The organism is Streptomyces lothianensis, assembly GCF_047779955.1.
Lineage (GTDB): Bacteria > Actinomycetota > Actinomycetes > Streptomycetales > Streptomycetaceae > Streptomyces.
This window is the reverse complement of record NZ_JBLMKT010000072.1, coordinates 172,336-218,411: the sequence shown is the minus strand read 5'-3', so window position 1 is coordinate 218,411 and position 46,076 is coordinate 172,336. Positions and strand designations below refer to the sequence as shown.

The window sequence follows — 46,076 nt, the reverse complement described above, 5'->3', positions numbered from 1 at the left end:
GATCCTTGACAAGGTCGCCGCCTACTGCCGACGAATCTCTGACTCAGGTCACTAGCTACCCGGCCATCCACAGGTTTTGACAATTACTCACCGGAGGGTGTCGGGATGTAAGGCTTCCGCCACTACTTCGCCTCGAACGCCCTCGGAAACGGGATCCCCATCACCGACGTCGCGGAATGGATGGGCCACACGTCCATCGAGGAGACGTACTGCACCTACCGGCACCTGATGCCGGGCAGCATCACCAAAGCCGTCCGGATCCTGGACGCCGCCCTCTGGGAAGCAGCCTGACCGGCGCTGGAGCAATGGAAGGCTTGCCGTCTGCTGGTGGCGCAGCAACTGCACCGCACTTGAGCAGCGGAGGAGGTGGGCGTTGAGGTTTTCGAAATGCGACGGCCGCAAACGGTCCGGATCTTGGCGGTGGGTGAAGCATGGCGGCGCTGGGTTCATGAGCACGCACCCGGAGGAGCCTGCTGGTTCGCCAGCGAGGCTCCTTCTTCGTCCTTCAGCGGCTCACTCGGGTGCAGCTGAAGCATGGAGCTTCTTCGGTGCTTACGCTCCCGGGTGGGGGGGGGACTGCGGCGATGGCGTCATGCGGTCGGGCGGCAGCGGAGGACGCGAGTGCGGGAGCCGCTGGGGATGCCGGACGGCCGCCCTGCGCTCAGACTCGTCTGACGAGCTACGCGCGGGACGGTGCGGTTCGGGTGATCAGGCTGCCTTGGGCTGGGAGTCGGCGAGGTCGTTCAGGACCGCGTTGACCACGGGCCAGCACATGTCCAGGGTGTCGCGGTCCGGGGCGTGAGCCTCCCGGATCTCGGCGCGCGGATGTACGAAGTTGCGGTACTTGCGCAACTCGTGGCAGAAGCGCTCGACGTCGGCCCCGATCCAGCCGGCTTCGTGACAGGTCTTGATCAGGATATCCAGGCTCACCCTGTCCGGGGATGTAGGGCCGAGCAGAGAGGCGTTGCGTTCCTGAACGACATGGACGAGAACGCCTTCAAGAAGGCTGCCGAGCATGATGATGGCGGCCACATGGGCGCCGTTGGCGTAGCAGGTGCGGGCCTCGTCCAAGCGGTGCTGGAGGAGGCCGGCCATGTTCTGGTCCGTGATGAGGTCGGTCATGGTGGCTCTGAGTTCGACTGGGCCCTGGCTGCCCGGATGGGCGAGAGAGGGGTCGCAGGCGACGAGGCGGGGGCGGCCGCCAGGGTTCTCCAGGCGCACGCCCTCATGGATGAGGAAGGCGTTGACGGCGGAGATGGTGGTGGGGAGCTGTTCGGGCTCATCGAGGTACTCGCGCGGGTCGGCGAGCCGGAGCAGGACCCTCTCCAGCTCGGTGGGGTCCTCGCGGCGCTCGGCGAGCCGTGCGAGGGTCCACTCCCTGCGGTACTCGCCGTCGTACTCCGGCACGCGCTCCCAGCCGGCGTGTTCCAGGAACCGGGCGATCTCGTAGCCCTTGCGGTAGTAGAGGTGTTCGTCGCCGCAGATGACACGGGCCAGTTCCTCCAGGGTGTTGGCGTCCAGGATGCCGAGAGGGGAGTGCGGGGTCATGCCGAGCCTTCCGTGATGTCTTCGGGTTCCTCGTCCTCGGCCGGTTGCAGGACAGCGAGGGGATCTGCTGCGTCGGTGGTGTCCGCGGCTTGCGCCGTGTCCTCGGTCAGGTCCTCGTCGGAGGAGAGGTCGAGCGGGGTCCACCGCACAGCGGAGGGCGCGGTGGATGGGGTGGGGGAGTGGGCGTCGTCGAAGGTGGCCGGATGGATGCCCAGCCGGTTCAGCTCCGCCCACAGCCCGGTCAACGACTCGTCGGGGTCGAAGCGGAACTCGCTCTCTCGGATACGCCAGAACGTCCAGCCCACCCGCTGGAGTTCACGGTCGCGCCGTTGGTCGCGCCGGATCTGCTCGGGCGTGGAGTGGAATCGGTCGCCGTCGCACTCCACCGCCAGACGGCTGCGAGCACCCACCACCACGAGGTCGATGCGCCTGTTCCCAGCGGGGAATTGCGGGACGACGTGGTAGCCGCGTGCCTTCAGGCGCAGGTAGACCTGCTGCTCGAAGAGGGACTCGAACGGATCCTGCGCGATGTCCGCCGAGACATCGCCGATCTGGTCGGCGCTCGCCAGCATGGCGGGCGGGTTCTCCATGTAAGCGATGAGATTGAACCGGAGGTCTTCCTTCTTCAGGCGGTCGGGCGGAATCGAGTAGAACAGCCGCATCTGGTCCTGAGCCCGGGAAGCGGCGACGTTGTACGCCTGCCGTTCGCTGCGTGCACCGCCCGCGATCCGCGGCGGGTTCGTCGCCACCATCGACAGCAGGATGACGTGTCGCTCGTCTCCTTGGAACGAGGCGGGATTGCCCACCCGGATCTGGTGGCGCTCGCGTACCGGCGCCGGAACCCGCTCGTTGATCAGCTGTTCCAGGAGCTTCACCTGCCCGACCGGTCCCTGCAGGGCAATGACCCCCATGGTCTTGTCCTGGTAGGCGGGATCCTCGATGAGCCGGGCCAGGCAGTCGGCGACGGCCTCGGCTTCCTTGGGGTTGCGTAGGCGGCTGTCGCGGCCCTGGGTGACGGCTCCCTCGACGAAGTGCGTCACGAGCGGGTCGAGGCGCTCACCGCCGAACTGCCGAAGCGGCTGCAGCTTGTCGTTGTAGAAGGTCCGGGAGGACCAGCCGATGATCTCGGGCATGCAGCGGAAGTGCTCTTCCAGCCGGATCACCTTCGGGAAGAACGTGGACAGCAGCTGGTAGAGGTTGGTGGCAGGGGTGTAGAGCTGGCGCAGCATGGGCGGCATGTCCGGCAGATGAGAGAGGAGCCGGTCCTGGATCGCCTGGAGCCGACCCATGCCGCTGACCGGAGGCGCGCACTGCTTGTCGTCGCCGACGACAATCACGCGTGGAGCGAGCCACAGCAGGAACAGCGCGTCCATGCCGGCCTGGCTGGCTTCATCGACGATGACGACGTCAAATGCGTCGCGCTTGGGCGACACCATCTCCGCCACCTGAGAGATGGGCATCACCCATGCGGGCACAGCTCCCTGCGCCGTCCGCATGGCGTCGTGCGCTGCGGCACGGTAGCGGCCCGCGTTGCGGCCCTTGCCCTTGCCGTACGAAGCCATGTGATTGCGGTATGCCTGCAGCGCCGAACGCTGCTCCTGCGTCATGCGCTCCAGGCAGTGCAACCTTCCCCATGTGGCTGCGAGTTCACCCGTTAGTGCCTCCAGGCGGCGTTCGCACTCGGCTAGCTCGCCCTCCAACTGACCCTCTCGCCCAGGAGTGCGTTGGCGCTTCACGAATGCGGAGGCCGTCGCCCAGGCCCATGCCTCGGCCAGGGAGTCCAGCCGCTTCTCCCAGACCGGATCGTCGGGATCCTTCGTCAGCTGGTCCGCGAGCAGAGGGTGCGCCCGGCGCACGCTGTCCAGGAGCATGGTGCACCGGCGTCGGCGGTGCTCGCGCCGATGCGCCTCCCGCAACGCGTCAAGTTCCTTGGAATAGCGTTCGGTGTCCTGTTCCCGGATGGCGTGTGCTGCGGCCAGCGCTTCGGGGGCGGGACGCGAGCCCTCCGACGGTGTACGCAGCTGCTCTTCCCACGTGGCCAGTCGGATCAATGCCTCGTCCGCGGCCCGCCGGTCCGACAGCGCCGCCAGTGCATCGGCGAAGTCCTGCCAGGCCATGCGTGAGGTGAGATCGATGTGCAGGCCGTGGTGGACGAGGACGTCGTCGATGCGCTCGCGGGCGGCACCGAAGGCGTCGACCTGCCTCAGGCGCGTGTACGCCTCCGTCAAGGAGGCCAGTCGGAGTTCCAGGGGACCGTTGGAGAGGGGGGCACCTGCCTGCGCCCACCGGCGCGCGATCGCGTCCACGGTGGAGAGGGCTCGCAAGTGTGCGAGTAGGGCGTCGAGTTCGTCCGGTGTGTCGGGCGAATGACCGTCGACAGAGCAGACATCCAGGAGGTCCTGGGCGTCCTTTTGCGCCTTCGAGGCCAGGAGGCTGCCGCGCTTGCGTAGCCTGCCGCCCCTGGCGAGATGGGCTCGCAGGGCGGCGCCGGCAGTGCTGAACGCGTCGGCCTGCTGCCCCGTGAGCGCCTCGGGCAGGAGCACACGCCGTGTGACGACGGCTTCCAGCTGTTGTGACACCTCGGTGAGCTGGTCGTTGAGGGTGTACACCTGGCGCCACATGGCGAAGTTTTCGCGTGACAGACGGGCGGTCAGGGCTTTCGTCGTCCACTTGACGGGGTCCCAGTGTCTGGCGTTTGGCGGCAGGCCGAGGTGGTGCAGGGCCGTACGGCAGTTGCTCGCGAGTGAGACCAGTTCGTCGGTGACGGAGGTGTCGAGTCGCGCGAGACTGTCGCGGATGCCGACCGCCTCGAGAGACAGGCCGTCGTCGGTGATGCGTCCCGCCTCAATAGCCTGACTCAGGTCCTCGGGGGAGGGGAGGGTGTCGGGATCCGGCAGGGTGCCTCCGGCCCGGGGTTCCGCGGCGTCCTCGCGCAGCAGGCTCAGGAGTTCGGCCGCCTGGGCGGGTGACAGCGGAGGGGAGGAGGGTGTCGGTCCGTCGTCCGGGACCAGGCCGATCCAGGAGTGGTGCTCGGCGTTGTCGCGGACGCGCTGCACGATCGCGGCAAGGACGCCGCCGTACCCGGGGGCGATCTCCCGGTGCCGGTACACCTCTGCCTCCCGCAGTGAGATCACCTCCTCGGTGAGCGTGGCAATCCGTTCACGTACCTCCTCGCGCTGTGCGGCAAGCTGACGGATCTCGTCCCGCAGCTGCTCCGGGTCGCTGGCGGCGACATGGTCGGTCAGGGCGTTGATCGTCCGCTCCAGTTCGTCCGCCCCGTCCTGGCGGGCGGAGCTGAGTAGGAGGACGCACAGGTCGCGTACGGCAGGATGGAGTTTGTCCCGCAGGACGGTCAGGGCCTGGTCGCGGGCGCTGGTCACCAGGACCCTCTGCCCCTGGGCCAGCAATGCCGAGACAAGGTTGGCGATGGTGTGCGTCTTGCCGGTGCCTGGCGGGCCCTGCACGACCACGCCGGTGTCGTGTTCCAGGCGCCGCAGCACACTGCGCTGGCGTTCGTTGGTCTTGCCCGGGAAGAGCGGGTCGTCCCCGAACAGGGGCGGGATCTCTCGCCCGTCCCAGTTCGCACGAGCCTCGGCGTCCAGGGGCAGTACCAGCTGCGCCAGTGCCAGTGGCGCGTGCGCCTCCGACGCCACGCTGTCGGCGATCCGCTCGTAGAAATTCAGCAGGGCGTTTCGGTCCCGGGGACGCAGCACCAACGCCGGGGCGTACGTGAGGCGTGCCCCCGGCTCCGGCTCGCGGGGAGGCTGCCACTCGGCGCTGAACGTCACGGGACGCTGCAGCACGCGTTCCTGCCATTGGGCCAGGTGTTCCAAGGTTTCCGAGCCGAGGAGGTGTAGAGACTGGGCTGCGATCCTCTCGGCGAGCGCGGCCGACCGCTCGGGGGCCCAGCCGTCGTCGGTGTCGAGGAACGCCTGGTCCTCCAGCCGTACCGCCCCTTCGGCCGTCAGCCGGACAGTGAGCTGGGCGGTTTTGCGGTCCACCGAAGTTTCCACCCGGTGGGTGAGGATGTGGCGATGGACGGTGTCACCGCGTGGGTCACTCCATGTCAACAGGCCTGTGACGAGCACGAGTTCGAGCTGGTCGTCCTGCTGGGTCAGTTTCTGGTGCCAGTGGTACACCTGCTCGTACAGCTCCCGCAGGGCCCGCTCGGCGCGCTCCCGCTCGGCCCAGCGTCGCCACCGCGCCAGCCACGGTCCGTAGGCCCGCAACACCTCGGCCGCGTCTTCACGGCGGACGCTGTGGTCGTCGGTCTCCTCCCGCCATTGGCGACCGTCCTCGGCCCGCACCAACTCCTTCCCCGGTCCCTCGCTCGCGAGCGGCGGATCCTCACCGTCCGCGTCCCGGCACAGTTCAGGGGACACCCACCCGTCCAGCACTTCCGGCAGCGGCGGCGGGGCGGCCTGGGGCACGTGGTCGAGGGTGAGCAGGATGCCGTCGGGCCGGTCGACGGGGCGTCGCACGGAGGCCGGCAGACTGGCGAGCCACAAACGCTCCCGCGAACGCCGGTCGTCCCGTAGACGCTGGTGGCTGCTTTGGACGACCTCTCGCAAGAAGCCGATCAGTCCGGTGGTCTGCCCGATGACATCAGGGCTGTTCGCGGCGTGTCGTGGCACTTTCACCTGTCTCCCCTCAGCTGGTGACGAACGTTCCAGAATCGGGTGGCTGAGGAGGCACGACAATGCGGTCCGGGAGAATGGCGTGATCCACACGCTGTATAGGCTGGATTGACGCACTGTAGTTGGACGGTGAGGGGTTCGCTTCTGAGGGGCCCGTGTAGAGAGTGGGGTCGTTGCGTAGCGGTTCAGGTCCTTGCACCGCCCTCCTTTAGGGCCCTTCTCGGGTTGTCGTCCGAGCACGCGTTGTAGAGAGCTGAGCTTGCAGGGGGGAGCCGCGCAGCGCCCGGCGGCACTGCGCGGCCAATGTCGGTGGCAACGTCTGGAGTGCGGCACATGTCTGCTTCGTCAACTGAGCTCAAGGCTGAGGAGCCCCTGGCGCCGGTGTACCCCTTCCATGCGCCAGGGGAGCCGATCACCCTCTACGACGGACCCATTGGACCGGCCGGGGCTGAGGTGCCCGGGGTTGTCCAGTACGACTGCTCCCCGAAGCCCGGGATCTCTTGGCGGTTGCGTACCGAAGACTATGACCCCACCTCTATGGACAGGACTGAGCTGAGTCTGCTCAACCTCGGCATCGAACTGCCGGTGTTCGCCAGAGACGCTGTGAGCGGCTGGTCCAACGGCACTTCCTACGGAGACCCCACCGCCCCGCTCGACCGTGTTGTTGCCCACTGGTTCAATCTGCCCCGATGGCGTGGATCAGCCCACCTCGAGGCTCATGCTGCTGATGGGACGCCGCGACTGGTGTCGGCCGGACGCAGTGTGTATGAGGCGGACGGGTGGAGGATCACGCTCGACGTCCGCTCCGATCACAAGGCCGTCTTCTCTGATGTGCGCCAGGCGGACGTCTACGTCATGACTCACGTGATGGACATCCGTCGGTTGGACGGAGCCACGTTCACGGCCGCCGAGGTCACCCCGGTTCTCAGTGCGCTGCACATCGGACTGTCCTTCGCGCTCGGCCGGTGGGTCGCCCCCGCCCTGCCCGTCGGCCTGAACGACCAGGAGCATACGGTGTGGGGCCAGTGGGGCCCGATGCTCTGCGACCCGGCACGCCGCATCAGCTCCGGCTGGTGGTACCCCGAAGACCAGAAGTCCTTGGCAGATCTGCTGGCCTGCCTCCTGCCCACCTTCCGCGATCCCGGCAAGGGGCAGGCGCTTCGCCTGCAGATGCAGTACGCGATCACTGCCATAGTCGATCGAGGGTTCGTCGAGCAGCGGATCATGAGCGGAGCTGCCGGACTGGAGCATGTGATGTGGCAGGAACTCGTGCTCAGCGGGCGGCTCACGGAAGCCGAGTACACATCCCGCGCACGGCCGGCTCATGACAAACTGCGTATGGTCCTGACGGAGTCCGGGGTCGATCTGAGGGTGCGCGCAGACCGTCTGCCGGCAGCCGCTGCCTATGCGGCCAGACAGCGGGTAGACGGCACTCGGCCGGCGGACGGCGCCGACGTCGTCACCCGAGTCCGTAACCGTCTCGTGCATCCCAAGGAGACACAAGAGCCCGTCTACGGGGTCAAAGGACTGGTCACCGACACCTGGCTCCTGACCCGCCACTACCTCGCGCTGCTGGTGCTCCGCTCGATCGGCTACCGAGGCTCCTACCAGGACCTCTCCAGGACCAACGGGTGGGTAGGTGAAACCGAGCCCGTCCCATGGGCGTGCGGTCGAGCAAGTCTTCAGGAGCCGACAGCGCTCTTTCCGGGCTTGGAGGCCCCTGCGGTCGTACGAGGTGCTGGGCGACATCGTTGCGGCTGATGTCCTGCGAAGTCGCAGCCTCGCGGATCGTGCGCTACTGCATCCTCTATTGATGACGGCGGTGTCCGAGTCCCGATTCGGTGACCGGAGGCCGACTGTGGCCTCCAGCCATGCCAACCTTTGGCACCGGGATGAAGCCGCGAACTTGAAGGTGCCCCGTGTGGGAGATAGGGGCGGATCAGCACCTCGCCGGAACGTGCTCCCTGGCGCCGGAGCCGGTCCTGGGCGACACAAGGCCGGCTGCCCCCGCCCCCGGGGGCCCCGCGCCGGGATCATTCCTCCATACGCTGCAGGTCGGCCGCCCGGTGGTCACCCGCGGACGCCAACCCGTCGACGAGGCGTCGCCACCGTGCGATCTGGTCCGGTGTCATGGCATCACGTGAGTGAAGCGTCCGGAGCCAGTCGGGGAGGTACCAGCACCTGTTCGCGGCGATGCGATGGTTGCCGTCGATCAGTCGCTCCGCCAGGCGGAGTCCCGCATCCCTCTGCCATGTGAGCGGGGCGCACTTGCCGAGTTGTGCGAGTGCATCGAGGGCCTTCGGTTCCTGACGGGCGAGTACTGTCAAGCGGTCCAGGAGGCTGGTGAGGATGTCGGGATGGAGCCAGTCCTGCCGGGCGCGAGCCAGGGTCGCGTCGATGTCGGTGTCACTTATGTCGATTTCGGGCGCGGGCAGGAGCGACCCCAGCGCGAGGCCGTCCCAGTGATGGCTGGTGCGTAGCCCGGTGCCGTCGCCGATGGCGTCGAGGGCGGCCTCCATGACGACGGGCCAGACGGCAGGGAGGGACGGGCGCAGGCCGTCGTCGTAGGTGAAGAGTACGGCGAGGTCGCGGAGGAACTGGTGCAGGGCGCGGCTGTTAGCGGCGAAGTGCTGTGCGTGTGCTTTGAGCGGCTCGGTGTTGCCACTGACCGCTAGGTCGACAATGACGCGCGCGCTTCGCTTGCTGTGCCGGTTCTCGTACCCCTCCTTGGCCCAGTGGTCGGTGGCGCGGGCGTGGGCGGCGAGCAGGGTTTCGGTGAGCCTGTTCGCCCGATCCGCCACACAACTGTCGCTGAGGGATGCCGCGCCGGCGGCCACGAGCGGGGGGATCAGCGAGATCAGGTACAGCTGTTCCGCATCGACCTCGGGCAGCGTTCGCTCGTAGGGGCCGTCGAGCCGGGGACGCTCCCGTGTGCCGGTCTTCGGGTCCCAGTCGCCCAGTCGACAGTCCCGCAGTCCCGCCTCCACGGCGTCTAGCGCCACCTGGTGGCGGCACGGGCCCGGCTGTCGGTCGGTGTCGCATGGCGCGGCCCAGACGTATTCGAGAGCCCGGGCGAACGCCATGCGCACCTCGTCGAAGTGGTTCGTGCTGCAGCGGGTCAAGACGTCGATGATCGCCTGCCGGTCGAGGACGGCGTCGTCGGAGGTCACCGCTAGGAGCGCCGCCAGGCCGGTCGCCGCGGACCGGTCGGCCCCCATCGAGTAGTAGGAGGAGGCGTACCCGGTCCGGCTCGGTTCGGTGATCGCCTCGACCAGGACGGTCGTCGCCCATCGCAGGTCGTCGACCGGAACCCGGAGCCGTCCGCGAGCCTGTGCGACGGCAGCGGTGGCGGCGACGGCGGCGATCGGGTCAAGCCGGTCGAGAGGAAGACCGGGTGTGTCGTCGCCCAAGGACCGCGCCTCGGCTATGTCGGCCAGAAGCGTGTCGGGAGGGGCGTTGCGACCGTCGGATCCGGCGTAGGTGTTCTGCAGGCGCAGGGCTCGGCCGGCCCGGTCGAGCATCTCGGTGTCGGGCCGCATGCGAGTCGCCAGTGGCTCGGGATGCTGGTACTGCACGGTCAAGTTGCCGGATCCGGCGGTTTCCAGGCGGAAGTTTTCCGGCCTGAACGTCGCTGCCCACACCTGCACCGAGGCGAGGAAGTGGTCGGCCTCCGAGTCGTCCTGGGAGTCGGCGACCATTTCCTCCGCGCGGCGGACGAGTTCCTCTCCGGTGGCCGCGAGCTCGTCCACCCTGCCGTGGTCCCCCGAGAGGACCGCGCGCATAGTGAGTTCGGCGGCGACATCGCGCGGGCTGCTTCGGCGACGGGACCGCCCCACGAGATCGGTCTCGTCCGGGCCTTGTACGTGCAGCACTCCTTCACCGGCGACTCGCACGAACTCTAGCTGCCACACGTTCGGATCCCGCATCCAGGGGATCAGCAGATCGCCGGCCTGTTCCAGATGGCGCACCAGGAACCCGACAGCCAGACCGGGCATGGCCAAGTTGTTGCAGTCGCGCAACAAAAGCTCCACCACCTGGGCGGGAGAGATGCCGACGACGGCCACGAGTTGGTCCGCGAGGCGCTCGACCGCGAGCAGCGCACTCACGCACGGGTACGGGCCGATCGACCCTCCCCGATACCAGGCCCAGACGTGTTCATCCCCGACGCAGTGCCGAACTCCCACCCCCGGCAGATCCAGTTCTGCTCCGGTCGGCTCGTCAGCGGGTGCTTGGACATCGTCGCCGTGCACCCCGACCCGGACGGCCGCAGCGTGGTCGAGCATCCGGTTGATCAGGGCCAGTGCAGGGAGGGTGTGCGCCTTCAGGAGCGGCCAGAAGGGCCCCCGATACCACCCCGCCATCTGTTCGGTGATGCTTCCGCGGGCGCGGTGATGTCGGATGCCGTCGTCGAACGGGTACGAGTGGGACCAGCCGTATCTGTCCTCCTCAGGGTCGTGCTGTTCGATGTAGTAGGACTCGGCCAGGGCCAGCAGCAGATCCGGCTGATGCCTGGCCATCTCCGTCGCGGCCCAGAAGCTCTCCACGGCGGGCTCGAGACGCGCACCGTCGTCGTCGGCGATTCCCCTGAGGAACGCCTCGGCGCGCCTGTCGAGGTCGGTGCCGAGCATCGCCAGGGCTTCCACTGCGAATTCGTCCGAGTGCTCCGGATCGGATGCGAGCACGCGGTCCCGCAGCGCTTGCCGGATCGGAACTGGCTCGCTTGTCTCGGCCTGCACTAGTCCACACAGCCACGCCAGCACCAGTTCGCGGACTCTGCGGCCCACGTCGTGGGCGGTCCGTGAGTCGCTGCCGGAGCCGGTCTCGTGTGGCTGGCAGAAGGCCAGTTCGACCAGGGGCGCGAGTATCAGCGGGTCGCCGACGCCATGGGGCGCGTAACGCTGCATGGCCAGCCGGATTACCGTGCGCAAGCCGGCTTGCTGGTCCATCTGCAGCGCGGGCCATACACGGCCGAGTACCTTTCCGGCTGCACCGAGGGTGAGCACTGCCTCCCACGGCACGTCCGACCACCGCTCGCCGTGGTCGGACGCGATCCCGTCGAAGACGGTGCGCAGGTGGGCGAGCGACCGTTCGACGTCATCGGCGCCCAGTAGATGGGCCTGGCACGCGATGCGTGCGGCACGCAGCGCCCAGCGCGGCGCGTCGGCGGTTGAGAGGAGACCGAAGCCGTCCGTGACGAGCAGCCGCACCACCGCCATGTCTCGCACGAGATCGCTGGCGAACCGATCAGACGGGCTCCAGGCGCTGGTCGCGCCGAGCGGCGCCAGCAGACCGTCGGAGCGAAGGGAGGGCAAGGCGGCCGGGTCCGGTGGCACGGCGGTTTCGCGGGGAAGTAGTTGGCGTCTGGCCAGTGCCTGGAGAGACTGGTCGCGAGCGTCGGGGGAGGGGCCTCCCGCCGTCATCATCTCTCCGCGGCGTACAAGGTTGCGCCAGACGGAGGCGAACAGGTCGGCCTCCGACGCCGCTCCCTGAGGGGCCGCCACGCCCGGGCCCGCGCGCAACAGCATGTCCACCAGACCAGGTCTGCCCAGCAACCACCGCGTCCGCTCGTCACCAGCCCACTGCCGCAGCTGCGGAAAGACCTCGACGAGCCGCGTGGTCTCGGCTGGAGTCAGCCGGGGGACCTCGTGCTCGCGGACGACATCCTCGACGATTCCGCCGTCCTGCGCCACGCTCTCCGCAGCCTGAACGAGCACGTCACGTGCGGCTCCCGAACCGTCGGCACGGGTGACCGCCACCACGCCGAGTCCGGCGGCCATGGCCGCCCGCGCGAGGTCCGAGAGCAGCTGGGCACGTCCTTCCAGCACCGACTCCGCGCCGTCGACGACCAGTAGACGCCCCTTACCCACCGCAGAGGCACCCAGCACCGCGGCAAGGCGGGCGCCGAGCAGCGCCTCGAATTCCGCAAGCGTTGCGGGGATCTCCCGCAGGTTCAGCACGGTGACCGCGACTCCGTCGGCTCGCAGCCGCCCAGCGGTACGCAGGGCCAAAGCCGACTTGCCGGCGTCGGGCTCCCCGTGGACGACCAGCGCGGTCGCCCGCGAGGCGACCGCCCTCGCTTCGGCGGCCAGAGCATTTCCGGCTTCGGCGCGCTCCAACTCGAGGTTCTCGCCGGCACCGGTCAACCGGAACCGGACGAGGTTCTCGGCCGTGTCCGACAGGGCGTCGAGGGCACGCCACGCCGGGGCGTAGGACGGGGAGCGGTCAACGACCGCAGCCCCAGAGAGCTGCCTCCGGAGCATGCTCTCGGTGACGGTGGCCGCTGTCGGGGCGTAACTCCGAGACAGTCTCCCTAGAGCTTCGAACAGGGTGGCGGAACCCTCCACAGAGGCATCGGGGACGACACTCCGCAGGCGGGCCACAGCCGCCGTACGGTCGGACTCGTCGGCCCCCTCCAGCCTCAGCTGCCACAACCAGAGCACGTGCAGGAATCGCCAGGTCAGCTCGGCGGCAGGCCTTTCAGTACTCACCTTCGGACTGCTGGCTGCCTGAGCGATCAACGCGTCCAGATGGCCCAGCCGCCTGCGAATCGCTTCAGTCGTGCGTCCCGGCTGCTTCGCTACCGCGCGGAACGACTCCTCGTCGGGCTGCCCCCGTGCGATCACGGCCAGCTCATGCACCTGCCGTACGGCAGGACTGGTGCTGGCCACAGCGAGCGCCAGCCGCCAATGCCCCGCGCCGGCCTCGGCCCAGTGATCCGTGACGATCCGCAGGTAGGACACGAGCAGGTCCGCCGTGGAGTCGTCGCTGGTCGTGAATGCCGGGGCCCGGCGCACACCGATCGACAGCCGCCGCTGTGCTCCGTCGGCCGTGTCCCCAACGACGATCAGGTCGTCCACGGGGCTGAAACTGCTGTCCTGGAAGCGTACGGACACCGGCGTCACGTCGTCACCCAGTGCCGGTACGGGATCGCCGAGGAGGAGGTGCGCCAGCAGGACGGCACCGAAGTCGTGCTCCAAGACCGTGCCACCGCCGCCGGTCGCGTACGGGCTGGCCACCTGCTCTGCTGCGTCGCGCCCCACCATCTCCGCATCATAGGACGCGCCACCGGCCGTACAGGCGGGCACGACGTCGCGCGGTTCGGTGCCACGCCCCGTCTCAGGTGAGGAGGTTGAAGGCAGTCTTCTCCAGGAGGGCGTTGATGTTCGTATCGTGGCCGAGGCCGAGGGCGAGGGCGAGGCCGAGGGCGAGGGTCTGGGACGGGAGGGCGGCGAGCCGCTCCGTGAGGCGGGCGGAGCCGCCGGTCATGGAGGCGGCGCGGCTCGTCGAGGAACGAAGGGCGCGGCCCTTTGAGCAGTGACCCGATGGCACCCCTAATCTCCTGATATGCCGTCAGGTAAGTCAGCGTTTCGTCAGCATCGATCCTGGCAAGTTCCGCGAAGAGCGTTCGAGTAGGTGCGCCTTCGACGAGCCACGACAGCCGTGTTCGCGCTAAAGCCCAGACAGGAGCCTGCTTACCGGAGTGAAGCGATGTTCCTCACAATCTTCGACTCAGGCGCGTGCCAGTTGTAGAGTGATAGCGCCCTTGACCTGCAGAAAGCTGGCAGGGAGCCGTCTTCCAGGAGTCCAAATTGCTGCGTACTCTGTTCAAGTCCAAGATCCATCGCGCCACCGTGACCCAGGCCGACCTGCACTACGTGGGATCCGTGACCGTCGATGCCGAGCTGATGGCGGCCGCCGATCTGCTGCCCGGCGAGCTGGTGCACATTGTCGACATCACCAACGGTGCCCGCCTGGAGACGTACGTCATCGAGGGTGAGCCCGGCAGCGGAGTCATCGGCATCAACGGTGCCGCGGCGCACCTCGTCCACCCCGGCGACCTGGTCATCCTGATCAGCTACGCGCAGGTCGACGACGCCGAGGCCCGCAGCCTGCGTCCGAGGGTCGTGCACGTCGACACCGGCAACCGGATCGTCGAGCTCGGCGACGACGCCTCCGCCCCGGTACCGGGGTCGGAGCAGCAGCGCAGCCCGCAGGCGCGCGTGCCGGCAGCCCGCGCCTGAGCGGGGTGCGGAGCAGGAGCCGAACGGCGTTCGGCCGCTGACTCTGACGCGCCGGTCGCCCGGCCCGGGAGACAGTGCGCGGGGCGGGTTGGCAGACTGGCCGGCATGACCGACACCAAGATCGTCGACGACCGGCCCAAGGGCCGGCTCGAGGCCCGCGCCGACGGCGAAGTCCTCGGCCACATCCAGTACTTTGTCCTCGACGAGCCCGCGCCCGCCCTCGTCCCGGTGCACACCGTCGTGGAGCCCGCCCACGAGGGCAAGGGCATTGCGGGCTCGCTCGCCCGCGAGCTGTACACGATCGCCGAACGCGAAGGCTTCACCGTGGCGCCGCTGTGCCCGTACGTGGTGCGCTGGGCGGCCAAGCATCCCGAGGAGGCGCCCGCGGCCTCGCCGGAACTCCTCGCCGCGGCGAAGGCGGCCCTCGCCGCCGACCCCGAGAAGTGGTGACGGCCACTGCGGCAGGTGAGGGACGCTGCGACAGGCGGTGAAGACCGCCGTGTGAAACGCCGGCCGCAGCCGTGCACCGCCCGGTCGGCGTACCGAGGGAACACCCCCGGGCGCCGCAGCCGTTGAGCCCTGGAAGCCGAAGCGCGAGCAGAGGAGCGGACCATGGCACAGGATGATGCGATCGTCAGCCCGACCGGCTGGGTCGCCGAGCAGGCGCGGAAATACGAGGAGTCCGGCGGCACCAAGGGCACCACCGTGATGGGCGCGCCCTGTCTGCTGCTCGACTATCAGGGACGCAGGTCCGGGCTGTGGCGCCGGACCGTGCTCATCTACGCACGGGACGGCGAGGACTATCTGATCGTCGCCTCCAACGGCGGGTCCGACCGGCACCCCGAGTGGTATCTGAACCTGCGGGCCAACCCGGAGGTCCGGCTCAGGGTGGAGACCGAGCGATTCGAGGCGAGGGCGGAGACGCTCACCGCCGAGGAGAAGGAGCGGGTGTGGCCCGGCCTCGTGGAGTTGTTCCCGCAGTACGCGGAGTACCGTGAGAAGACCGAGCGGGACATCCCGGTCGTACGGCTGGTCCGTAAGCCGGCGGTCTGACCTGCGCACACGTGGATTCGCCGGGCGCGGGAAGGCGGCTCACGGGACAGTGGTCAAGGAGAGGCCTCCGAACCCTGGGAGGATCGCTATGACGCACCCGAACCCCGACCCCGTCGGCCCGGGGCCCACCCCCGGTCCGTTCCCGCCCGATCCCGGCCGCCCCGCGCCGCCGCCGGAGCCCGGGCCGATGCCGGATCCGTTCCCGCACCCCGTGCCCGGTCCGGAGCCGTCCCCGTCGCCGGTGCCGCAGCCGCCGGGCCGTGAGCCTGTACCGGAACCGGAACCGGAGCCGCAGCCGGGAGCGACAGGCTAGCGGCAGGCGACGGGTCGGCGGCAGTGGATGCACGGCGGATGCACGAGGGGGTGGCGGCCGGTTCGGCCGCCACCCCCTCGTTTCCTGCGCGGACCCGTACGAGCCGTCCTCGGGAAGTTCCCGCAGGCCACTGAATCGCGCTGAAACGCCCGGCGAACCGGGATATCTTCCCGGGAACCTGCCCGGAGGACACCTGAGGGAGCGTCTGCGCATGGCCCTGTTCGATCTGCCGCTCGACCAACTCCGATCCTACCGACCGTCGTTGCCGGAGCCCGCCGACTTCGACGCGTTCTGGGCGAAGACCCTCGCCGAGACGCGCGAGCACGAACTCGCCGCCCAATTCGAGCCGGTCGACACAGGCCTCTCGGGAGTACGGGTCCTGGACGTCACGTTCGCCGGCTTCGGCGGACATCCCGTCAAGGGCTGGCTCATCCTCCCGGCCGGTGCGGGCGAACCGCTGCCGGTGGTGGTCGAGTACATCGGATACGGCGGCGGGCGCGGCCTTCCCCATATGCATCTGCTGTGGGCAGCGGCCGGTTTCGCGCACTTCGTGATGGACAGCCGCGGACAGGGCAGCGGCGGCTGGGCGGAAGGCGAAACGGTGGACCCGGTGGGCAGCGGACCCGCGTACCCCGGCTATATGACCCGCGGCATCGAGGACCCGCACGGCTACTACTACCGGCGGCTGATGACCGATGCCGTCCGCGCCGTCGAGGCCGCCCGCGCCCACCCGCTGGTGGACGCCTCGCGCACCGCGGTGACCGGCGTCAGCCAGGGCGGCGGCCTGAGCCTCGCGGTCGGCGGCCTGGTGCCCGGCCTGGTGGCCGTCGCGCCCGATGTGCCGTTCCTGTGCGACTTCCCGCGGGCCGTCACCCTCACCGACCAGATGCCGTACCGGGAGATCGGCGGCTATCTGCAGGCCCGCCGTGCCGATCCGGATGAAGTCCTGCACACCCTCGCCTATTTCGACGCCGTGCACTTCGCGGCCCGCGCCACCGCGCCGGCGCTCTTCTCCACGGCGCTCGAGGACCAGATCTGCCCGCCGTCGACCGTGTTCGCGGCCTTCAACGCCTATCGCCACGAGGACAAGTCCATCGAGGTGTACGACTTCAACGGGCACGAAGGCGGCGGCCCCTACCAGCAGGCCGTACAACTGCGCTGGCTTCCCCGGCGGTTGCGGGCCGGCGTGTGAGGGAGACGGCGAGGCGGTGAGGTGGTGCCCGGCTGATCAACTTGCCCGGCCAGTGGTGCAGTTGTCGTGGAAGCGGCCGAAGGCCCTCTTGTCATGGCCTGTTCCGCGCGGCTACTTTGCGTGCCTTGACGCGCGTCGTTTGGGGGAAGACCATGCCGGGCCGACACCGCCGCAAGGAGCCGACCAGACTCAACCGCGCCTCGCTCACCGTCACCGTCGGCGGTGCGTCGATGGCGCTGCCGCTGGTCGGCAGCGGCAGCGCACAGGCCGCCGACGTGGACACCTGGAACAAGGTGGCCGCCTGCGAGTCCAGCAACAACTGGGCGATCAACACCGGCAACGGCTACTACGGCGGGCTGCAGTTCAAGCAGTCCACCTGGGAGGCCTTCGGCGGCACGCGGTACGCGCCGCGCGCCGACCTCGCCACCAGGGACCAGCAGATCGCCGTCGCCGAGAAGGTGCTCGACGGCCAGGGCCCGCAGGCCTGGCCCGTCTGCTCCGTACGCGCCGGACTGACCCGCGACCCGGCGGCCCCCGACATCCGGCCCGCCGCCGAGCCGGGGGCCAGGGCCGCCTCGAATCCGGAGACCCGGACCGCGTCCGAGTCGGAGGCCGGGCCGGAGGTCACGCCGCAGTCCAGGGCCGGACGGGCCGAGATGTACACCGTCGTCCGCGGTGACAGTCTCTCCGCGATCGCCCACGAGCAGGACGTACGCGGCGGCTGGCAGCAGCTGTACGCCGCGAACCGCAAGATCGTCGGCGGCGATCCCGATCTGATCCTGCCCGGCCAGCGGCTGTCACTGGACACGGAAGCGGCCACGCAGGGCCGCCACTCCACCGGGGGTACACCGGACAAGGCGGCTGAACCGAAGCCGAAGCCGAAGCCGAAGGCCGAGGAGCCGCCCGAGAAGGAGCGGAAGCAGCAGCCGAAGGAAGCTGCCGAGGAGCAGTCGAAGCCCGCGCCGACGCAGGACCGCGCCGAGCGCACCGAGACCGCGAGCAAGCCGAAGAGCGAGCCCGCCACCCGCCGCGCCGCTCCCGTGTCCGCCACCCCCGGCACCCCGTACCGCGCGGCCGGTGGCTCCTGGTCCAGCGGCTATCACACGGGCGTCGACTTCCCGGTGCCCACCGGGACCTCGGTGCAGGCGGTGGCCGCCGGCAAGGTGGTCACGGCAGGCTGGGGCGGCGCGTACGGCTATCAGGTGGTGATCCGGCACGACGACGGGCGCTACTCGCAGTACGCGCACCTCTCCGCGCTCGTGGTGAAAACGGGCCAGACCGTGAACGCGGGGCAGCGGATAGCCCGCTCCGGATCCACCGGAAACAGCACCGGGCCCCATCTGCACTTCGAGGTGCGGACCGGGCCCGGCTACGGCAGTGACATCGACCCGCTCGCCTATCTGCGGGCGGGCGGCGTCAGGATCTGAGCATCCGCTCGCAGGGGCCGTCCCGCCGTCGTATCCGCACGTCGTCGTGAACATGTTCCCCGGTGCCGAACACCACCCCGGGCGGCTGCCCGGGGATGCCGGAGAGGGAGCTGTGCATGCCGTGCAGGGAGGCGGGGGAGTCCGGCACGTGCAGCGGGCGCACGGAACCGGGCAGCTGGAACGCGAGCGAGGCCTCCGGCAGGAACACACCTGCCGGCACGAGCAGCTCCGCGTCGGCGAGTTCCTCGGCGAGTTCCTCGGCGGCCTCGGCAGGCGCCTCCTCCGCCGGGTCCGCGCCCTCCGCGCCCGCCGCGGCCTGCCCGATGCGCTCCGTGGTGAGCAGGATCAGGCCGCCGGCCGCCACCACACCGCAGCCGAGCGCGATCAGGGTGCCGGTGAGCCCGTAGCGGAAGGTTTCGCCGAACAGAGTGAGCCCCACCGCGGCCGCCACCACCGGGTTCACCACCGTCAGGATCGCGAGCGGCGCCGCGAGGCCCGCGCCGCGGTAGGCGGCCTGTGACAGGAGCACACCGCCGATGCCGAGCACGCCGATCATCGCCAGGTTCGGCAGCTCGTGCAGCAGGCTGCCCATGCCGAAGTCCACCGTGGCGTTCTTCGTGAACACCGAGGCCATGCCGAACGAGATACCGGCGGCGGTCGCGAGCAGCACACTGCGAAGGACGGGCCGGCGCTGCACCGCGTGCGACGTCACCATCAGCACCCCCACCCCGGCGAGCGTGGTCAGCGCCACGAGCACCTGCTCGCGGCCGTCCAGGGCATGGGACGAGGCGGAGCCGGTGAGGGCCAGCAGGCCCGCCAGGCCGACCGTGGCCATGATCGCGCCGCGCCAGGCGGTGGAACCGGCCCCGCGGCCGACGAAGAGCGCGGCCATCGGCAGCGCGAAGACGATGGTGAGGGCGCCGAGCGGCTGGACCAGACTCAGCGGACCGAAGGCGAGAGCGACCACGTGCAGCAGCGCGCCCAGACCGTTGAGACCCACCGCGATCCACCAGAGGGTGTTGCGCACCGGGGCGTACGAATGACTGCGGCCGGACGTGGCGACGCGCTCCTGCACGATGGCTCCGCCCGCGTAGGCCACGGCGGAGACGAGTGACAGGAGCACGGACAACGCGAGGGCACTCATACGTGCCTCCGGGCGTTCTCGTGCGGCAAGCGGTCGGCGTTCATAACATCCACGATGACGCGTTCATTCCTGCGATGCGTCGTCCTGGAGCACGCGATCGCTCATACTCCGGTCGCAGTACGCGGGGCAGGCCGCGTAGTCCCGTGGTTGGTGCCCCTGCCCCGACAGGCCTACGGCGCCCATTGAGCACCCCGTCGCGACCGTGTGACCGGGGCCGGATCCGAGGCCTGTGACCACGTACGGTCTCCGTGTCCGTACGCACGGTGAAGCGGTTTGGAAAGCGGCCAGCCCGCTCCGTAAAATCCAGCCTTTGGTAGACAACGGCGCCGGTGCGCCCGGACCCGTACGAGGAAGCAGCGGCGATGAGCGTGACCAGTGAGAGCCCCGAGAGCCAGGAGTCGGCGGACTTCGGCCCCGGCATCGACCCCGAGCGGCTCGCCGTCTGCCTGGCCGTCCTCGACGAGCTCGACAAGCTCGACGTCGACCACCCCGACGCCATCACCGTCCGCCGCGCCACCGCAGGCATCTACCGCACCGTGAAGCAGCGCCGCCGCCAGGAGCGCCGCGCCGCGAAGACCGCTCACGACAAGGCGGTCACGCACTCCACGGCCACCGGCTCCGCCGAACGCATCGACGACGAGACGCAGGGTCTGCTGCCCAGCTCCTCCACGGTCGGCGAGATCGCCGGGGTACTCCAGCGCCCGCGCTCCTGCTATGTCTGCAAGGCGCGGTACGTCGAGGTCGACGCGTTCTACCACCAGCTCTGCCAGAAGTGCGCCGCCGAGAACCGCGCCAAGCGCGAGGCCCGCGCCGACCTCAGCGGCAAGCGTGCCCTGCTCACCGGCGGCCGCGCCAAGATCGGCATGTACATCGCGCTGCGGCTGCTGCGCGACGGCGCGCACACCACCATCACCACGCGCTTTCCCAAGGACGCCATCCGCCGCTTCAAGGCGATGGACGACTCGGCGGACTGGATCCACCGCCTCGAAGTCGTCGGCATCGACCTGCGTGACCCGGCCCAGGCCGTCGCGCTCGCCGACCGGGTCGCCGAGGCCGGCCCCCTCGACATCCTGATCAACAACGCCACGCAGACCGTGCGCCGCCTGCCCTCCGCGTACGGCGCGCTGGTCGAGGGCGAGAACGCCCCGCTGCCCGCGGGCGAACTGCCCCCGCACCACGTCATCGGCGCCTTCAACTCGGGTGCGGTGGACGGCATCCAGGCGCTGCCCGCCGGGATCTCCGGCATGGACGCTCAGCAGGTCGCCGACCTCGCGCTCGTCGGCGGTCACGCCAGCATCGAGAAGCACCGCGACGGCAGCGCCATCGACGCGGGCGGCCTCGTGCCCGACGTCGTGCACACCAACACCTGGGTGCAGTCCATCGAGCAGATCTCCCCGGTGGAGCTGCTCGAGACCCAGCTGTGCAACTACACCGCTCCGTTCATCCTCATCAGCAAGCTGCGCGCCGCGATGGCCGAGGCCGCGGGCAAGGCCGCGAGCAAGCGGGCCTACGTGGTCAACGTCTCGGCGATGGAAGGGGTGTTCGGCCGCGGCTACAAGGGCGCGGGCCACCCCAACACCAACGCCGCCAAGGCCGCGATGAACATGGTGACGCGCACCAGCGCCCAGGAGATGTTCCAGACCGACGGCATCCTCATGACCTCCGTCGACACCGGCTGGATCACCGACGAGCGCCCGCACTACGACAAGCTCCGCCTCGCCGAGGAGGGCTTCCACGCCCCCCTCGACCTGGTCGACGGCGCCGCCCGCGTCTACGACCCGGTGGTACGCGGCGAGGCCGGCGAGGACGTGTACGGGGTCTTCCTGAAGGACTACGCGCCCGGCAAGTGGTAATCCGCACCGCGGGCTGACTGCCTGTCTCCCGGCGTAAGCCCGCTGTCTCCTGGCGTACGCCGTACATGCGCGCACGGACGCCGGGAATCGGCCATATCGCCCATGTGGCGGAACGTCCGTATTCCTGCCGCATTCCTGCCGCTCCAACTCCCGTCACCACCCGGGCTTCCCTGCGCGCGCCCACGTCCGCCGCGCCTCCAACGCGCCCGAGCCGCACAACGGCTGCCGCATGCGGTGGCCGGTTTGTGCTGTTTCCCTGGAGATGGGAAGAGATTTTGCCTCCCCATAGAGCGGAGGTCCGCTCATTTGGTTAGTCTGGGCGCAAGCAGGCCGCCACCACGGGGTTCACCAAGACCCCTTGGCCTGTCCCGGGGGAAGCCGGCCACCACGGCATCGTCCCGCACAGCACATCCGGCGCCACCGCGACCGACCTGGCCAGAGCAGAGCCCCACCGGGCGGCCGCGGTGCCCCCGGAGCGGGGCGACGTCGGAGCGACCGGGGGTTACCCGACACATAAGGAGTGCGCGGTGACACCAGACAAGTCGAAGAGCGAGCAACTGTCCCCCAAGGACCGGCGCGACCGGGCAGGTCGTCGGCGCGGTGACCAGACGGGCAGCCTCGAGGTGTGGGCGCGTTCGGCGCCGATCCGCCTCGCGGGCTACGAGGACGACCTCGCCGAGCCCCACATCCTGCCCAGCGTCGACTGACCGGCGGCCCACCCCGGCCCTCAGCGGCCCGAGCCTTTCGGTGCGGAGGCGAGGCGCGTCGGTGGCAGGAAATCGCGAACGTAGGTCCGCTGCCACCACGCGCCCGTCTCCCGCAACTCACGCCAGGTCGAATAGCGATACCGGTACAGACGCGCCCGGATGAATCGCGGCGGCGCGTCGGGGAAGGGATTGTGGCGCAGCAGCCGCAGGGTGTCCCGGTCTCCTACCAGGAGCCGCTCCACGAAGGGCCCGAACCAACTGCGGGCATACGCGGGGGAGAGCGCCGCGAACCACATCAGCCAGTCGAGACGCAGGTGATACGGGGCGAACTGCCGCGAGAGCCGGGCGGGATCGCCCGGCTTTCCGTGGAAGCCGTACTCGCGCCAGCCCGCCCCGCCCGTGGAAGGCACCGGCTCGTCGGTGCCTTCCACGGCGATCTCATGGCGGACCCGGCCGACCGTGCCGAAAGCGCCGTAGGCGTTGACCAGGTGGAGCGGGTCGAAGGAGTAGTTCATCAGCTGACGGCGCGAGACCAGATTGCGGACCGGGCGGTAACTGAGGACGAGCACCAGCGCCACGACCGCGAAGACCACGATCTCGTACCACAGCGGTGGACTCGCGAGCGCGGGCGGCGGGCCGGTCAGCGGCGTGAAGTCGACCGCGGAGACGGCCAGGGCGATCGTCAGCCAGTTCAGCCAGGCGAAATTGCCGGACAGCACCAGCCAGAGTTGGGTGAGGATCATCAAGGCCGCCGCGTACGAGGCGATCGGCTGCGGGGTGAACAGGAGGAACGGCACGACGAGCTGTGTGACGTGGTTCGCCGCCACCTCCACGCGGTGCAGGGGTCGGGGCAGCCGGTGGAAGAACCAGCTCAGCGGGCCCGGCATCGGCTGCGTCTCATGGTGGTAGTAGAGGCAGGTCAGCTTCCGCCAGCAGGCGTCCCCGCGCATCTTGATCAGCCCGGCGCCGAACTCCACCCGGAACAGCACCCACCGCAGCAGGAACAGGATGAGGACCGGCGGGGCGACGTCGTGCGGTCCGAGGAACACGGCGAGGAAGCCGGCCTCCAGGAGCAGTGACTCCCAGCCGAAGCCGTACCAGGTCTGGCCCACGTTGACGACGGACAGATAGAGCAGCCAGGGCAGCGCCCACAGCAGCATCCCCGCCCAGAGCGGAAGTTCCGCGTCCAGGCCCGCGAGGAGCGCCAGGGAGCACACGGCGCCGCTCCAGGCGACGACGGCGAAGAGACGGTCCGAGTAGCGCAGTTGGAACAGGCTCGGCGCCTGCCGGAAAGGCACCCGCGCCACGAACCGGGGGACCGGCAGCATGCCCCGCTCGCCGATCAGCGCGCGGAACTGCAGCGCCGCACCCACGAACGCCACCAGGTACACGGCGGCCAGCAGCCGCTGGAAGACCAGGCCGGCCAGCCAGTAGTCGGGCGCCGTGAACCATTCCACGTTCTCATTGTGACGCCCCGGCCGGGGCGTCAGCGCGGTTGCGGGACAAATTTCGCACTTCACACAATGAGGGACGTACGGCCAGAGCACAGGCGGGAGAACGGCGTGCACTCACCGAGCAGGCGTTATGCCACAGCCCTCGCGATATCCGGCGCACTGCTGGTCGCGGGCTGTTCCGGCAGCGGCGAGAACGAAGCTGGCGAGACCGGCAGCGACAAGGAGGTCTTCCTCCAGCCGGTCGCCGCCGCAGGGCCGGACCCCTTCACCGAGTCCACCGCCACCAGCACCGAGGCCCCGCCGCCCGTCACCCGAACGCCGCAACCGACCCCCACCGGATCCGCTTCGGCCGACCAGGCCGGGGTGCGCAGCATCGAGGGCTCGACACCCGGCCTCTACGGCGGCACCAAATCCGTGAGCAGCTGCGATGTGGAACAGCAGGTGCGTTTCCTGACCGCCGACCGCAGCAAGTCGCGCGCCTTCGCCCGGGCCGCGGGCATCAACCAGGGCGACGTCGTCGGATGGCTGCGCTCACTCACCCCCGTGCAGCTGCGCGCCGACACCCGGGTCACCAACCACGGCTATCAGGGCGGGCAGGCCACGAGTTTCCAGTCCGTGCTCCAGCGCGGCACCGCCGTACTCGTCGACAACCGTGGCATGCCGCGGGTGCGCTGCGCCTGCGGCAATCCGCTGACCCCACCCGCCGAGCTGCACAAGGACGCGGCGCATCGCGGCCGGCCCTGGCAGGGCTACCGGCCCACGAACGTCATCGTGGTCAAACCGTCCACGACAGTGATCAACAACATCACGATCGTCAACATCACGAACAACACCTGGATCGAGCGGCCGATCGGGGACGACGGGGACAAGGACAAGGTGGTCCCGCCGCCCACGCCCTCGCCCGATGTCTCCCCGACGCCGCCGGACGGCTCACCGTCCGCCGATCCCACGGGCCCCGACGGCTCCCCGTCCGTCGACCCGAGCCTCTCGCCCACGGACACCGGGCCGTCCATGGACCACCCGGACGGGCAGAGCACCGAGCCGTCCACGGACGACTCCGGCTCACCCGGTACCGACGACCCGACGGACGGGATGACGGACGGCACGAGCGAGGAGCCGACCGACGACGGCAGGAGCCCCGGCCCGGGCGAATCCCTGACCGACCCCACGGACGAGCAGTCCGCGAGCCCCGAGGGCGCCCCGACCGGCTGCCCGAGCATCCCACCCACGCCCACCGCGCCCGGCGGGCCCACCCCCACCCTCCCCGCCGGCTGCCCGACCCCGCTGCCCGTCCCGGACACGGCCCCCCTCATCCCCGGCAGCGGTGACCGCACCCTGCCCGGCGGCGACCAGGACCTGAACCGGCCGCAGGACGAGAACAGCCCGCAGGACCTGAACCGGCCGCAGGGCCAGCCCCAGGACCCGACCGACCGCACCGCCATCCCGCCCGTGCCCGACGAGGCGACGGTGCCGGAGGGTCCCGGCGACGAGCTCGGCCCCGAGTCGGTGCCGGAGGTGCCCGACGTCGAGCCCGCCCCCGACACCCCCTACATCCCGGACCCGACGGCCCCCGAACTGTTCGGCGCCTGACCGTGCCCCCACCGCGCACCCGCCCCGCCCCGCATGGCGAACCCGCCGAACCATGGCAAAGTGGACGCATGCCGGACCCGGACCGCTGGCCCGCGACGCCCGAGTCGATCCTCGCGCTCAACCGCACAGGCAGCTTCGACTGGGACCTCGAACGCGGCGAGATGCACATGGATGCGGCGGCCCATGACCTCTTCGACCTCGAGCCCGGGGAGTACAACGGCCGCCCCGAGTCCCTGGCGCCCCGCGTCCCGCCGCGCGAGGGCCACCGCCTCGACTCCCTGGTCTCCGAAGCGCTGAAAAGCGGCAGTGACACCTATGGCGCCTACTTCCGGCTGCGCCGCCGCGACGGCACCCTGCGCTGGACCCATACCCAGGGCTACATCCGCCGCGACGAGAACGGCCGGCCGCGCCGGATCCTCGGCGTCGTGCGCGATGCCGAGGAGGAGCTCCTCGAATCAAGCATCCGGATGGAGCACGACGCCGAGACCCGCCGTCAGACCAGCATCGTCGAGGGCACCACGGCCGCCCTCGCGCACGCCCGCACCGTGCAGGACGTGATCGACGTACTCGACGAGACCCAGGGACTCGCGCACCTGGGCGCCGCGAGTCTGGTGGTGGGCCTGGTCGAGGCGGGCCGTATCCATCTCGTCGCCGACGGGCCGCCCGGAGCCTTCGTCCAGGGCACGCGCTTCACCCGGATCGACGAGAACTACCCCATGAGCGAGGTCATCCGTACCCTCGCGCCGCGGTTCATCGAGTCCCGCGAGGAGTTCGCCGGCTCGTACCCCATACTGTGGCCGCACATCAGCCACCTCGACATCACCTCGGCCGCGTATCTTCCGCTGATCGCCCAGGCCCGCCCGATCGGCGCACTCGGCCTGCTCTACCAGGACAAGACCGGCTTCACCGCCGAGGAACGCAATCTGCTCGTCGCCCTCGGCAGCAGCATTGCCCAGTCACTGCAGCGCGCGATGTTCTACGAGCAGGAGAAGGACCTCGCAGCCGGGCTGCAGCAGGCGATGCTGCCGCGTTCCATCCCGGCCGTGGACGGCGCCGAGATCGCCGTGCGCTACCGCTCCGCGAAACTCGGCCGCGACATCGGCGGCGACTGGTACGACGTGATCCCGCTGCCCGACGGCAAGGTCGGCGCGGTCATCGGCGACGTCCAGGGCCACGACACCCATGCGGCCGCCGTCATGGGCCAGCTCAGGATCGTGCTGCGCGCCTACGCGGCCGAGGGCCACACCCCGGCCACGGTCGTCGCCCGCGCCTCGGTCTTCCTGCACGAACTCGACACCGACCGCTTCGCCACCTGCCTCTACGTCCAGTGCGACCTCAGCACCGGAGTGGCCCAGCTGGTCCGCGCGGGCCATATCGACCCGCTGCTCCGCTCCACGGACGGCTCCTGCCGGCGCGCCCCCGTGTCCGGTGGGCTGCCGCTCGGCCTCTCCGCCGAGTTCCACCGCCTCGAATACCCGGTCACCACCCTGGAGATCGACCCGGGCCAGACCCTGGTGCTGTGCACCGACGGCCTGGTCGAGCAGCCCGGCCACGACCTCGACGACGGAGTCCAGTCCCTCACCGTCGAGGTCGCCTCGGGCCCCGATGACCTCGATGCTCTCGCCGACCGGCTCGTCGAGGACGCCGACCGCCGCGGCGGTGACGACGACGCGGCCCTGCTCCTGCTCCGCCGCCTCGGCTCCCACGCACCCAGGTCCGGCGGCCGTCTCCAGCAGCACGTCGCACCGAACGATCCGGCTGCCCTGCGCGAGGCCCGGCACACGGTCCGCGCGGCCGTGCGTGCCTGGGGCGCGGGGGAGCGCGCGGACGAGATCGAGCTGATCGCCGACGAACTCGTCACCAACGCCCTCATGCACACCGAAGGCGCGGCGATCATCACGCTGCGCGTGCTGTCCGGAGCCGACCGTCGGCTGCGCGTCGAGGTCGAGGACACCTCCAGTGCGCTGCCGCGCCGCCGCGAGGCCGGTGACGAGGGCGTATCGGGCCGCGGCCTGCTCCTTGTCGACCGCCTCGCCGACTTCTGGGGTGTGGAATCCCGGGGCAGCGGCAAATGCGTATGGTGCGAATTCCTCGTGCCGGACCGGGAGTGACGGGGACCGCCGGAAGCGACGGGGACCGCAGGGCCGGGCGAGAACCCGAACGCACCGGTGGCCCCGGTCCGTGTACCGGACCGGGGCCACCGAGGATGTCCCAGGATCAGAGAACGCCGGCGTCGGCGATCGCGATCGCGGCGCGGGTGCGGCCGCTGCCCGAGCCGAGCGACTCGATCTTCTTCACGAGCTTCATCGACTCGTCGTCGGCGACCTCGCCGAACACCACGTGCTTGCCGTCCAGCCACGGCGTCACGACCGTGGTGATGAAGAACTGCGAACCATTGGTGTTCGGGCCTGCGTTGGCCATCGAGAGCAGACCAGCACGGTCGTGCTTGAGGTTGAAGTTCTCGTCGGCGAACTTCTCGCCGTAGATGCTCTTGCCACCGGTGCCGTTGCCGTTGGTGAAGTCGCCGCCCTGGAGCATGAACTCCGGGATGACGCGGTGGAACGGGGAGCCCTTGTAGCCGAAGCCCTTCTCGCCGGTGCACAGCGCGCGGAAGTTCTCCGCCGTCTTCGGGACGACGTCATCGAAGAGGTTGAACGTGATCCGCCCGGCGGGGGCGTCGTCGATGCTGATGTCGAAGTAGGCCTTGATTGTCATGGGTCCCATCCTGACATCCCCACCGGGGTGCCGCGGCCCCACCCCCGCGAACGTGTCCCCGATTCTCCACTCTGACCTGGGAAAACGAGTTCGCTCCCGAGGCGCGCGCTGCGGTACCGTCGGCGGTCGAGGAGGCAAGGATGCAACAGCACACGGCGGCACGGATCAGGGCGGGCCACGAGGGCGACCTCGAGGAGCTCACCCGGATCTACAACCACTACATAGTCGAGACGGCGACCACCTTCGACATCGACGCGGTCACGGTCGACCAGCGCCGCGACTGGCTGCGCGCCCACCCCGAACGCGGCCCGCACCGGCTCCTCGTCGCCGAGGAGGAGGGCGCCGTCGTCGGCTATGCGAGCAGCAGCTCCTTGCGCCCCAAGCTCGCGTATCTCACCTCCGTGGAGACCAGCGTCTACCTCGCGCCCGAATACCAGGGCCGAGGCCTCGGCAGCAGGCTGTACGGCGCCCTGTTCGAGGCCCTCGGCGCGGAGGATGTGCACCGGGCGTACGCGGCGGTGACCATCCCCAACGAGGCCTCGTTCAAGCTGCACGAACGCTTCGGATTCAAGCCTGCCGGGGTGCACCGCGAAGTGGGCCGCAAGTTCGGGCGGTACTGGGACGTGGCCTGGTTCGAGAAGGAGATGCGCTGAGCCTGCCCCGGCCGTGACCGAGCACGGCGGCCACCACGGACTGTGGAGCACGGCGGCCACCACGGACTGCGGAGCACGGCGGCCGCAGCGGGCCCATCGGGCACGGCGGCCACCACGGCTACGTCCTGGCGTCCACCGTCGGACTCTCCCCCAAGTCCTGGCACCGTCCCACGGCCGGCATCCCCCGATACCTAGCCGTGGGCGTGTCCGTGGCGGCCCCCGTGCTCGGCACAAGCCTGCCCGGCCGATCGTGCACGGACCTTGCAGGGATCTGGAATCCGTGGTTCAGCCGTGTTCGGGGCCGGGCAGGGGCGCAGGCACCAGGCGGGCCCTGACCCGCCGGACACCCATAGGCGCGCAAGGAAGCAGGATCTGGAGCATGGAGTTTCGACTGCTCGGCGGCATCGAGGCGGTGGCCGACGACGGACAGGCGGAGCTGGGCACGGCACGCCAGCGCTCGGTTCTCGCGGCGCTGCTCATGGACGCCGGCCGGGCCGTGGCGGCGGACGAACTGGTGCGGCGCGTGTGGGGCGAAGCGCCGCCGCGGAGTGCGAAGGACACCCTGTACAGCTATCTGTCCCGGCTGCGCGGCCTGCTGCCCGGCACCATCGAGCGCCGCAGCGGCGGCTATGCGGTGAGCGTTGCCGAGGACTCGGTCGACGCCCACCGGTTCCGGCTGCTCCTCGAACAGGCACGCGCCGCATCCGAGGACCACGCGGCCCTCGCGTACCACCGCGAGGCGCTCGCCCTCTGGCGCGGCGAAGCCTTCGCCGGCACCGACACGCCCTGGTTCAACGCCGCCCGTGAGGCGCTCGGCAAGGAACGCTTCGCGGCCCAGCTGGACACGACCGACCTACGGCTGCGCCTCGGCGAGCACGCGGCGCTGCAGGCCGAGCTCTCGGCACACGCGGGCGCCCACCCGCTGGACGAGCGGATCGCCGCGCAGTACATGCTGGCGCTCTACCGCTGCGGCCGCCAGGCCGAAGCACTCGCCCACTACCGGCTCATCCGCGGCCTGCTCAGGGACGAACTAGGCGTCGACCCGGGCGGCCGCCTGCAGGAGCTCCACACGGCCATCCTCGGTGCCGACCCCGCACTCGCCGCGCCGCCCGCTCCGCCGCGCCGCCGCCCGCCGCACCCGCAGCCCCCGGCTGCCGAAGCCCCATGGTCGGTACGGAACCAGCTGCCCCTGGACGTACCGGGCTTCGTCGGCCGTGCCACGCTCGTACGGCGCCTGGAGGAGGCCCTCACCACCGAGGCGGCGCCCCCGGTCGTCCTGTCCGGCTCACCCGGCGTCGGCAAGACCGCCCTGGCCGTCCACCTCGGCCACCGGCTGCGTTGGGCCTTCCCCGACGGCCAGTGGTACGTACGTCTCCTCGGCACCCGGGAACGCCCCCGGGACGCCTCCGAGATCCTCGCCGCGCTCCTGCGCGCGGGCGGCGAGGACCCGGCGTCGATCCCCGACGCGCTCGACGACCGCGCCGCCGCCTTCCGAAGCCGGGTCGCGGACCGCCGGATCCTGCTCGTCCTGGACGATGCGGCGGACGCCGAGCAGATACGGCCCCTGCTGCCCGGCACCGGCCGGACCGCCGTGCTGATCACCAGCCGTCACGACCTGCGCGGCCTGGTCGCGAGCCATGCCGCCCGCCCCGTACCCCTCGACGTGCTCGACCCGGCCGAGGCGCACCACCTGCTGGCCGGGGCGCTCGGCGAGGAGCGGGTACGGGCCGAACCGCAGGCCGCGGACCGGCTCGCCGCGCTGTGCGCCCGGCTGCCGCTCGCGCTGCGCATCGCCTCGGCGAACCTGGCGGCGCGCCCCGGCCGCTCCCTCGTCGGTTACGCCGACGAGCTGGCCGGGGACGGCCGGCTCGCCAAACTCTCCGTCGCGGGCGACAGCGAGGCCGCCGTACGCACCGCCTTCGACCATTCGCACGCGGCACTGCCCCCCGGGGCGGCCCGCCTCTTCGCGCTGCTGGGCCTGCATCCGGGCCCGGACTTCGGTGCCGGGGCGGCCGCGGCCCTGCTCGGCGTACCGTCCCAGGACGCAGGGGAACTCCTCGAACAGCTCGCCACCGCCGGACTCCTGCAGCGCACGGCCGCCGACCGCTTCGTCTTCCACGATCTGCTGCGGCTCTACGCGGCCGAACACGCCACGCGGCAGGCGGACGCGGATGCCGCCTGGCGGCGGCTGTGCGACTGGTACCTGTCCGCCGCCGATGCCGCGACGGCCTTCGACTACACGGCCATGCTGCAACTGCCGCGCGAGCGCGCCGCATCGGGACCGTTCGCGGACCGGCATGCGGCTGCGGACTGGCTGGAGGCGGAGCGCGCCGGCCTGGTCGCCGTCATCACCCGCGCGGCCGGGAAGGGACCGTTCCAGGTCGCCTGGTACCTCGCCGACCAGCTGCGGATGTACTTCTACTACCGTCAGCACCGCGCCGACTGGGAGCGGGCGGCAACCGCCGGACTGAACGCGGCCGTCGAGGCCGGGGACGTTCTGGCGCAGGCGGCCATGCGGCTCAGCCTCGGCTCGCTCGCCCAGGACACCGGCGACTCCGCGGCGGCCCTCGACCACTTCCACCAGGCCCGCCGCGCCTACCACGACATCGCCCACGCACCCGGCGAGGCAGCGGTCCGCGCCAACCTGGGCATCCAGCACGCGCTGCGCGGCGAGGTGCCGCAGGCGCTCGACGAACTGCACCGCAGCATCGAGGCCTACCGGAGGCTCGACATGCCCGCCCAGCTGTGCAGCGTGCTGGAGACCGCCGGCCGACTGCACACGTATCTGGGCCAGTTGGAGCAGGCCGTCGCCTTCACCACGGAGTCCGTCGGGATCTCGGAGCACGGCCGCCTCTCGATGGCCGCGATCAGCCGGCTCACCGCCCGCGCCGTCGCCCTGCACGGCCTCGGCCGCCTCACGGCGGCGCTCGCGGATGCGGAGGAGGCCGTACGCCTGTGCCGCGAGCACCGCAAACAGCACGACGAGGCGGCCACCCACGAGATCCTCGCCCGCATCCACCGCGACCTCGGCCGCCACGATCTCGCCCGCGGGCACGCCGACCGGGCCCTGGAGACGGCGCGGACCTTCGGCTACCCGGGCAAGGAGATCGACAGCCTCCTCACCCTCGGCAGCCTGGACCTCCTGGCCGACGAGAGGGCCCGTGCGGACGAGCGGCTGACGGCCGCGCTGGTGGCCGCCCGGCGGGAGAACTACCGTCACCAGGAGGCCGAGGCCCACATCGGCCTGGCCCATGTCCGCCTCGCCGAGGCCGATCCGGCGGGCGCCGCCGGGCAGGCCGCACTCGCCCTGGCCACCGCCACGGAGCTGACTCTCCGCCCCGCCGAATACCGGGCCCGCATGGTGCTCGCCACCACGGCCCGCAGCGACGGTGACCCGGCGGCCGCGCAGCACCAGCTCACCCGCGCCGAACACCTGCGGACCATCACCGGCTACCACCTCCCGGACTGGGAGGCGAAGAACCTCACTGACCTCACCGCGCCCCTGGCGTGCGACCGGGGCGTCCCGGGCGCATCGGGCCCCAGCACGTGCCCGGCCTGATCCGCCGGACACGTCCTACGCGCAGCCGGGCACGGTCGGCTTGTGGAAGAAGGTCGACGGCATGAGCCTGCCTTCGGGATCCGTGGCATAGCCCGGCACGGTCCCCGTCTCGGCCCAGCCCACCGCCCGGTACAGCCGCTCCGCCGGGCTGCCCGTCTCGGTGTCCAGGGTCAGCAGGGTCATCCCCGCCCCGGCCGCGAAGGACTCGACACAGGAAAGCAGCCGCCGCGCGACACCCCGGCCGCGCGCCCACGGCGCCACCATCAGCTTCACCACCTCGCCCCGGTGCCTGCCGTTCTCCTTGAGCCCGGGCACCAGGCCGACCGTCCCGTGGACGCGGCCCTCCGCGCGGGCCACCCAGACCAGCAGCCGCCCCGCCGCCACTTCGTCCTTCAGCCCGCGCCACCACGCAGCGGCCTCGGCCGGAGTGAGACCGGCCAGGAAGCCGAGCGAGGAGCCCGCTGCCACCGTGGCGGCGAGCAGCTCGCCGAGCGCTTCGGCACACTCGTCGAGGCCGGACGCGGTCAGGAGCTCCACGGGCGGTTCCGTGGTGTCAGGGGCGGTCCTGGTGGTCCTCACCGGGCGACTTCCTTTCCTGGTGGCTCTACGAGCGGTTCGTGCCCCTCTGCGTGCGGCGGGGCCGGACGTCTGCGGAGGGCGGAGATCAGCAGGCCCGTCGTGACGATCGCCGTGCAGGCCAGGGACGCGTACCAGAAGCCCTCGCGCATCCCGGGGGCGCCGGTGGCCGGGGCCGAGGTGTGCAGGTACAGGCCGGAGACGGCGCTGATGCAGACCGCGGCCGCCATCCGCTGCGACATCTGCAGGATGCCGCCCGCCACCCCGGCCGCCTCCGCCGGTGCGTGCCGCAGGACCTGTGCCTGGGTGGGCGCGACCGTGAAGCCGGTCGCGGCTCCCGCGCACAGCTGGCACAGGGCGAGGATCCACGGCAGTGCCCCGCCCCCGGCGTACAGCGTCGCCACGCCGCCGGACAGGAAGGACACCGCGGAGAGGCCCAGACCCGAGTTGATCACGGGGAGCTCCCCGAAGCGCCGCACCACCCGCCAGGCGAAGGTCGAGGTCACCCCCATGCCCACGGCCTGCGGCAGCATCACGAGGGCCGCCGTCATCGGGGAGAGTCCCAGCTCGCCCTGGAGGAAGACCGCGAGGACCATCCCGTACGCGAGCGAGGCACCGAACTGCGCCATCGCCACCGCCGTACCCCGCGCATACGGCGCCGAGCGGGTGAGGGCGGGATGGACGAGCGGCCGGCGCCCCGAGCGTGCCCGGGAACGCTGCTGGACGACGAGCGCCACGGCGAGCGCCGAGGCCCCCGCCCCGTAGACGAGATAGCCGGTGGAGCGGATGAAGGGCAGCATCACCAGCACCGTCAGGCCCGCGAACAGGGCCACCCCCGGCAGGTCGAGCCCTGCCTGCGCGTTGCTCGGCCGCGGGCGCGGCAGGAAACGGGAGCCCGCCACGAGCGTGGCCAGGGCGAAGGGCAGGTTGAGCAGCAGTGCGAGCCGCCAGCCCGGTTCCGCACCGGCCGCGGCGATCAGCGCCCCGCCCACCGGCGGGCCCAGCGCGGCCGCGATGCCCGCGGTCACCGCGTACATCCCGAGCGCCCGCGCGCGGGCCGCGCCCGTGAAGACGTCCTGGATGGTGCCGATCACCTGCGCGTTCACGAGGCCCGCGCCGAGTCCCTGCAGCAGCCGGGCCCCGACGACCAGCCAGGCGTCCTGGGCGCAGCTCGACAGCACACCGCCCGCCACGAACAGGGCCATGCCCGCGAGGAAGAACGGCTTTCGGCCGTGCACATCGCCGAGCCGCCCGCCCGGCACGAGCGCCACGCCGAAGGCGAGTGAGTAGCCGGCGACGATCCACTGCAGCTGCGAGGCATCGGCGGACAGGGCATCGCCGAGCGCGGGCACCGCGATGTTGAGGACCGACTGGTCGAGCAGCGAGGTGAAGCCCGCGGCCAGGCATACGGCGAGGATGCGCCACTCGCGCGCCGAGAACCGCTCGGTGCCGTCCGTACGGGGCTCGCCGCCGTCCACACTGGGTCTGCTCGTGCCGGGCTCGGGTCTGCTCGTGCCGGGCTCGGGTCCGCGGGCGAGGGGACCGGATCCGCTCACGGCAGCACCACGGCTATCACGTAGCGCACGGGCTCGTTGGAGGTGCAGCGGAAGCGGGAGGGCCCCCAGAGGCGGAAGCGCAGACAGTCCCCGGTCCGAAGGGCGTACGTCTCGTTCTGCAGGCTCACCTCGACCGAGCCTTCGAGCACCCAGATGTGCTGTTCGAGCCCGGACACCGGCGGACCGTCGTAGGAGATGTCCGCTCCCGGCCGCAGGCTCCCCTCCACCAGCTCGCCGCGCAGTCCGGCGTGCGGCGGGGAGACGGAGCGCCGCACGAAGCCGGACTCGGTGTCGCTCCACACGGGCTGCTGCCCCGCCCGCACCAGCTGCGCCCGCTCGCCCTCCACCTCGGTGAGCAGCCGCGACATGGTGCGCTCGTACGCGCCGCACAGCCGGTTCAGGAGCGCGGTGGTGGGGCTGATCTCGCCGCGTTCCAGGCGCGAGAGCGTGGAGCGGCTGACGCCGGAGCGGCTCGCCAGCTCGTCCAGGGACCAGCCGCGTTCGGTCCGCAGGGCCGCGAGGCGCAGCGCCAGGCGGGCATCGATATCGTCTCCCATATCCGGGATGCTATCCCGGATATGGGAGTCCCCGGCAAGTCCCCGTCTGCGCACGCATCGCGAGCCGCCCCGTGCCACTGTGGACCCATGCCTGAACTCCCCGAGGTGGAGGCCCTCAGAGGCTTTTTGACCGAGCGGCTCGCCGAGGCCCGGATCGCCCGCGTCCTGCCGGTGGCGATCAGCGTCCTGAAGACGTACGACCCGCCCCTGGACGCCCTCGAAGGCAGGCCGTTCACAGGGGTCGCGCGCCACGGCAAGTTCCTCGACCTCGATCTGGACGGACTGCACCTGGTCACCCATCTCGCCCGCGCCGGCTGGCTGCAGTGGAAGGACCGGCTGCCGGACGGCCCGCCGAAACCCGGCAAGGGCCCGCTCGCCCTACGCGTCGCCCTCGACGACGGCCGGGGCTTCGACCTCACCGAGTTCGGCACGCAAAAACGCCTCGCCGTGTACGTGGTGCACGACCCGATGGAGATCGCGGGCGTGGCCCGCCTCGGCCCCGACCCGCTCGCCGAGGACTTCGACGAGGCCGCCTTCGCCGCGCTGCTCGGGGGCGAGCGCCGCCGGATCAAGGGGGCGCTGCGCGACCAGGGCCTCATCGCCGGCATCGGCAACGCCTACAGCGACGAGATCCTCCACGTGGCGCGGATGTCCCCGTACAAGATCGCGGGCAGGCTCACGGACGACGAGCTGCACACGCTGTACGAGGCGATGCGCGGCACGCTCACCGAGGCCGTGGAGCGTTCGCACGGATTGGCGGCCGGGAACCTGAAGGCGGAGAAGAAGAGCGGCCTGCGGGTGCACGGCCGCACGGGGGAGCCCTGTCCGGTGTGCGGGGACACCATCCGCGAGGTGTCCTTCAGCGATTCCTCGCTCCAGTACTGCCCGACCTGCCAGACGGGCGGGAAGCCGCTCGCGGACCGCAGGATGTCCCGGCTGCTCAAGTAGCCGGACGCGCACGGCGGTGCTGCCACCGGCCGTGTCCACGCGGTGGTTCCGCCGGGATCCACGCGGCGGTTCCGCCGGGATCCGTGCGCATGTGCCGCTCCCGTCCAACACCCGTGTGCACGCGGCACGAGGGCCTCTACACTCCGCCGCATGCTGCGTGTACTGGCCGTCGACGACGAGACGCCCGCACTCGAGGAACTGCTCTTCCTGCTGCGGTCCGACCCGCGGGTGCGCAGCGCCCACGGGGCCACCGATGCCACCGAGGCGCTGCGCCGGATCAACCGCGCGCTCGACGCCGGACCGGACGGCGAGGACGCCATCGACGTGGTCTTCCTCGACATCCACATGGCCGGGCTCACCGGGCTCGACGTGGCCCGGCTGCTCGGCGGCTTCGCGAAGCCGCCACAGATCGTGTTCGTCACCGCCCACGAGGGTTTCGCCGTCCAGGCCTTCGACCTGGAGGCCGTCGACTACGTCCTCAAGCCGGTACGCCGCGAACGCCTCGCCGAGGCCGTACGCCGCGTCAGCGATCTGAACCGCAGCGCCGCCGCGGCCCCCGCACCGGCCGCACCGGTGACCGTCGACTCCACCCCCGACCAGATCCCCGTCGAACTGGGCGGCGTCACCCGCTTCATCCCCGTCGACGCCATCGCCTACGCCGAGGCCCACGGCGACTACGCCCGGCTGCACACCGACGAGGGCAGCCACCTGGTGCGGATCCCGCTGTCCACGCTGGAGGAGCGCTGGGCGGCCCGCGGATTCGTACGGATCCACCGGCGCCATCTCGTCGCGCTCGGCCGCATCGACGAACTGCGCCTGGACGCGGGCGCGACCAGCGTCCGCGTCGGTGGCGCGGAGCTCGCGGTGAGCCGGCGGCACGCACGCGAGCTGCGCGAACTGCTGATGCGGCACGCCAGACGCTGACCCACCCACCGGACTGGGCACGCGGGGGCTGTGCCTCAACGGTCCGGGCCCCTACCCCAGGTGAACGCCCCTGCGTAGACTCCCCGTCCACGCCCGCACCGGACGAGAGAGCGCAGCGCCCATGGACCGAGGAACCGACGGCCCACGCCGGGAGACCGTCACCGGTGTGCCGCGGCAGCGGCGGCGCCCGCAGGCCCATGCTGCCGCACGCTCCGAGATCGACGAACAGACCACCATCGGCACGACCTACGTACGCTCCCTGATGCGCAGCCAGCTCAGGGCGGGCCTGACCGCGCTCGGTCTGCTCGCCCTGTTCGTGGGCACCCTGCCGCTGCTCTTCATGATCCCCGAGTCCGTCACCGGCTCCGGTCACGCGCCGTCCCTGCTTGTCTGGACCTCGCTCGGACTCGGCGTGTATCCGGTGATGCTCCTGATAGCCCGCTGGTACGTGCGCAGAGCCGAGCGCAACGAGCGGGACTTCACGGGCCTCGTCGAAGGCCGCTGAGCGGTGCGCTCTTGAACCAGACGTACGCGCTCACCGCGGTGACCGCCGTGGTGCTCGCCACGCTCCTGATCGGTGCCCTCGGCCTGAGGATCTCCCGTACCACCTCCGATTTCTACGTGGCCTCGCGCACCGTGCAGCCGGGCCTCAACGCCGCCGCCATCAGCGGCGAATACCTCTCCGCCGCCTCCTTCCTGGGCGTCGCGGGCCTCGTGCTGCTGCAGGGCCCGGACATGCTGTGGTACCCGGTCGGCTACACCGCCGGCTATCTCGTCCTGCTCCTCCTCGTCGCGGCCCCGCTGCGCCGCTCCGGCGCGTACACGCTCTCCGACTTCGCCGAGGCCCGCCTCGAATCGCAGGCCGTACGGCGCTGCGCCGGACTCTTCGTCGTGGGCATCGGCTGGCTCTATCTGCTGCCCCAGCTCCAAGGCGCGGGGCTCACCCTGGAGATCCTCACCGGCGCGCCCGACTGGGTCGGCGGCCTCGTGGTCGCGCTCGTCGTCACCGGGGCGGTCGCGGCGGGCGGGATGCGCTCGATCACCTTCGTACAGGCCTTCCAGTACTGGCTCAAGCTCACCGCGCTGCTTGTGCCCGCACTGTTCCTCCTCGTCGCCTGGCTCGGTGACGGCACCCCGCGCGCCACCTTCGACGCCCCCGCCGTCTTCCGCAGCCACACCTCGGTACGGATCGACGACACCGTACGGATCGCGCTCGACGCCCCGATCACGCTCACCGTCGACGGCGTGGTCGACGGCACCACGTACGAGAAGCAGCAGGTGAGCCTCAGTGAGGGCAGCCACCGTGTCGAGCACGGCACCCGGCTCGCCTTCACTGCCGGAACCCTCGTACCCCGGACCCGCGAGACCACCGGCACCGGCACCTCCAACTGGTCGCGTCCGCTGGCCGGCGACCGCGACGAGTACCGGCTCTACGCCACGTACGGACTGATCCTCGCCACGTTCCTCGGCACCATGGGCCTGCCGCATGTCGCCGTCCGCTTCTACACCAGCCCCAACGGGCGCGCCGCCCGCCGTACGACCCTCGTCGTGCTCGGCCTGGTCGGCGCCTTCTACCTGCTGCCGCCGGTCTACGGCGCGCTCGGCCGGATCTACGCGCCCGAACTCGCCCTCACCGGCGATGCCGACGCGGCCGTGCTCGTGCTGCCGGAGCGGCTCATCGGGGGAGTGGGCGGTGATCTGCTCGGGGCGCTGCTGGCCGGCGGCGCGTTCGCGGCCTTCCTGTCCACGGCCTCCGGGGTGACCCTCGCCGTGGCCGGAGTGCTGCACCAGGACGTGCTCGCCACGCGCGGTGTGCGGCACTTCAGGATCGCGGCGGCGCTCGCCATGGCGGTCCCGTTCGGGGTCTCGCTGATCGCCACCAACGTGCCGGTCGCCGATGCCGTCGGACTGGCCTTCGCCGTATCCGCCTCGTCGTTCTGCCCGCTGCTCGTACTCGGCATCTGGTGGCGCCGCCTCACCCCGCCCGGCGCGGTCGCCGGCCTCGTCACCGGCGGCGGCGCGGCGCTCTCCGCCGTCCTCGCGACCCGCGCCGGACTGCCCTCCGCGGGCTGGGCGCACACCCTGCTCGCCTGGCCCGCGGTCTGGTCGGTGCCGCTCGGCTTCCTCACCATGACGGTGGTCTCGCTGCTCACCCCGTCCCGGATCCCGCCGGGCACCGCCGCGACCCTGGCGCGGCTGCACCTGCCGGAGGACTTCTCCCGGCGGCGGCGCGGAGCGGAGCGGTGACGGGGATCGGGGTCGCCGCCCTGTTCGTGGCGGGCGTCGTCGTGCTCGCCGCCGGGTTCCTGCTCGGCCGGTTCACGTCCGGGCGGCGCGACGAGGCCGACCTCGACCTCGGCACCCCCGTCGAGCGTGCCACTTTCCACACTCTGCACACCGCCTCGCTCGCCGCGCCCCCGCTGCGGGCCGGACTCACCGAGGACACCGCCCGCAAGGCCGTGAAACGGCTGCGCTCCCTGCTCGGCACCGAGGCGCTCTGCCTCACCGACCGCGAAGGCATCCTCGCCTGGGACGGCCCGGGCCTCGGCCACCACACCGAGGCAGTGCTGCGCCGGGTCGGCGAGGTCATCGCATCCGGCCGCAGCGTGAGCGTGCACACCGACTGCGAACTCGCCGAATGCCCGCTGCGCTGGACCGTGATCGCCCCGCTCACCGGCGAGGACGGCATCCTCGGCGCGCTGGTCGCCTACCGCTCACGCGAATCGGCCGTCCTGGTACGCGCCACCACCGAGGTGGCCCGCTGGGTCTCCGTACAGCTGGAACTCGCCGAGCTCGACCGCTCCCGCACCCGCCTCATCGAGGCCGAGATCCGTGCCCTGCGCGCCCAGATCTCCCCGCACTTCATCTTCAACTCGCTTGCCGCGATCGCCTCGTTCGTCCGCACCGACCCCGAGCGGGCCCGCGAACTCCTCCTGGAATTCGCCGACTTCACCCGCTACTCCTTCCGCAGACACGGCGACTTCGCGAGGCTCGCCGACGAACTGCGGGCCATTGAGCAGTATCTGGCCCTCGCGGGCGCCCGCTTCGGCGACCGGCTCCAGGTGACGCTGCAGGTCGCCCCCGAAGTGCTGCCCGTCGCCCTGCCGTTCCTGTGTCTGCAGCCGCTGGTCGAGAACGCGGTCAAGCACGGTCTGGAGGACTCCGGCGCCCGGTGCCGTATCTCCATCACCGCGCAGGACGCGGGCGCCGAGGCCCTCGTCGTCATCGAGGACGACGGCGTCGGCATGGATCCCGCGCTGCTGCGCAGGATCCTGGCCGGCGAGCAACGCGCGCAGGGCGCGGGCTCCAACGGCCTCGGACTGTCGAATGTCGACGAGCGGCTGCGGCAGGTCTACGGGGACGAGTACGGGCTCGTCATCGAGACAGGCGTGGGCGCCGGCATGAAGATCACGGTACGGGTGCCGAAGTACCGGGCCGGGGTGCACTCGGGCTGAGCGCTCACCACGGGCGCTATCGCGCTCCGCGCAGAACGTACGCTTTCGCGTTCCGCTCAGAACAGATGGATCGCCAGATGCCCGAGCGGCAGCCCCAGTTCCCAGGCGGGCGTCCACACCTGCTCGCCCTCGTCGATCTCGACCCCGGCGCGCTGCCACGGCAGCGCGGAGTCGAGATCGGCCGCGAGCAACTCGGTGCGCTGCAGCCACTCCCACGTGTCCGTCGCCAGGTCCACATCGGGCCCGCCGCCCGCGTCCATCCGGCGTTCGAGGCGCTCGCGCACCCACTCCTGCCAGGGATGGCCGTACGCGGTCAGCGAGAGCCACTCGTCCAGCTGGGAGACGACCCGGATGCCCGAGAGCTCGTCCGTCCGGTCGGACAGGTAGATGGTGAGCGCGAGTGTCTGGCGCCCCGCCCGGAACTCCAGGGTGCTCGTGGGAACGAGGTCTCCGGTGCGCAGCAGTTCATCGGCGATGTACTCCGCGTACAACCATGCCATCGGCACGACCAGTGTGCCGGTACCCCTGCCGTTTCTCCTGTCGGGCAGCAACCGAATCACCTACTCCCTTTCCTTCGCCCCCGCGGGCCCCTTCGAGTCCCGAGGAGCAGCCTTCACCGTCGAGCACGTACATGGGTCCGGCTTTGCTCAACTGGACACAGTGGTTTCGAATTCGACCCCTCCGTCGCTGTACGGAAGGGACGCCGGGGGCTCTGTGGTGCGAACGGTGCGCCAGGGGCCCGGCCCACCGCCTTCCCGCCTCACACTAAGGGCGGCGGGGGAGTGGACCCGGCCACGATCCGGGGGTCCGCGGGGTGAGAGTGCTCACGCCGCCGGCGTCAGCGGACCGGGCCCGTGCCGTAACCGGGCAGTTCGGTGCGCAGCCGCCGAAGGGCGTAGTACGAACGTGACTTGACGGTTCCCGCGGGTATGCCGAGCGCCTGCGCCGCCTCCGTCACGGAGTGCCCGCGGTAGTACAGCTGGACGAGCACGTCGCGGTGTTCGCGGCGCAGTGTGCACAGCGCCTCGCGTACGTCGAGTGCCGTCACCGACCGTTCCTCGTGGCCGTCGCCGACGGCGGCCACCGGGGTGTGCTCGATGCCCTCCGCGGTGACCTCGGCGGGCCGGGCGGAACGCGCGCGGCGCGCGTCGATCGCGAGCCGCCGGCCGACGGTGAACAGCCACGGCCGCATCGACTCGTGGTCGCTGCGCAGCGCCTCGGGGTGCTGCCAGGCGCGCACCAGCGTCTCCTGGACCAGATCCTCCGCGCGCTGCCGGTCGCCGTAGGTCAGGCCGAGCAGGAACCCGAGCAGGGCGCGTCCATGGGCTTCCTGCAGTTCGGCCAGTTCCTGCTCGGGGGTGCGGGTGGGGTGCTGCTCCATGGCGGTCGTCACCGTTGACTCCTCCGGTCCGTCGCGGCGGGTCGCGTCGCCGAGAAGTTAGCGGCGCCTTCGGAGCGTGCGGAGCGGGTGTGCGGCGGCAGGCGCGCGGGCGGGCGGGACGTGCGCCGAACGGTTCATCCGCTGGTCGAGCGGTGCGACGAACGGTGCGATGAACGGCGCGGTGTCTTGACTTCCCCCGCTTTCACGGCTGGATTCAAAGTACGACAATTCGATTATGTTCGGATCGGCTCGGCTCGTGCTTCTGCGCGGACCGCCGGTCCGCCCGTCAAACAAGGGAAGCCACGCCCGATGACGCATCACACTGGTTCAGGAGCAGGCTCCTTCCGGCTCCGTGCGAGGGCCGCGCGCGCCGCGGCGCTCGCCACCGTCCTGACGGCTGCCGCGGCGGGCTGCGCCGCCGGGGAATCCGGATCCGTCTCGCCGCCGCCCTCGAGGAAGCCTCCCGCCGAGTCAGCCGCGGGCGGCCCTGCCGCGGCGCCGCAGGGCTTCACCCTCGTCGCCTCGGGCGATGTGCTGCCGCACGACTCGATCATCCGGCAGGCCCGGGCCGATGCCGGCGGCGAGGGCTACGATTTCCGGCCCATGTTCCGGGGCGTCAAGTCGGTGATCTCCGAGGCGGATCTCGCCATCTGCCACATGGAGACGGTGTACGGCGCGGACGGCGACTACACGGGCTATCCCGCTTTCAAATCCCCGCCCCAGATCGCTGCCGCACTCGCCGACACCGGCTACGACTCCTGCTCGACCGCCTCCAACCACAGCCTCGACGCGGGCAGTGCGGGGATCCGCCGGACGCTCGACGCGCTGGACAGGGCCGGGGTGCGGCACGCGGGCTCGGCGCGCAGCGCGCAGGAGGCGAGGCGCACGACGATGCTGCGCGCGGGCGGCGCGAAGGTCGCGCATCTCGCGTACACGTACGACACGAACGGATATCCGATGCCCGAGGGGCAGCCGTGGGCGGTCGGTCTCCTCGACGGGGAGAAGATCATCGCGGATGCGCGGGCCGCACGTGCGGCGGGGGCCGATGTGGTGGTGGTCAGCCCGCACTGGGGGACGGAGTGGCAGGACGGGCCGGATCAGCGGCAACTGCGGCTCGCCGAGCGGCTGACGGCCTCGAAGAGCGACGGCCGCCCGGACATCGACCTCGTCATCGGCACGCACGCGCATGTTCCGCAGGCGTACGAGAAGGTCAACGGGACGTGGGTGGTGTACGGGATGGGGGACCAGATCGCCGGGGAGATGATCAATTACTCCGGGACGTTCGATCCGCGGGGGAACCAGGGGACCATCGGGCGCTTCACGTTCGTGCCGCCGAAGAAGGCGGGTGGGCGGTGGAAGGTATCCGAGGCGGAGTTCATCCCGACGTGGTTCGACACGGGCCGTGGGCGGATGGTGAACCTGAACGCGGCGATCGAGGAAGGAGCCGCGGTCTTGGACGTACGGGACCGGATCCGCCGGGTCGTGCTCAGCCGCGGGGCTGCGGAGGACGGGCTGCGGATGGGTGGGTGAGCGCCTTCGGTCATGGGACCACGGTGACCGGCCACCGGCCCGTTTTGACCAGGCGGACGGCGACCGAGCCGATGATGCGGTGGCCGGCCTGTTCGGAGGCGCCCACGACCACCGCGTCCGCCTTCAGCTCGTCAGCGGCGCTCACCAGGCCGTTGTACGGGTCCCCGCGCAGCGTATGGAATTCCCAGCGCACCGCGAAGATGTCCTTGACGCGTTCCGTGGCGCTCCTGATCTCCGCGATCAGCCCGTCGGCGATCTCGTCCGTGACCTCGCCCACGGGCGCGCCGAGCACCGCCCCGGCCGCCATGACGGGCTGCACGTAGACCACGGCGAGCAGCGCGTTCTGCCGCCGCGCGAGTCCGCCCGCGTAGGCGGCGGCACGCAGTGATGTCTCGGAACCGTCCACCCCGACCATGATCACCTTGGGCCCGTCGGTGCCCCGCTCGAACCGCGTCGCCTGCTCTTCGCTCACACGGCCGAGGCTAGTGCCGCATCGGGGAACCTTCGCGCCGTCGCGACACCCGGCACGCGCTCTCGCAGCGCGCAGGCCGGGGCGCGTGACCCTTCGGGCCGCTTCCGACGGGCAGGCCGGCGTGGCTGTTCCTAGAGTCGCAGCATGAGCGCCACCGTGGATGACGCGATATCCGAGGCCCAGGCCGAATCCGAGGCCGAGGCCCGCGCCGCGAACCGGCCGGGCCTCGGGCGCTCGGACACCTTCCTGGGCAAGGTTCCCGACCTCTTCGCGACCTTCTTCGGCCTGCTCGGCGCCTACTGCGGCATCCTCGCGGTCATCCCGCCCCTGCGCCGGGCGGCGCTGCCCGTCACCCGCGCACTCGACCACGCCACGGTCCCGGTCAGCACGAACCTCGCGTACGCCCTGTTCCTGATGCTGCTCGCCGCGGCGTGCGCGTCCCGCAAGACCATCGCGTGGCGTCTGGTCGTCGTGTATCTGGGCATCCTGCTGATCTGGGACGGCATCCGTATCGCGCAGGACCACTGGTCACAGGTCCTGACCTCGGCCGTCGTCTGCGGTTTCGCGCTGGTGCTCCTTGTGCTCGCCCGCCGCGAGTTCTACGCGCAGACCCGGCGCGGTCAGTTCCTGCGCGCGCTGGGTGTGCTCATGGGCGGCCTCTCGGTGGCGATCCTCGTGGGCTGGGGCCTGGTCGAACTGTTCCCCGGCACCCTGGAGAAGGGGCACCGCTTCCTGTGGTCGGTGAACCGGGTGCTCGGCGGTCTGGTCTCCGGCCGGCAGTTCGACGGCTCGCCGCCGCGCCCCCTGTACTTCTTCCTCGGCCTGTTCGGCGCCCTCGCGCTTCTGAACGCCGCGTTCACCCTGTTCCGTTCGCAGCGCATGGAAGCTGCGCTGCACGGGGACGAGGAATCGCGGATCAGGGCACTGCTCGGCACATACGGCCACAACGACTCGCTCGGTTACTTCGCCACCCGCCGGGACAAGGCCGTCGCCTTCGCCCCCAGCGGCAAGGCGGCCGTCACCTACCGCGTGGAGGCCGGTGTCTGCCTCGCCAGCGGGGACCCCGTGGGCGATCCGGGCGCCTGGGACCAGGCGATCGCGGCCTGGCTGGAGATCGCCAGGCGCTACGCGTGGGCGCCTGCCGCGATGGGCTCCTCCGAGGAGGGCGCCAAGGCCTTCGCCCGCCACGGCATGGGCGCGCTGCAGCTCGGCGACGAGGCGATCCTGCACGTGCAGAAGTTCGACCTGGACGGCAGGGACATGCGCGTCACGCGCCAGGCCGTCAACCGGGTGAGGCGCACCGGCGCGACCTGCCGGATCCGGCGTCACTCCATGCTCACCGACGCGGAGATGAAGCAGATCATCCACCGCGCCGACGCCTGGCGCGACACCGAGACCGAGCGCGGGTTCTCCATGGCGCTCGACCGCCTCGGCGACCCGCAGGACGGCGACTGCCTCCTGGTGCAGTGCCACGACGCGGACGGTGAACTCCTCGCCCTGCTGTCCTTCGTGCCCTGGGGCAGGGACGGCATCTCCCTCGACCTGATGCGCCGGGACCGCAGCGCACCCAACGGTGTCGTGGAGTTCATGGTCGCCGAGCTGTGCGGATCCGTCGGCAAGCTGGGGGTGCGGCGCGTCTCCCTCAACTTCGCGGTCTTCCGCTCCGTCTTCTCGGAGGGCGCCAGGATCGGGGCCGGTCCGGTGCTGCGGCTCTGGCGCCGGCTGCTGCTCTTCTTCTCCAAGTGGTTCCAGCTGGAGGCGCTCTACCGTTCCAACGCCAAGTACGACCCGCAGTGGTATCCGCGCTTCATCTGCTACGGGGACGCGGGCGCGCTGCCGCGTGTCTCGCTGGCCTCCGGCATCGCCGAGGGCTTCGTCTCCGTACCGAGCCTCGGATCCCTGTGGGGCAAGGGGCACGCGCCCGCCAAGTTCGCCCAGCCGGCCACCACCGCGGGCCTGCCCTCGATCAAGGAACTCGGCCTGGGCCGGGGCGAGTCCGCCCCGGCCGATCCCTACGACCGGATGCCGGAACAGGTCCGCATCCGCCACCGCAAGCTGGAGCGGCTCCAGGACGAGGGCGTCGACCCGTATCCCGTGGGCATCGCGGCGCGCACCCACACCCTCGCCGAGATCCGCGAGGCCCACACGGGGCTCGCCGCGGCTGCCCGTACGGGGGAGCAGGTCACGGTCGCGGGACGGGTCATGCTGGTCCGCGACTTCGGCGGCGTCGCCTTCGCGGTGCTGCGCGACTGGTCCGGCGACCTCCAGCTCACCTTCACCCGCGAGCACGCCGAGGCACTCGACTCGTTCACCCGGGCCACCGACATCGGCGACCACATCACCGCCACCGGCGAGACGGGCACCACCGACAAGGGCGAACTCTCCGTCTTCGTCACCGCCTGGCAGCTCACCGGCAAATGCCTGCGCCCCCTGCCGGACAAGCGCCGCGGCCTCGCCGACCCCGAGACCAAAGTGCGGCGCCGCTATGTGGACCTGGTCGCCAACCCCGGGGCCCGCGAGGTCGTGCGAGGTCGGTCGAGGGCCGTGCAGGCGCTGCGCCAGGGCCTGTTGGAGCGCGGCTACCTCGAGGTGGAGACGCCGATACTCCAGCAGATCCACGGCGGCGCCAACGCCCGACCGTTCACCACCCACATCAACGCCTATGACCTCGATCTCCACCTCCGTATCGCACCCGAGCTGTACCTCAAGCGGCTGTGCGTCGGCGGTCTTGAAAAGGTCTTCGAGATGGGCCGCACCTTCCGCAATGAAGGTGTCTCCTACAAGCACAACCCCGAGTTCACGATGCTGGAG

32 protein-coding genes and 1 pseudogene (1 of these 33 running past the window's edge) are annotated in these 46,076 nt (G+C 70.9%); 20 read left to right on the top strand and 13 right to left on the bottom strand.

Going from position 1 to position 46,076, the window contains the following annotated elements:
• Positions 1 to 114: 114 nt before the first annotated feature.
• A pseudogene (locus tag ACLF6P_RS25595) lies at positions 115 to 291 on the top strand (tyrosine-type recombinase/integrase); the annotation flags it as partial.
• Between the two features lie 417 nt (positions 292 to 708).
• On the opposite strand, the gene ACLF6P_RS25590 reads toward ACLF6P_RS25595, so the two are convergent.
• Positions 709 to 1,548 (bottom strand): hypothetical protein, encoded by an 840-nt coding sequence (locus ACLF6P_RS25590; RefSeq protein ID WP_415953301.1) that lies wholly within the window; start codon positions 1,546 to 1,548, stop codon positions 709 to 711.
• Positions 1,545 to 6,188, bottom strand: coding sequence for an AAA domain-containing protein (locus ACLF6P_RS25585; protein WP_415953299.1), 4,644 nt, complete (start codon positions 6,186 to 6,188; stop codon positions 1,545 to 1,547). Before ACLF6P_RS25585 ends, ACLF6P_RS25590 begins: the two co-directional genes overlap by 4 nt.
• Positions 6,189 to 6,722: 534 nt before the next feature.
• On the opposite strand from ACLF6P_RS25585, the gene ACLF6P_RS25580 reads away from it, so the two are divergent.
• Positions 6,723 to 7,946, top strand: a complete 1,224-nt coding sequence (locus ACLF6P_RS25580; protein ID WP_415953298.1) for a hypothetical protein — start codon at positions 6,723 to 6,725, stop codon at positions 7,944 to 7,946.
• Between the two features lie 272 nt (positions 7,947 to 8,218).
• On the opposite strand, the gene ACLF6P_RS25575 is transcribed toward ACLF6P_RS25580, so the two are convergent.
• Positions 8,219 to 13,228: a hypothetical protein gene (locus ACLF6P_RS25575; RefSeq protein ID WP_415953296.1), complete on the bottom strand. Its 5,010-nt coding sequence runs from the start codon at positions 13,226 to 13,228 to the stop codon at positions 8,219 to 8,221.
• A 73-nt stretch (positions 13,229 to 13,301) separates the two neighbouring features.
• Positions 13,302 to 13,451 (bottom strand): hypothetical protein, encoded by a 150-nt coding sequence (locus ACLF6P_RS25570; RefSeq protein ID WP_415953295.1) that lies wholly within the window; start codon positions 13,449 to 13,451, stop codon positions 13,302 to 13,304.
• A gap of 323 nt (positions 13,452 to 13,774) precedes the next feature.
• Between ACLF6P_RS25570 and panD the strand changes: the two genes are divergently transcribed.
• From panD to ACLF6P_RS25545, 5 genes are all read left to right on the top strand, one after another.
• Positions 13,775 to 14,206, top strand: coding sequence for an aspartate 1-decarboxylase (panD, locus tag ACLF6P_RS25565; RefSeq protein ID WP_415953294.1), 432 nt, complete (start codon positions 13,775 to 13,777; stop codon positions 14,204 to 14,206).
• 105 nt (positions 14,207 to 14,311) lie between these two features.
• A complete protein-coding gene (locus tag ACLF6P_RS25560; RefSeq protein WP_415953293.1) occupies positions 14,312 to 14,656 on the top strand; it encodes a GNAT family N-acetyltransferase in 345 nt (114 codons plus the stop codon).
• Between the two features lie 162 nt (positions 14,657 to 14,818).
• A complete protein-coding gene (locus ACLF6P_RS25555) occupies positions 14,819 to 15,259 on the top strand; it encodes a nitroreductase family deazaflavin-dependent oxidoreductase (protein ID WP_415953291.1) in 441 nt (146 codons plus the stop codon).
• A 524-nt stretch (positions 15,260 to 15,783) separates the two neighbouring features.
• Positions 15,784 to 16,764 (top strand): acetylxylan esterase, encoded by a 981-nt coding sequence (locus tag ACLF6P_RS25550; protein WP_415953290.1) that lies wholly within the window; start codon positions 15,784 to 15,786, stop codon positions 16,762 to 16,764.
• A 152-nt stretch (positions 16,765 to 16,916) separates the two neighbouring features.
• A complete protein-coding gene (locus ACLF6P_RS25545; RefSeq protein ID WP_415953323.1) occupies positions 16,917 to 18,191 on the top strand; it encodes a transglycosylase family protein in 1,275 nt (424 codons plus the stop codon).
• Here ACLF6P_RS25545 and ACLF6P_RS25540 read toward each other — a convergent pair.
• A complete protein-coding gene (locus ACLF6P_RS25540; protein ID WP_415953288.1) occupies positions 18,181 to 19,335 on the bottom strand; it encodes a DMT family transporter in 1,155 nt (384 codons plus the stop codon). The genes ACLF6P_RS25545 and ACLF6P_RS25540 overlap by 11 nt on opposite strands.
• 362 nt (positions 19,336 to 19,697) lie before the next feature.
• Here ACLF6P_RS25540 and ACLF6P_RS25535 point away from each other — a divergent pair, with 362 nt between their 5' ends.
• Together ACLF6P_RS25535 and ACLF6P_RS25530 are read left to right on the top strand one after the other, a co-directional pair.
• Complete coding sequence (locus ACLF6P_RS25535; protein ID WP_415953286.1) at positions 19,698 to 21,188, top strand: SDR family NAD(P)-dependent oxidoreductase; 1,491 nt, start codon at positions 19,698 to 19,700, stop codon at positions 21,186 to 21,188.
• Between the two features lie 527 nt (positions 21,189 to 21,715).
• Positions 21,716 to 21,895: a hypothetical protein gene (locus tag ACLF6P_RS25530; protein ID WP_415953285.1), complete on the top strand. Its 180-nt coding sequence runs from the start codon at positions 21,716 to 21,718 to the stop codon at positions 21,893 to 21,895.
• A 20-nt stretch (positions 21,896 to 21,915) separates the two neighbouring features.
• Here the strand turns inward: ACLF6P_RS25530 and ACLF6P_RS25525 are convergent, their stop codons facing one another.
• Positions 21,916 to 23,352, bottom strand: a complete 1,437-nt coding sequence (locus ACLF6P_RS25525) for a lipase maturation factor family protein (protein ID WP_415953283.1) — start codon at positions 23,350 to 23,352, stop codon at positions 21,916 to 21,918.
• A 105-nt stretch (positions 23,353 to 23,457) separates the two neighbouring features.
• On the opposite strand from ACLF6P_RS25525, the gene ACLF6P_RS25520 reads away from it, so the two are divergent.
• The gene (locus ACLF6P_RS25520; RefSeq protein WP_415953282.1) at positions 23,458 to 24,939 is read left to right on the top strand and encodes a DUF6777 domain-containing protein; all 1,482 of its coding nucleotides are present in this window, start codon (positions 23,458 to 23,460) and stop codon (positions 24,937 to 24,939) included.
• A 68-nt stretch (positions 24,940 to 25,007) separates the two neighbouring features.
• The gene (locus tag ACLF6P_RS25515; protein WP_415953280.1) at positions 25,008 to 27,050 is read left to right on the top strand and encodes a SpoIIE family protein phosphatase; all 2,043 of its coding nucleotides are present in this window, start codon (positions 25,008 to 25,010) and stop codon (positions 27,048 to 27,050) included.
• A 106-nt stretch (positions 27,051 to 27,156) separates the two neighbouring features.
• On the opposite strand, the gene ACLF6P_RS25510 is transcribed toward ACLF6P_RS25515, so the two are convergent.
• Positions 27,157 to 27,654: a peptidylprolyl isomerase gene (locus tag ACLF6P_RS25510; protein ID WP_415953279.1), complete on the bottom strand. Its 498-nt coding sequence runs from the start codon at positions 27,652 to 27,654 to the stop codon at positions 27,157 to 27,159.
• Positions 27,655 to 27,794: 140 nt separating this feature from the next.
• Here ACLF6P_RS25510 and ACLF6P_RS25505 point away from each other — a divergent pair, with 140 nt between their 5' ends.
• Positions 27,795 to 28,307 (top strand): GNAT family N-acetyltransferase, encoded by a 513-nt coding sequence (locus ACLF6P_RS25505; protein ID WP_415953277.1) that lies wholly within the window; start codon positions 27,795 to 27,797, stop codon positions 28,305 to 28,307.
• Positions 28,308 to 28,686: 379 nt separating this feature from the next.
• Positions 28,687 to 31,866, top strand: coding sequence for an AfsR/SARP family transcriptional regulator (locus ACLF6P_RS25500; RefSeq protein WP_415953275.1), 3,180 nt, complete (start codon positions 28,687 to 28,689; stop codon positions 31,864 to 31,866).
• A 15-nt stretch (positions 31,867 to 31,881) separates the two neighbouring features.
• Here the strand turns inward: ACLF6P_RS25500 and ACLF6P_RS25495 are convergent, their stop codons facing one another.
• The 3 genes from ACLF6P_RS25495 to ACLF6P_RS25485 are packed head-to-tail and all read right to left on the bottom strand — an operon-like array spanning position 31,882 to position 34,555.
• The gene (locus ACLF6P_RS25495; RefSeq protein WP_415953273.1) at positions 31,882 to 32,445 is read right to left on the bottom strand and encodes a GNAT family N-acetyltransferase; all 564 of its coding nucleotides are present in this window, start codon (positions 32,443 to 32,445) and stop codon (positions 31,882 to 31,884) included.
• Positions 32,442 to 33,998 carry an MFS transporter gene (locus ACLF6P_RS25490; protein WP_415953271.1) on the bottom strand — a complete coding sequence of 519 codons (1,557 nt, stop codon included), beginning with the start codon at positions 33,996 to 33,998 and terminating at the stop codon, positions 32,442 to 32,444. The genes ACLF6P_RS25495 and ACLF6P_RS25490 overlap by 4 nt, the downstream gene beginning before the upstream one ends.
• Entirely contained in the window at positions 33,995 to 34,555 is a 561-nt protein-coding gene (locus tag ACLF6P_RS25485; protein WP_415953270.1) for a helix-turn-helix domain-containing protein, read from the bottom strand. Before ACLF6P_RS25485 ends, ACLF6P_RS25490 begins: the two co-directional genes overlap by 4 nt.
• Before the next feature lie 87 nt (positions 34,556 to 34,642).
• Here ACLF6P_RS25485 and ACLF6P_RS25480 point away from each other — a divergent pair, with 87 nt between their 5' ends.
• From ACLF6P_RS25480 to ACLF6P_RS25460, 5 genes are all read left to right on the top strand, one after another.
• On the top strand, positions 34,643 to 35,503 hold the full coding sequence (locus tag ACLF6P_RS25480) for an Fpg/Nei family DNA glycosylase (protein WP_415953268.1): 861 nt from the start codon (positions 34,643 to 34,645) through the stop codon (positions 35,501 to 35,503).
• A gap of 150 nt (positions 35,504 to 35,653) precedes the next feature.
• The gene (locus tag ACLF6P_RS25475) at positions 35,654 to 36,427 is read left to right on the top strand and encodes a LytR/AlgR family response regulator transcription factor (RefSeq protein ID WP_415953267.1); all 774 of its coding nucleotides are present in this window, start codon (positions 35,654 to 35,656) and stop codon (positions 36,425 to 36,427) included.
• A 121-nt stretch (positions 36,428 to 36,548) separates the two neighbouring features.
• Positions 36,549 to 36,932, top strand: coding sequence for a hypothetical protein (locus ACLF6P_RS25470; RefSeq protein ID WP_415953265.1), 384 nt, complete (start codon positions 36,549 to 36,551; stop codon positions 36,930 to 36,932).
• An 11-nt stretch (positions 36,933 to 36,943) separates the two neighbouring features.
• Positions 36,944 to 38,674, top strand: a complete 1,731-nt coding sequence (locus ACLF6P_RS25465; protein ID WP_415953264.1) for a sodium/solute symporter — start codon at positions 36,944 to 36,946, stop codon at positions 38,672 to 38,674.
• On the top strand, positions 38,671 to 39,882 hold the full coding sequence (locus ACLF6P_RS25460; protein ID WP_415953263.1) for a sensor histidine kinase: 1,212 nt from the start codon (positions 38,671 to 38,673) through the stop codon (positions 39,880 to 39,882). The genes ACLF6P_RS25465 and ACLF6P_RS25460 overlap by 4 nt, the downstream gene beginning before the upstream one ends.
• 56 nt (positions 39,883 to 39,938) lie before the next feature.
• Here the strand turns inward: ACLF6P_RS25460 and ACLF6P_RS25455 are convergent, their stop codons facing one another.
• Both ACLF6P_RS25455 and ACLF6P_RS25450 read right to left on the bottom strand, forming a co-directional pair.
• Positions 39,939 to 40,382 (bottom strand): hypothetical protein, encoded by a 444-nt coding sequence (locus ACLF6P_RS25455; protein WP_415953261.1) that lies wholly within the window; start codon positions 40,380 to 40,382, stop codon positions 39,939 to 39,941.
• 338 nt (positions 40,383 to 40,720) lie between these two features.
• Positions 40,721 to 41,263 (bottom strand): sigma-70 family RNA polymerase sigma factor, encoded by a 543-nt coding sequence (locus ACLF6P_RS25450; protein WP_415953322.1) that lies wholly within the window; start codon positions 41,261 to 41,263, stop codon positions 40,721 to 40,723.
• A 309-nt stretch (positions 41,264 to 41,572) separates the two neighbouring features.
• On the opposite strand from ACLF6P_RS25450, the gene ACLF6P_RS25445 reads away from it, so the two are divergent.
• The gene (locus ACLF6P_RS25445; protein ID WP_415953260.1) at positions 41,573 to 42,793 is read left to right on the top strand and encodes a CapA family protein; all 1,221 of its coding nucleotides are present in this window, start codon (positions 41,573 to 41,575) and stop codon (positions 42,791 to 42,793) included.
• A gap of 10 nt (positions 42,794 to 42,803) precedes the next feature.
• Here the strand turns inward: ACLF6P_RS25445 and ACLF6P_RS25440 are convergent, their stop codons facing one another.
• Positions 42,804 to 43,208: a universal stress protein gene (locus ACLF6P_RS25440; protein ID WP_415953320.1), complete on the bottom strand. Its 405-nt coding sequence runs from the start codon at positions 43,206 to 43,208 to the stop codon at positions 42,804 to 42,806.
• A 201-nt stretch (positions 43,209 to 43,409) separates the two neighbouring features.
• Between ACLF6P_RS25440 and lysX the strand changes: the two genes are divergently transcribed.
• Positions 43,410 to 46,076, top strand: partial view of a bifunctional lysylphosphatidylglycerol synthetase/lysine--tRNA ligase LysX gene (gene lysX / locus ACLF6P_RS25435; RefSeq protein WP_415953258.1) — the 5' portion only. 687 nt of this gene lie beyond the right edge of the window; the window shows 2,667 of its 3,354 coding nt (coding positions 1–2,667); it begins with the start codon at positions 43,410 to 43,412; its stop codon lies beyond the right edge, outside the window.

Excerpts from the sequence above, each read along its gene's own strand:
- ACLF6P_RS25590 (WP_415953301.1), bottom strand. The coding sequence starts at position 1,548 with ATGACCCCGCACTCCCCTCTCGGCATCCTGGACGCCAACACCCTGGAG.
- ACLF6P_RS25580 (WP_415953298.1), top strand. The coding sequence starts at position 6,723 with ATGGACAGGACTGAGCTGAGTCTGCTCAACCTCGGCATCGAACTGCCG.
- ACLF6P_RS25575 (WP_415953296.1), bottom strand. The coding sequence starts at position 13,228 with ATGGTGGGGCGCGACGCAGCAGAGCAGGTGGCCAGCCCGTACGCGACC.
- ACLF6P_RS25570 (WP_415953295.1), bottom strand. The coding sequence starts at position 13,451 with ATGACCGGCGGCTCCGCCCGCCTCACGGAGCGGCTCGCCGCCCTCCCG.
- ACLF6P_RS25560 (WP_415953293.1), top strand. The coding sequence starts at position 14,312 with ATGACCGACACCAAGATCGTCGACGACCGGCCCAAGGGCCGGCTCGAG.
- ACLF6P_RS25555 (WP_415953291.1), top strand. The coding sequence starts at position 14,819 with ATGGCACAGGATGATGCGATCGTCAGCCCGACCGGCTGGGTCGCCGAG.
- ACLF6P_RS25550 (WP_415953290.1), top strand. The coding sequence starts at position 15,784 with ATGGCCCTGTTCGATCTGCCGCTCGACCAACTCCGATCCTACCGACCG.
- ACLF6P_RS25545 (WP_415953323.1), top strand. The coding sequence starts at position 16,917 with ATGCCGGGCCGACACCGCCGCAAGGAGCCGACCAGACTCAACCGCGCC.
- ACLF6P_RS25540 (WP_415953288.1), bottom strand. The coding sequence starts at position 19,335 with ATGAGTGCCCTCGCGTTGTCCGTGCTCCTGTCACTCGTCTCCGCCGTG.
- ACLF6P_RS25535 (WP_415953286.1), top strand. The coding sequence starts at position 19,698 with ATGAGCGTGACCAGTGAGAGCCCCGAGAGCCAGGAGTCGGCGGACTTC.
- ACLF6P_RS25515 (WP_415953280.1), top strand. The coding sequence starts at position 25,008 with ATGCCGGACCCGGACCGCTGGCCCGCGACGCCCGAGTCGATCCTCGCG.
- ACLF6P_RS25510 (WP_415953279.1), bottom strand. The coding sequence starts at position 27,654 with ATGACAATCAAGGCCTACTTCGACATCAGCATCGACGACGCCCCCGCC.
- ACLF6P_RS25505 (WP_415953277.1), top strand. The coding sequence starts at position 27,795 with ATGCAACAGCACACGGCGGCACGGATCAGGGCGGGCCACGAGGGCGAC.
- ACLF6P_RS25500 (WP_415953275.1), top strand. The coding sequence starts at position 28,687 with ATGGAGTTTCGACTGCTCGGCGGCATCGAGGCGGTGGCCGACGACGGA.
- ACLF6P_RS25485 (WP_415953270.1), bottom strand. The coding sequence starts at position 34,555 with ATGGGAGACGATATCGATGCCCGCCTGGCGCTGCGCCTCGCGGCCCTG.
- ACLF6P_RS25480 (WP_415953268.1), top strand. The coding sequence starts at position 34,643 with ATGCCTGAACTCCCCGAGGTGGAGGCCCTCAGAGGCTTTTTGACCGAG.
- ACLF6P_RS25475 (WP_415953267.1), top strand. The coding sequence starts at position 35,654 with ATGCTGCGTGTACTGGCCGTCGACGACGAGACGCCCGCACTCGAGGAA.
- ACLF6P_RS25470 (WP_415953265.1), top strand. The coding sequence starts at position 36,549 with ATGGACCGAGGAACCGACGGCCCACGCCGGGAGACCGTCACCGGTGTG.
- ACLF6P_RS25455 (WP_415953261.1), bottom strand. The coding sequence starts at position 40,382 with ATGGCATGGTTGTACGCGGAGTACATCGCCGATGAACTGCTGCGCACC.
- ACLF6P_RS25450 (WP_415953322.1), bottom strand. The coding sequence starts at position 41,263 with ATGGAGCAGCACCCCACCCGCACCCCCGAGCAGGAACTGGCCGAACTG.
- ACLF6P_RS25445 (WP_415953260.1), top strand. The coding sequence starts at position 41,573 with ATGACGCATCACACTGGTTCAGGAGCAGGCTCCTTCCGGCTCCGTGCG.
- ACLF6P_RS25440 (WP_415953320.1), bottom strand. The coding sequence starts at position 43,208 with ATGGTCGGGGTGGACGGTTCCGAGACATCACTGCGTGCCGCCGCCTAC.